This is a genomic window from Meiothermus cerbereus DSM 11376 (genome assembly GCF_000620065.1).
In the GTDB taxonomy this organism is placed as follows: Bacteria; Deinococcota; Deinococci; order Deinococcales; family Thermaceae; genus Meiothermus; species Meiothermus cerbereus.
In genome coordinates this window covers 1-53,355 of sequence record NZ_JHVI01000024.1, presented here as the reverse complement: position 1 = coordinate 53,355, position 53,355 = coordinate 1, and the positions used below count along the sequence as shown (strand labels likewise).

At 63.2% G+C, this 53,355-nt stretch carries 73 protein-coding genes (1 of these 73 only partly in view); 40 read left to right on the top strand and 33 right to left on the bottom strand.

The window, feature by feature from the left end:
* The 4 genes from Q355_RS0110020 to Q355_RS0110005 form a co-directional block, all read left to right on the top strand.
* A protein-coding gene (locus tag Q355_RS0110020; RefSeq protein ID WP_245597549.1) for a glycosyltransferase family 4 protein crosses the window boundary here: on the top strand, positions 1-233 show its end. It extends 952 nt beyond the left edge of the window; the window shows 233 of its 1,185 coding nt (coding positions 953-1,185); the start codon falls outside the window, past its left edge; its stop codon occupies positions 231-233.
* 2 nt (positions 234-235) lie between these two features.
* Entirely contained in the window at positions 236-1,672 is a 1,437-nt protein-coding gene (wbaP, locus tag Q355_RS0110015; RefSeq protein WP_425411858.1) for an undecaprenyl-phosphate galactose phosphotransferase WbaP, read from the top strand.
* Between the two features lie 134 nt (positions 1,673-1,806).
* A complete protein-coding gene (locus Q355_RS16900) occupies positions 1,807-3,255 on the top strand; it encodes an O-antigen ligase family protein (protein WP_425411859.1) in 1,449 nt (482 codons plus the stop codon).
* A gap of 12 nt (positions 3,256-3,267) precedes the next feature.
* A complete protein-coding gene (locus tag Q355_RS0110005) occupies positions 3,268-4,191 on the top strand; it encodes a Wzz/FepE/Etk N-terminal domain-containing protein (RefSeq protein ID WP_027877677.1) in 924 nt (307 codons plus the stop codon).
* 66 nt (positions 4,192-4,257) lie between these two features.
* Here Q355_RS0110005 and Q355_RS0110000 read toward each other — a convergent pair whose 3' ends face one another.
* Positions 4,258-4,692: a hypothetical protein gene (locus Q355_RS0110000; RefSeq protein ID WP_027877676.1), complete on the bottom strand. Its 435-nt coding sequence runs from the start codon at positions 4,690-4,692 to the stop codon at positions 4,258-4,260.
* Between the two features lie 193 nt (positions 4,693-4,885).
* Here Q355_RS0110000 and Q355_RS0109995 point away from each other — a divergent pair, with 193 nt between their 5' ends.
* Together Q355_RS0109995 and Q355_RS0109990 are read left to right on the top strand one after the other, a co-directional pair.
* Positions 4,886-5,851, top strand: coding sequence for an iron ABC transporter substrate-binding protein (locus tag Q355_RS0109995; RefSeq protein WP_036259200.1), 966 nt, complete (start codon positions 4,886-4,888; stop codon positions 5,849-5,851).
* 132 nt (positions 5,852-5,983) lie between these two features.
* Positions 5,984-6,400 carry a YbaN family protein gene (locus Q355_RS0109990; protein WP_027877674.1) on the top strand — a complete coding sequence of 139 codons (417 nt, stop codon included), beginning with the start codon at positions 5,984-5,986 and terminating at the stop codon, positions 6,398-6,400.
* Between the two features lie 113 nt (positions 6,401-6,513).
* Here the strand turns inward: Q355_RS0109990 and Q355_RS0109985 are convergent, their stop codons facing one another.
* From Q355_RS0109985 to Q355_RS0109835, 30 genes are all read right to left on the bottom strand, one after another.
* Positions 6,514-7,065, bottom strand: a complete 552-nt coding sequence (locus Q355_RS0109985; protein WP_027877673.1) for a hypothetical protein — start codon at positions 7,063-7,065, stop codon at positions 6,514-6,516.
* A gap of 8 nt (positions 7,066-7,073) precedes the next feature.
* Complete coding sequence (locus Q355_RS0109980) at positions 7,074-8,450, bottom strand: TetR family transcriptional regulator (RefSeq protein ID WP_245597548.1); 1,377 nt, start codon at positions 8,448-8,450, stop codon at positions 7,074-7,076.
* 170 nt (positions 8,451-8,620) lie between these two features.
* Entirely contained in the window at positions 8,621-9,109 is a 489-nt protein-coding gene (ruvC, locus tag Q355_RS0109975) for a crossover junction endodeoxyribonuclease RuvC (RefSeq protein ID WP_027877671.1), read from the bottom strand.
* A gap of 89 nt (positions 9,110-9,198) precedes the next feature.
* Positions 9,199-10,263 (bottom strand): cell division protein FtsZ, encoded by a 1,065-nt coding sequence (ftsZ, locus tag Q355_RS0109970; RefSeq protein WP_027877670.1) that lies wholly within the window; start codon positions 10,261-10,263, stop codon positions 9,199-9,201.
* Between the two features lie 54 nt (positions 10,264-10,317).
* Complete coding sequence (gene ftsA / locus Q355_RS0109965; RefSeq protein ID WP_027877669.1) at positions 10,318-11,595, bottom strand: cell division protein FtsA; 1,278 nt, start codon at positions 11,593-11,595, stop codon at positions 10,318-10,320.
* Positions 11,592-12,221, bottom strand: coding sequence for an FtsQ-type POTRA domain-containing protein (locus Q355_RS0109960; protein WP_027877668.1), 630 nt, complete (start codon positions 12,219-12,221; stop codon positions 11,592-11,594). Before Q355_RS0109960 ends, ftsA begins: the two co-directional genes overlap by 4 nt.
* An 82-nt stretch (positions 12,222-12,303) precedes the next feature.
* Positions 12,304-13,137, bottom strand: a complete 834-nt coding sequence (locus Q355_RS0109955) for a UDP-N-acetylmuramate dehydrogenase (protein ID WP_027877667.1) — start codon at positions 13,135-13,137, stop codon at positions 12,304-12,306.
* 25 nt (positions 13,138-13,162) lie between these two features.
* Positions 13,163-14,536 (bottom strand): UDP-N-acetylmuramate--L-alanine ligase, encoded by a 1,374-nt coding sequence (gene murC, locus Q355_RS0109950; protein WP_027877666.1) that lies wholly within the window; start codon positions 14,534-14,536, stop codon positions 13,163-13,165.
* Positions 14,533-15,567 (bottom strand): UDP-N-acetylglucosamine--N-acetylmuramyl-(pentapeptide) pyrophosphoryl-undecaprenol N-acetylglucosamine transferase, encoded by a 1,035-nt coding sequence (locus tag Q355_RS0109945; protein WP_027877665.1) that lies wholly within the window; start codon positions 15,565-15,567, stop codon positions 14,533-14,535. The genes murC and Q355_RS0109945 overlap by 4 nt, the downstream gene beginning before the upstream one ends.
* 46 nt (positions 15,568-15,613) lie before the next feature.
* Positions 15,614-16,726 (bottom strand): FtsW/RodA/SpoVE family cell cycle protein, encoded by a 1,113-nt coding sequence (locus Q355_RS0109940; RefSeq protein WP_027877664.1) that lies wholly within the window; start codon positions 16,724-16,726, stop codon positions 15,614-15,616.
* Positions 16,719-17,993 (bottom strand): UDP-N-acetylmuramoyl-L-alanine--D-glutamate ligase, encoded by a 1,275-nt coding sequence (gene murD / locus Q355_RS0109935; protein WP_027877663.1) that lies wholly within the window; start codon positions 17,991-17,993, stop codon positions 16,719-16,721. The genes Q355_RS0109940 and murD overlap by 8 nt, the downstream gene beginning before the upstream one ends.
* Entirely contained in the window at positions 17,990-18,859 is an 870-nt protein-coding gene (locus tag Q355_RS0109930) for a phospho-N-acetylmuramoyl-pentapeptide-transferase (protein ID WP_027877662.1), read from the bottom strand. Before Q355_RS0109930 ends, murD begins: the two co-directional genes overlap by 4 nt.
* On the bottom strand, positions 18,856-19,641 hold the full coding sequence (locus Q355_RS0109925; protein WP_027877661.1) for a hypothetical protein: 786 nt from the start codon (positions 19,639-19,641) through the stop codon (positions 18,856-18,858). Before Q355_RS0109925 ends, Q355_RS0109930 begins: the two co-directional genes overlap by 4 nt.
* Entirely contained in the window at positions 19,638-20,924 is a 1,287-nt protein-coding gene (locus Q355_RS0109920) for a UDP-N-acetylmuramoyl-tripeptide--D-alanyl-D-alanine ligase (RefSeq protein WP_027877660.1), read from the bottom strand. Before Q355_RS0109920 ends, Q355_RS0109925 begins: the two co-directional genes overlap by 4 nt.
* A 38-nt stretch (positions 20,925-20,962) precedes the next feature.
* Positions 20,963-22,381 carry a peptidoglycan D,D-transpeptidase FtsI family protein gene (locus tag Q355_RS0109915; protein ID WP_027877659.1) on the bottom strand — a complete coding sequence of 473 codons (1,419 nt, stop codon included), beginning with the start codon at positions 22,379-22,381 and terminating at the stop codon, positions 20,963-20,965.
* On the bottom strand, positions 22,378-22,653 hold the full coding sequence (locus tag Q355_RS0109910; protein WP_027877658.1) for a hypothetical protein: 276 nt from the start codon (positions 22,651-22,653) through the stop codon (positions 22,378-22,380). Before Q355_RS0109910 ends, Q355_RS0109915 begins: the two co-directional genes overlap by 4 nt.
* Positions 22,650-23,501: a 16S rRNA (cytosine(1402)-N(4))-methyltransferase RsmH gene (gene rsmH, locus Q355_RS0109905; protein ID WP_027877657.1), complete on the bottom strand. Its 852-nt coding sequence runs from the start codon at positions 23,499-23,501 to the stop codon at positions 22,650-22,652. Before rsmH ends, Q355_RS0109910 begins: the two co-directional genes overlap by 4 nt.
* Positions 23,502-23,567: 66 nt before the next feature.
* Positions 23,568-24,002 (bottom strand): division/cell wall cluster transcriptional repressor MraZ, encoded by a 435-nt coding sequence (mraZ, locus tag Q355_RS0109900; RefSeq protein WP_027877656.1) that lies wholly within the window; start codon positions 24,000-24,002, stop codon positions 23,568-23,570.
* A gap of 1,309 nt (positions 24,003-25,311) precedes the next feature.
* The gene (locus Q355_RS0109890) at positions 25,312-25,578 is read right to left on the bottom strand and encodes a DUF6848 family protein (protein WP_027877655.1); all 267 of its coding nucleotides are present in this window, start codon (positions 25,576-25,578) and stop codon (positions 25,312-25,314) included.
* 5 nt (positions 25,579-25,583) lie between these two features.
* Positions 25,584-26,024, bottom strand: a complete 441-nt coding sequence (locus Q355_RS0109885) for a hypothetical protein (protein ID WP_027877654.1) — start codon at positions 26,022-26,024, stop codon at positions 25,584-25,586.
* Between the two features lie 10 nt (positions 26,025-26,034).
* On the bottom strand, positions 26,035-27,444 hold the full coding sequence (locus tag Q355_RS0109880) for a DUF2586 family protein (RefSeq protein WP_027877653.1): 1,410 nt from the start codon (positions 27,442-27,444) through the stop codon (positions 26,035-26,037).
* Positions 27,441-27,641 (bottom strand): hypothetical protein, encoded by a 201-nt coding sequence (locus Q355_RS15725; RefSeq protein WP_036259196.1) that lies wholly within the window; start codon positions 27,639-27,641, stop codon positions 27,441-27,443. Before Q355_RS15725 ends, Q355_RS0109880 begins: the two co-directional genes overlap by 4 nt.
* Positions 27,631-28,143 (bottom strand): hypothetical protein, encoded by a 513-nt coding sequence (locus Q355_RS0109870; protein WP_027877652.1) that lies wholly within the window; start codon positions 28,141-28,143, stop codon positions 27,631-27,633. The genes Q355_RS15725 and Q355_RS0109870 overlap by 11 nt, the downstream gene beginning before the upstream one ends.
* Complete coding sequence (locus Q355_RS0109865; protein WP_036259193.1) at positions 28,136-28,618, bottom strand: phage virion morphogenesis protein; 483 nt, start codon at positions 28,616-28,618, stop codon at positions 28,136-28,138. The genes Q355_RS0109870 and Q355_RS0109865 overlap by 8 nt, the downstream gene beginning before the upstream one ends.
* Positions 28,618-29,070, bottom strand: a complete 453-nt coding sequence (locus Q355_RS15720) for a gp436 family protein (RefSeq protein ID WP_051529382.1) — start codon at positions 29,068-29,070, stop codon at positions 28,618-28,620. Before Q355_RS15720 ends, Q355_RS0109865 begins: the two co-directional genes overlap by 1 nt.
* 15 nt (positions 29,071-29,085) lie before the next feature.
* A complete protein-coding gene (locus Q355_RS0109855; RefSeq protein WP_027877650.1) occupies positions 29,086-29,991 on the bottom strand; it encodes a Mu-like prophage major head subunit gpT family protein in 906 nt (301 codons plus the stop codon).
* A 12-nt stretch (positions 29,992-30,003) separates the two neighbouring features.
* Complete coding sequence (locus tag Q355_RS0109850; protein WP_027877649.1) at positions 30,004-30,408, bottom strand: hypothetical protein; 405 nt, start codon at positions 30,406-30,408, stop codon at positions 30,004-30,006.
* Positions 30,408-31,391: a phage protease gene (locus tag Q355_RS0109845; protein WP_084496100.1), complete on the bottom strand. Its 984-nt coding sequence runs from the start codon at positions 31,389-31,391 to the stop codon at positions 30,408-30,410. The genes Q355_RS0109850 and Q355_RS0109845 overlap by 1 nt, the downstream gene beginning before the upstream one ends.
* A 110-nt stretch (positions 31,392-31,501) precedes the next feature.
* Entirely contained in the window at positions 31,502-31,792 is a 291-nt protein-coding gene (locus Q355_RS0109840; protein WP_027877647.1) for a hypothetical protein, read from the bottom strand.
* 99 nt (positions 31,793-31,891) lie between these two features.
* Positions 31,892-32,533 (bottom strand): helix-turn-helix domain-containing protein, encoded by a 642-nt coding sequence (locus Q355_RS0109835; RefSeq protein WP_245597550.1) that lies wholly within the window; start codon positions 32,531-32,533, stop codon positions 31,892-31,894.
* Positions 32,534-32,677: 144 nt separating this feature from the next.
* On the opposite strand from Q355_RS0109835, the gene Q355_RS0109830 reads away from it, so the two are divergent.
* The 29 genes from Q355_RS0109830 (at position 32,678) to Q355_RS0109680 (ending at position 49,391) form a co-directional block, all read left to right on the top strand.
* Complete coding sequence (locus Q355_RS0109830) at positions 32,678-32,899, top strand: helix-turn-helix domain-containing protein (RefSeq protein WP_027877645.1); 222 nt, start codon at positions 32,678-32,680, stop codon at positions 32,897-32,899.
* The gene (locus Q355_RS0109825) at positions 32,896-34,878 is read left to right on the top strand and encodes a DDE-type integrase/transposase/recombinase (protein WP_027877644.1); all 1,983 of its coding nucleotides are present in this window, start codon (positions 32,896-32,898) and stop codon (positions 34,876-34,878) included. The genes Q355_RS0109830 and Q355_RS0109825 overlap by 4 nt, the downstream gene beginning before the upstream one ends.
* Before the next feature lie 27 nt (positions 34,879-34,905).
* A complete protein-coding gene (locus tag Q355_RS0109820; protein WP_027877643.1) occupies positions 34,906-35,721 on the top strand; it encodes an AAA family ATPase in 816 nt (271 codons plus the stop codon).
* Between the two features lie 91 nt (positions 35,722-35,812).
* The gene (locus tag Q355_RS0109810; RefSeq protein WP_027877642.1) at positions 35,813-36,157 is read left to right on the top strand and encodes a hypothetical protein; all 345 of its coding nucleotides are present in this window, start codon (positions 35,813-35,815) and stop codon (positions 36,155-36,157) included.
* On the top strand, positions 36,154-36,588 hold the full coding sequence (locus Q355_RS0109805; RefSeq protein ID WP_027877641.1) for a hypothetical protein: 435 nt from the start codon (positions 36,154-36,156) through the stop codon (positions 36,586-36,588). Before Q355_RS0109810 ends, Q355_RS0109805 begins: the two co-directional genes overlap by 4 nt.
* Positions 36,585-37,019: a division/cell wall cluster transcriptional repressor MraZ gene (gene mraZ / locus Q355_RS0109800; RefSeq protein ID WP_027877640.1), complete on the top strand. Its 435-nt coding sequence runs from the start codon at positions 36,585-36,587 to the stop codon at positions 37,017-37,019. The genes Q355_RS0109805 and mraZ (Q355_RS0109800) overlap by 4 nt, the downstream gene beginning before the upstream one ends.
* Positions 37,020-37,021: 2 nt before the next feature.
* Entirely contained in the window at positions 37,022-37,270 is a 249-nt protein-coding gene (locus Q355_RS0109795; RefSeq protein WP_027877639.1) for a hypothetical protein, read from the top strand.
* Positions 37,271-37,273: 3 nt separating this feature from the next.
* Entirely contained in the window at positions 37,274-37,591 is a 318-nt protein-coding gene (locus Q355_RS0109790) for a hypothetical protein (RefSeq protein ID WP_027877638.1), read from the top strand.
* A gap of 97 nt (positions 37,592-37,688) precedes the next feature.
* Complete coding sequence (locus tag Q355_RS0109780) at positions 37,689-37,931, top strand: hypothetical protein (RefSeq protein WP_027877637.1); 243 nt, start codon at positions 37,689-37,691, stop codon at positions 37,929-37,931.
* Positions 37,907-38,200, top strand: coding sequence for a hypothetical protein (locus Q355_RS15715; RefSeq protein WP_156941904.1), 294 nt, complete (start codon positions 37,907-37,909; stop codon positions 38,198-38,200). The genes Q355_RS0109780 and Q355_RS15715 overlap by 25 nt, the downstream gene beginning before the upstream one ends.
* Positions 38,187-38,474 (top strand): hypothetical protein, encoded by a 288-nt coding sequence (locus Q355_RS0109770; protein ID WP_027877636.1) that lies wholly within the window; start codon positions 38,187-38,189, stop codon positions 38,472-38,474. Before Q355_RS15715 ends, Q355_RS0109770 begins: the two co-directional genes overlap by 14 nt.
* The gene (locus Q355_RS0109765) at positions 38,467-38,757 is read left to right on the top strand and encodes a hypothetical protein (RefSeq protein ID WP_027877635.1); all 291 of its coding nucleotides are present in this window, start codon (positions 38,467-38,469) and stop codon (positions 38,755-38,757) included. The genes Q355_RS0109770 and Q355_RS0109765 overlap by 8 nt, the downstream gene beginning before the upstream one ends.
* Positions 38,754-39,167 (top strand): hypothetical protein, encoded by a 414-nt coding sequence (locus tag Q355_RS0109760; RefSeq protein WP_027877634.1) that lies wholly within the window; start codon positions 38,754-38,756, stop codon positions 39,165-39,167. The genes Q355_RS0109765 and Q355_RS0109760 overlap by 4 nt, the downstream gene beginning before the upstream one ends.
* Positions 39,160-39,630 carry a hypothetical protein gene (locus Q355_RS0109755; protein ID WP_027877633.1) on the top strand — a complete coding sequence of 157 codons (471 nt, stop codon included), beginning with the start codon at positions 39,160-39,162 and terminating at the stop codon, positions 39,628-39,630. Before Q355_RS0109760 ends, Q355_RS0109755 begins: the two co-directional genes overlap by 8 nt.
* On the top strand, positions 39,627-40,496 hold the full coding sequence (locus tag Q355_RS0109750) for a helix-turn-helix domain-containing protein (RefSeq protein WP_027877632.1): 870 nt from the start codon (positions 39,627-39,629) through the stop codon (positions 40,494-40,496). The genes Q355_RS0109755 and Q355_RS0109750 overlap by 4 nt, the downstream gene beginning before the upstream one ends.
* A complete protein-coding gene (locus tag Q355_RS0109745; RefSeq protein ID WP_027877631.1) occupies positions 40,493-40,918 on the top strand; it encodes a hypothetical protein in 426 nt (141 codons plus the stop codon). Before Q355_RS0109750 ends, Q355_RS0109745 begins: the two co-directional genes overlap by 4 nt.
* Complete coding sequence (locus Q355_RS0109740; protein WP_027877630.1) at positions 40,915-41,115, top strand: hypothetical protein; 201 nt, start codon at positions 40,915-40,917, stop codon at positions 41,113-41,115. Before Q355_RS0109745 ends, Q355_RS0109740 begins: the two co-directional genes overlap by 4 nt.
* A gap of 72 nt (positions 41,116-41,187) precedes the next feature.
* Positions 41,188-41,436, top strand: coding sequence for a hypothetical protein (locus Q355_RS0109735; protein WP_027877629.1), 249 nt, complete (start codon positions 41,188-41,190; stop codon positions 41,434-41,436).
* A 9-nt stretch (positions 41,437-41,445) separates the two neighbouring features.
* On the top strand, positions 41,446-41,799 hold the full coding sequence (locus Q355_RS0109730; RefSeq protein WP_027877628.1) for a hypothetical protein: 354 nt from the start codon (positions 41,446-41,448) through the stop codon (positions 41,797-41,799).
* On the top strand, positions 41,796-41,993 hold the full coding sequence (locus Q355_RS0109725) for a hypothetical protein (protein ID WP_027877627.1): 198 nt from the start codon (positions 41,796-41,798) through the stop codon (positions 41,991-41,993). Before Q355_RS0109730 ends, Q355_RS0109725 begins: the two co-directional genes overlap by 4 nt.
* Before the next feature lie 10 nt (positions 41,994-42,003).
* The gene (locus Q355_RS0109720) at positions 42,004-42,561 is read left to right on the top strand and encodes a phage protein Gp27 family protein (protein WP_051529378.1); all 558 of its coding nucleotides are present in this window, start codon (positions 42,004-42,006) and stop codon (positions 42,559-42,561) included.
* Between the two features lies 1 nt (position 42,562).
* The gene (locus Q355_RS0109715; protein ID WP_027877625.1) at positions 42,563-43,825 is read left to right on the top strand and encodes a terminase large subunit domain-containing protein; all 1,263 of its coding nucleotides are present in this window, start codon (positions 42,563-42,565) and stop codon (positions 43,823-43,825) included.
* Positions 43,826-44,041: 216 nt separating this feature from the next.
* Positions 44,042-45,604 (top strand): phage portal protein family protein, encoded by a 1,563-nt coding sequence (locus tag Q355_RS15710; RefSeq protein ID WP_169735542.1) that lies wholly within the window; start codon positions 44,042-44,044, stop codon positions 45,602-45,604.
* A complete protein-coding gene (locus tag Q355_RS0109705; protein WP_027877624.1) occupies positions 45,601-45,975 on the top strand; it encodes a hypothetical protein in 375 nt (124 codons plus the stop codon). The genes Q355_RS15710 and Q355_RS0109705 overlap by 4 nt, the downstream gene beginning before the upstream one ends.
* Positions 45,968-46,318, top strand: a complete 351-nt coding sequence (locus tag Q355_RS0109700; protein WP_027877623.1) for a hypothetical protein — start codon at positions 45,968-45,970, stop codon at positions 46,316-46,318. The genes Q355_RS0109705 and Q355_RS0109700 overlap by 8 nt, the downstream gene beginning before the upstream one ends.
* A gap of 4 nt (positions 46,319-46,322) precedes the next feature.
* Positions 46,323-47,231, top strand: coding sequence for a hypothetical protein (locus Q355_RS16225; protein WP_051529376.1), 909 nt, complete (start codon positions 46,323-46,325; stop codon positions 47,229-47,231).
* Between the two features lie 6 nt (positions 47,232-47,237).
* Positions 47,238-47,957: a hypothetical protein gene (locus Q355_RS0109690; protein ID WP_027877622.1), complete on the top strand. Its 720-nt coding sequence runs from the start codon at positions 47,238-47,240 to the stop codon at positions 47,955-47,957.
* 1 nt (position 47,958) lies between these two features.
* Complete coding sequence (locus Q355_RS16220) at positions 47,959-49,149, top strand: phage head morphogenesis protein (RefSeq protein WP_051529375.1); 1,191 nt, start codon at positions 47,959-47,961, stop codon at positions 49,147-49,149.
* Entirely contained in the window at positions 49,107-49,391 is a 285-nt protein-coding gene (locus Q355_RS0109680) for a hypothetical protein (RefSeq protein ID WP_156941903.1), read from the top strand. The genes Q355_RS16220 and Q355_RS0109680 overlap by 43 nt, the downstream gene beginning before the upstream one ends.
* A gap of 58 nt (positions 49,392-49,449) precedes the next feature.
* Here the strand turns inward: Q355_RS0109680 and Q355_RS0109675 are convergent, their stop codons facing one another.
* Entirely contained in the window at positions 49,450-50,019 is a 570-nt protein-coding gene (locus tag Q355_RS0109675; RefSeq protein ID WP_027877620.1) for a hypothetical protein, read from the bottom strand.
* A gap of 15 nt (positions 50,020-50,034) precedes the next feature.
* Positions 50,035-50,274 carry a hypothetical protein gene (locus Q355_RS0109670; RefSeq protein ID WP_027877619.1) on the bottom strand — a complete coding sequence of 80 codons (240 nt, stop codon included), beginning with the start codon at positions 50,272-50,274 and terminating at the stop codon, positions 50,035-50,037.
* A gap of 163 nt (positions 50,275-50,437) precedes the next feature.
* Here Q355_RS0109670 and Q355_RS0109665 point away from each other — a divergent pair, with 163 nt between their 5' ends.
* From Q355_RS0109665 to Q355_RS15695, 5 genes are all read left to right on the top strand, one after another.
* The gene (locus tag Q355_RS0109665) at positions 50,438-50,668 is read left to right on the top strand and encodes a hypothetical protein (protein WP_027877618.1); all 231 of its coding nucleotides are present in this window, start codon (positions 50,438-50,440) and stop codon (positions 50,666-50,668) included.
* Between the two features lie 211 nt (positions 50,669-50,879).
* A complete protein-coding gene (locus Q355_RS0109660) occupies positions 50,880-51,368 on the top strand; it encodes a hypothetical protein (protein WP_156941902.1) in 489 nt (162 codons plus the stop codon).
* 78 nt (positions 51,369-51,446) lie between these two features.
* Positions 51,447-51,989: a hypothetical protein gene (locus Q355_RS0109655; RefSeq protein WP_027877616.1), complete on the top strand. Its 543-nt coding sequence runs from the start codon at positions 51,447-51,449 to the stop codon at positions 51,987-51,989.
* A complete protein-coding gene (locus Q355_RS16710; RefSeq protein WP_156941901.1) occupies positions 51,989-52,147 on the top strand; it encodes a hypothetical protein in 159 nt (52 codons plus the stop codon). The genes Q355_RS0109655 and Q355_RS16710 overlap by 1 nt, the downstream gene beginning before the upstream one ends.
* Positions 52,148-53,355: phage tail tape measure protein (locus Q355_RS15695; protein ID WP_084496098.1), on the top strand; the 1,208-nt coding region annotated here is incomplete at its 3' end. It lies immediately after the preceding gene.

Genomic DNA, 53,355 nt, shown 5'->3' with positions numbered 1-53,355 from the left:
TAGTTGCAACTTGTGTTGGGGGAGCTGATCAGGCTATTGTCGATGGCGAAAATGGCTTTGTGGTTCCTGTTGGAGATGTTATGGCTTTTGCTGGAGCGCTGGATCGTTTGCTCTCTGATGAAGCTTTGCGTCTTAGCATGGGGGCACAAAGTCGGTTGCGTGTAAAAGAATTTAGTGTAGAAAAAATGGTAGACGCTACGCTGGCCCTGTACCGCGAGCTGGCTGGGAGGTAGCTTTGCAATCGATTGGGCACACTTCGATAAGCACACCAAGCAAACACCCAACACCATCCCTTCGGCGATTTCTCCTTTTGTTCACAGCAGATTTTCTTACTGTAGTCCTTACTCTGGTATTTTCCATATGGCTGCGTTTTTTGTGGGATCGTTCCTTGCTCTGGGAAATATATCTCGAGCTTTGGCCCATGCTTTTTCTCTTCCCTCTGGCCTACGCCTTGGCCGGGCTTTATGGTGTGGGCATTGCACCGCCCGAGGAGCTACGGCGCCTCTCCTATGCCACCAGCCTGGTTTTTGTAGTGCTGGGGGCCGCCACCTTCATGTACAAAGCGGGGGCCGACTACTCGCGGGGGGCTTTTGTGTTTGCCTGGGGGTTGGCGCTGGCGCTTGTTCCGCTGGGCCGGGCTTTGGTGCGCGAGCTTTTTGCCCGCAAACCCTGGTGGGGGGTGCCGGTGCTGATATTTGGCGCAGGCCAGACCGGCGAAGCGGTGGTGCGGGCCTTGTGTAAGCAGCCTGGCCTGGGCTTCAAACCCATTGCTCTGCTGGACGACGACCCCGCTAAGCAGGGCCAGCGGGTGGAAGGTTTGCCAGTGGCCGGTGGGCTCGAGCGTGCAGCAGAGTTTGCCCGCATGGGTGTGCAGTACGCCATCGTAGCAATGCCGGGTGTAGAGCGAGGCCGTCTGCTAAAGCTTTTGGAGCAGCACGGGGCGAACTTCCCGCACCTGATCCTGATCCCCGACCTGTTTGGGCTGGCGAGCCTGTGGGTATCCTCGCGCGACCTGGGGGGTGTGCTGGGCCTCGAGGTGCGGCAAAGGCTGCTTCTCCCTGGGCCGCGCATCATCAAGCGCATCATCGACGTGGGCCTTATCATTTTGTTTGCCCTGCCAATTGCCTTGCTGGGGGTGCTGCTGAGCCTGCTCATCCGCCTGGATTCTCCTGGTTCCGCTTTTTATGGACACCCCAGGATAGGTTTGGCGGCACAACGCTTCAGGGCCTGGAAGTTCCGCTCCATGGTCCAGGATGCCGACCGTCTTTTACATGAATACTTGCAACAACATCCCGAGCTTCGTGAAGAATGGGAGCGAGACCAAAAGCTGCGAAATGACCCTCGGATAACACGAGTCGGGCGTTTTTTGCGCAAAACAAGCTTGGACGAATTCCCGCAGCTGTGGAATGTTTTGCTGGGTGAGATGAGCCTTGTGGGTCCGCGGCCCATCGTAGAAGATGAGGTAAAGCGCTATGGCTCACTTTTTGCCCTGTATACAAAGGTGCGCCCTGGTCTAACCGGTCTTTGGCAGGTGTCTGGACGCAACGACACCACTTACGCCGAACGCGTCGCTATGGATGCCTACTACGTACGCAACTGGTCACCCTGGCTCGACCTGTACATCCTGGCCCGCACGGTCTGGGTGGTGCTTTTTGGCAAGGGGGCCTATTGAGCCGCTGGGCGCAGCTTGGGTTGTTTTTTGCATTGCCCCTGCAAGCGGCCTGGTTTGCGGGCTTGGCTGCTTTGTGGGGCATTTGGTACCTGTTGCGGGAACGCAAGCCCTACCTGGGGGTGGTATTTGTAATAATGGCTGTTTTTGGAACTTTGGGGCAGTTGCTATCTTCCCAAGCATTTGTTCCAACGCTGGTGCCTCCTCCGTATGTCCAGGTGGCTACCGATGGCGCGCCTAACCCCATTAGTCCTTTGCTTCACGAGCTCTCGGGTTGGAATCCTGAAGACAATAACCACAGAGAGGCCAGGCTCGTGGATCAGGGCTTTTGGCGCGTTCCGCGCTACAGTACCCGATCTGGCATCGAATACAGGGAGTTTCTTACTGGAAGGTGGTATCCGGTTGAAGCAGGCAGAACGTATACCCAGAGCTTTTACTTGCGGCACGATGGTACGGAGGCCAGGCTTGCCATCACTTTTTTTACCCACAGGGGTCACCATGCCGTGCCTGTGCATATGCAGGAGGTGGCTCCAAAAGTCTGGCGGGCTTGGGCGACGTATACAGTGCAGGAAGGGGACATGGAGCTGCGCGCGGTTGATTTTATAAACAATGGTGGTGATTACAGCTACCTGGACATTGGTTGGCCTCAGCTCGAGCAGGGTTCTACCCCCACCGCCTATCGAATGGGCCCAACTGGCCTTATGCCGCTAAGCTGGCGGGTTTGGTGGTGGGTAGGTGCTGTGTTGATGGGTTTTCTGGTTTTGCAAGCGGGGGTCTGGTTTTTTCGGCAGCTATCTCCCCAAACGGTCGCGCAGGCTGTACTGCTGGGTATGCTGGCCCTTCTTGGTTATGCGGGTTGGCAATGGTTCGAGGTGGGGCCAGGTGGCCGTGTTGTGGGCCTCACCCCCCAACCCAATATTCTCGGGCATGGTGCGGTGATGCTTGCGGGTCTGGTTTGGGTTCTGGGTGGGCGGCGCCTGGGTGGGCTGGCCCTGGTGGTGGCGGGGCTTTTGCTCTGGGTGTCTGGCAGCCGAACGGCGTTTTGGGCCTTCTTGCTGCTGGGTACGGCCTGGGGTTGGAGTCTGGGGCGCTACCGCTTTGTTGCCTTGGGGCTGGCTGGACTATTGGGCGCTATAGCGCTCTGGCAACCCGAGCTGCTGGGTCGCTTTGCCCAGGCCCTGACCCTGGATCACAATGCCCAGGCTCGACTGCAGTTTTGGTGGATTGCATGGCAGGCCATGTGGGAAAACCCTTTGGGGGGGATTGGGTTTGGAAACTTTGCGCTGTATTTCGATCTAAACCCTCCACCACAGACCATTGAATACACGCCCGGCCATGCGCACAACCTGGTGCTGCAGCTGCTGGCGGAAGGTGGCGGGCTGGCCTTGTTTGGGTTTTTGCTTTGGCTGGCAATCGTTTTGCGGGTGTTGTGGAGGGCTAAAGCGGCATCGGTGATGACCCTTGCGCTGCTGGCTTTAGTGCTCAACTCCCTGGACTTCACCTTTTTTTCTGCCTGGGTATACTATCCCCTGCTGCTTGCTTTTGCCTGGGTAGTCGCTCAAGAAAAACCCCCAACGACAATCTGATAGAATGCGCCGATGATGCCGCACGAAAGCCATACAAGCGACGAGATTTCCCTGCGCGACCTGTACCTGGTCCTCAAGCGCCGGAGCCGATTGATCGTCGGTTTGGCCCTGGGGCTGGCCTTGCTTACCTTGGCCTTTAGCCTGCTCTGGCCCAAAACCTACACCAGCCAGGTGGTGGTGAGCCTATCCATCTCCAACCAGTCCAGCCAGGGCCTGCTAAACAACCTTCCCTCGCTGTCGGGCCTGGCCCAGGGGTTTGTAGACTTGCTTGGAACCCGGCTGCTGGCCAATCAGCTGGGCGAAGACAACCCCACCCGCTTTTACAAAGCCCGCTTCGATGAGAAGCGGGGATTGCTGTTTCTAACAGCCCAGGGCAGCACCGCGGCTGAGGCTGAGGCCCGGGCCGGGCGGATTCTGGAGGTAGCGCGGAAGTACCTCGAGCGCAACCTGCTCGAGGGGGCCCAGTCCAACCTGCGGGCGGCCCTGACCCAGGCCCGCTTCGACTTGCAAGCCGCCCAGGATGGCCTGAAGGGCATCCAGGCCCAGCTTCGCACGGCCCCAGACCCGGTTGCCTCCAACCCAACCGTGGCGGCAGCCCTCGAGGCCCGGGGCACCGACCCCCAGATCGCACGCGCTACCAACCCCGCCTACACCAGCCTGAGCCTCGACGAGTCGCGCCTGCGTTCGCAAATTGCCCAGCTCGAGGCCCGCATCGGCACCCTGACCGATTTTTTGAAACAGCCTGAGGCAATAGGTCAGCTGGTAAACCAGTCTTTGCTGGTGCAGGTGCTGGTTCCCCCGGCTGAACCGCTTCGTCCCAGCTTCCCCAGGCCACTCTTGTTTACCGTGGTGGCTGGGGTTCTGGGCCTTGTGTTGGGTGTGCTGTGGGCGTTTGTGCACGAGGCCATTGGGCCCCGTGAACCCCAGGCGAAATAGGCTGCTACCGCCACAGCTTATTGCACAGGAGGCAGTGGCAATGTTGGCGAGCGGTTCGAGGGCGCTTTAGGGCAGGGTGGCTGTAGCGAAAAATAGCCTGCGGTTTGCGGGCCAGAACAACCAGACCAGCCCCAGCAGGGGCTGGATCAGGGGTAGAAAGCCATAGTCAATGCCTAAGTCGTGCCAGACGGTGCGCCCGATGACCTCGGGCATGACCAGGCTCAGGCTGCCTACCAGCAGAACCCCCACCATCTCGAAGCTAAGGGCCCCTACCGAAACCCACCAGGCCCAGGGCTTGCGAATTACAAATGCTACCGTTGCCACCAGGTATATGACGGCAGCCACAGCCGAGAGGGTAGGGGGGAAGTAGTCGGTTACGCCAGGCTTGAAGAAGAGCTGGTAGATCGAGCGCGCCCCAGCCGAAAGGGCCAGCAAAGGGTAGGAAACCGCAAGTATTTGCCCGATGGCTCGAACGGCAGTGGGTGTGAGCAAGCTACGCATCACCTCAAGTCTAATACCACACAATGCCGTGCCTGTGTAGCAGGTTGCTGCGAATGGCTCCTATTACCAATACTAAATAAATCCGACTGGAATACTTGACATTATGTATGACCTCCAATAGACTTTCCAGCGAGCCTAACGCGGCTTGAACAGTGACTACAGGAGGAACAACGTGAAGCGATACCCCATTCTGATGATTGCTCTGCTGGCCCTGCTGGGGCTGGCCCAGGCCCAGCAGCAAAGCCTTACCATCTACTCGGGCCGTGGGCAGGGGCTCGTTGAGCCATTGGTTAAACAGTTCGAAGCCGAGACCGGTATCAAGGTAAACGTGCGCTATGGGCGCGATGCCGAGATTCTGGCCGCGCTGCAGGAGGAGGGGCGGCGTAGCCCAGCCGATATCTTCTGGGCCAACACCGCGGGTGCCCTTGGAGTGGCCTCCGAACGAGGGCTCTTCCTTCGTCTGGGGGATTCTATTACCCGCATTCCCAGCTACTTTGTGCCGGCCAGCCGCCAATGGGTGCCCCTCACCATTCGCTTGCGGGTTCTGGCTTACAACCCTGGCCGGGTCAAGCCAGAAGACCTGCCTAAAAGCATTATGGATCTGCCCCGGCTGACCCAGTACAGGGGGCGCATTGGCTGGACGCCCACCTACAGCAGCTTTCAGGACATGATCGCAGCCATGGTGGCGCAGTATGGTGAGGCTCGTACCCGGCAGTGGCTGTCCGAGATGAAGGCCCTCGAGCCCAAGTCGTATGCCTCCAACCCCGCCATGATGGAGGCCATACGCGCCGGTGAGATCGACCTGGGCTCAACCAACCACTACTATATTCAGCGCTTTGTACGGACTGGTCAGCAAATTGGCACCTACTATTTTGCCGATGGCGATGTGGGTGGGTTGGCCCTGGTAACAGGCGCAGGCATCTTGAAGACCAACAAAAACCCAGCGGCGGCCAACCGCTTTTTGCTGTGGCTGCTCTCCCCTAAGGGGCAGCAGTTCTTTGCTAGCGAGGTTATCGAATACCCCGTAGTCAAAGGCGTTGTGCTCGGATCGAACCTGCTGCCCGTCAACCAAGCAGTAGCCAAAAGCCCCAAGGTCGACTTCGAGAAGCTTCCCCTCGATACCGCGCTCAAGTTGCTGCGCGAGGCGGGGTTGCTGTAAAGCTGCACCAAAGGTAGCAACAGCCAGTCGGTGGCAAAAGCATCGGCTGGCTGATTTTTCGGGTGCAAGAGCGGTACGGGGGATGCCGGGTACATTTATCCTTACGGTTTTTTGGCATAATATCTGGCAGCTATGAAGTCGCCCATCAATCCCTTACGGCCGCTGTGGCTTTCCCTTGGGTTTTTCTTTGCCGGACTGGGCTTCGTCGGCGCGGTGGTGCCCGGCATGCCCTCTACGGTATTTTTTATTCTGGCCGCCTACTTCTTCTCCAGAAGCAGCCAGCGTTTTCTTAATTGGATCCTCAACCTGCCCAAGGTGGGGCCCATCGTGCGAGACTACCGCAACGGCCTTGGCATGTCGCGCCGGGCCAAGATTTTTGCCCTGTGCACGCTGAGTTTTTTTGCCCTAACCAGTGCTATCTTCTTTATCCCAGTGTTCTGGGTTAAGGTGCTGGTGCTGCTGGTGGGGCTGGTGGGGTTTTGGTTTATTCACAGCCGAATTCCTACCAAGGAGCTTGTGCTCGCAAGCCGCCAGGCCGAGGCGCGGTAGGCTTTTTTCGGTTTCCGGACAACGCGTATCCGGCTTTTTGATAAGGAATATCGTTGGGATCGGGTTAAAACGGTGCTGGGGGTGCTAACCCCCAGCGCTTTTCTACTGCCTTGCTACTTGATGATGGCAAAAGGCCGCCCCGTAACCTTTACACGTGCAGTGGTGAGAACGAAACGCCCGCCGTTGCTGTTGGCTTCGACCCGAATGGCAATGCGGAAAGAGCCGGACTTGATGATGTTGAAGGCGGCGCTGTTCTCTGTGGCGCTTAAATTTACGGTGGTGGTAATGGGTTCGCTCTGTCCGGCAGCCACATTGAAGCTGATCCTGCCCAGGCCCACATCCCCACCGGAGTTGTCGCCAAGGTTGGTATCGCTTTCTGGGGCCAGCCTGATCTCGTAGTTTCCGCTCATGAGAATACTGCCGGTGTTGGTTACGGTGCCTTGAATGGTGATCTGGCCGCCCTCGAGGATATCCAGGCTCAGGGGCAGTGGAACCAGCTGGCCCTCGAGGCCAGGATATACCACCAGGTAGTAGCCGGTGGGAATGTTCAGGCTGCGCTGGCTTTGTGGGATAAAGCTAAGCACGTTAACGTTGATGGTGTAGCGGGTGCTGGCGCTACAGCCAGCCAGGAGTATAAGGAGCGTGATAAAGGCAAGTCTAGGCATACTTCACCTCAAAAGTTCAGTCCAAGGCTCACCGCAATGCCAAACACGGTGTTGCCCACGATCGGTGCGCGGTGGGTGGTGAGGGCGGCATCGAGGCTGAAGCCGGGCCCTACGAAGCCAGCGCCCAGCCCAAAACGAAGGCCGTTGTCGAAGCCCAGGCCAGCACGCAGACGGGCTGGCCCAAAGCTGTACTCGCCGCCAACCCGGCCATACAGGCTGGTCTCGTAGCCAAGGTCACCCCCGAGCAGCAAAGTGCCGACCTCGAGGGGTACCTGGGTGGCTGCGTTTAGGAAAAACGCCGGCACAAAGCCAAAGCTGCTCCGCTCGCCCTGCGAGGAGGTGGGGCTGCTGGAACCGTTCCAGCGCAACTCGGTACCGCTCCAGCGGGCAAAGCCCAGCGCGTTGCGGATGCCCAGCCCAACCGTGATGCCCTGGGCTTCCATCACCACCCCCAGATCGGCCCGCACCCCAAAGCCGTTGCCGCTGCCGGGAATGGTGTAAAACGCCGTGCCGCGGTAAACCGGTGGTTGGTCGGGGTCGAACTGCCCCTGGCTGTCGGTCTGGAGGCCTACGCTCAGGTTGCCCTCGAGGTAGGCCAGCCCATAAAAGGCTTCGCCCCGGCTGCCCACAAACAGCCTGGCTGAACCAAGGTCGGGGATGGGCAGATCAGGCAGCCGGGTGGCATAACCAAAGCCCACGCTGATGCCGGCCTGGGCGCTGGTGTTAAGCACCACGGCATACTCGGTGTTGGGTTGTAGCTGACCGCTTTGCAGGGCCTGGCGCAGGCTTTCGTTGGGTGAGAGACCCAGCCCAAAGCCCCCGGCAAATACACCAAGATCAAAGAAAAGGTTGTTGTCCAGCGTCAAAGGTATCCGCAGCAGTGGGGTGGGCGTGAGGGCTTTGCTGGTGGCTACGCCGGCCGTAGTCCCCAGCCCCAGATCAAGCGGTATGGGGTTGCCCTGGTAATCGGTGATCTGGATGCCGTTTGCGTCAACGTTAATTTGAATTTCGGGGTAGCCCGTACTGGGGTTGATGAAGGCCCTCGAGGAAGCAGGGTTGATCAGAAGCTCGTTCAGGTGGGTGAACTGGTCGTAGAAGGTAAGCAGGTCAAAGGGGCTGTTCTCATTGGTGAGGTTGGAAAGGCCATTCAAGGCCGGTAAGGGGTTGCTTTCGGGACGCAGCACCAGGCCCAGCAAACCCACCGGCAGCCTCAGGCCCCGCTCGCTGCCATACAGGCCTGCTGGGTAGGCGGCGTAGGCGGGGTTCAGGTTCGCGGCCTCGGGGCCGGGTAAAACCAGACCGGCCATCCCCAGGCTGCGCACACCTTGGGCCAAGGAAAATCCACACATCAAAACAAAAACCATGACGCCAGCTAAACGACTCATAGCAACACCTATTGTAGGGCCAGGCATCTGCAAACCTTGTTTATTCGCCACACCAGACAGGCCCGGTGGTCGGGCTGTTGTGTGGTGGTTTTATCGGTTTTGACCGGCGTTAAACGGAAAGCTTCGGGTGGGGATGATATGCGCTACCGCATCGCCGGCAAAAACTGCGATCAGGCAGGCCTGCCTGGGACAAGCTGATAAAAGCAGTGCGTAAGGGCAATGGCCAGGGCATCGGCTAGGTGCGTGGGTCTTGGAAGGGTTTTCAGGCCCAGGATGGCCCGAACCATGTAGGCCACCTGATCTTTGTCGGCCTGGCCGGTGCCTACCAGGGCCTGCTTGACCTTGGGGGGCCCATAGCCATAGACCGGAATGGCGAGCTGGTCGGCGACCAGAAAGACCGCCCCCATGGCCCAACCCACCTTGTAGGCCAGCTCGTTCTGCCGGTAGAAAAATTGCTCCTCTACTGCCATGGCCTGCGGTCGGTACGTGGCAGCGGCCTGGTAAACCGCGCGGTACAGCTTACCTACCCGCGCCGGGGCTGGTTCGCCGTGGGCGGTCTTGACCACTTCGGCATGGAGCAGCCGGGCCTGCTTGCCCACCTGTTCCACCACGCCCAGGCCCAGGTTGGTGATGCCGGGGTCGATGCCTAGGACAACCATCTTGCTCGCAGATTAGCGCTCACGGGTGCTGGGGGGCTGGGTTTGCAGGCTGGGTGGGGCGCGGTTCAGGGCCAAGGGGCTCTCCAGTACTAGTTGCCCCTTTTGGGGGGGTAGTCTCCGTCACCGTAGCGGATGAAGGCAGGAATATCGAAGTTACCCATGTCCACGTTGCTGGTGGGGAAGTCCATCAGGGGGCGGCCACCCGGTTTGGCAACTACGGCGCTTTCATTAAACCCCGCTGCAATCAGGATAACCCGCATCTCGTCCTGGGCCCGGTTGTCGTAGGTGAGGCCATACAGCACGTCCACGTCTTCCATACCGGTGGCCTCGCGAATCTGCTCCACCACACTGCTGGCTTCCAGTAGCGAGATGTCCTCGTCGCCCACCACGTTGATAAGCAGCTTGCGGGCGCCGTCTACCGAGCGGTCGAGCAGGGGGCTCTGGATGGCCGACAGGGCGGCTTCTTGCACCTTGTTCTCGCCCCGACCTGCGCCGATGCCCATCAAGACCTGGCCGGCCCCGGTAAGCAGGGTGCGCACGTCGGCGAAGTCGAGGTTGATCTGGCCGGGTAGGTTAATGACGTCGGTGATGCCTTTTACCCCGTGGTAGAGCACCCGGTCGGCAATCATGAAAGCGTCCTTGGCCGAGACCTTTTTGTCAAGGGCATTGAGCAAGCGGTCGTTGGAGATGACCACCATGGCGTCGACCTGTTCGCGCAGGCGCTTGATGCCCTCCTCGGCGGCCCGCAGGCGGCGGGGGCCCTCCCAGGAGAAGGGGCGGGTGACCACCCCGACCGTGAGGGCGCCCAGATTCTTGGCAATCTGCGCCACCACCGGCGCGCTACCGGTACCGGTTCCACCGCCCATACCGGCGGTGATGAAGACCATATCGGCGCCCTCGAGGTACTCACTTACCAGCTCTTCGGCTTCCTGGGCTGCTTTCTCGCCGATTTCGGGATTGGCCCCTGCGCCCAGGCCCCGTGTGAGCTTGTCGCCCAACTGGATGCGTACCTCGGCCAGGCTGGTGGCCAAAACCTGTGCGTCGGTGTTGGCCGCAATAAACTCAACGCCGGTAAGACCCGACTCGATCATGCGATTGACCGCATTGTTGCCTGCACCGCCAAGGCCGATAACTTTAATCTGTACGTCACCCATACGCTCTCCTGGTGTTGCTCTAGATTACTGCAGCAACAGCAATACTCCAAACGCCTAAAAGAAGTTCTTGAACATGCCTTTGAGCCGCTCCCAGAGGCCGCTAGCGGCGTTGGCCGCGCCTTCGGTGTTAATTAGGGGTTTGCTGGCCTGGCTGGCTTTGCTGCGGCTGGGTCGGTGGCTGCGGGCTACAGGCGACTGGGTAGCCAGGTTGGCCGCATGGCGAACCAGGCCCACCGCGGTGGCGTGGGTGGGGGAGGCCACCACATCGGTAAGGCCCTGCACGCCAATGGGCTTGCCCAGCCGCACCGGCAGGTTGAACTGCTTGCGGGCCAGCTCCTCCAGGCCGCGCACCATACTGGTGCCGCCGGTTACGATGACCTTGCCCACGGTTATTTCCAAAGGCCCCAGGGCCTCGTCTACGCTCTGGCGGGCCAGGTGCAGAATTTCGCGCAGGCGCGGACGGATGATGCGGGCCAGGTCGGGGGCCTGGTAGGAGATCTGGGCGGAACCTTCCTGGCTGACCTCGAGCACCAGCTCGGGGTCGGCCAGCTCGGGCAGGGCTGCGCCGTACTTTTTGGCCACCCGCTCGGCCTCCTCCACCGGAATTTGCAGTAGCTTGGCGATGTCCTGCGAGACGTGGTCGCCCCCCAGCGGGATAACCGCCGAGTGGGCCAGCCGACCCTGCCGGAAGACGGCCACATCGGTGGTGCCCCCACCGATATCCACCAGCATCACGGTCATGGACAGCTCATCGGGCGAGAGCACCGCCAGCCCCGAGGCATAGGCCTGAAGTACCATGCCCTGCAGCTCCAGACCGGCATCCTCGACGGCTTTGCGCAGGTTGGTCAGGGGGCCTTTGCTTCCGGCCACCAGGTGAACGTCTACCTCCAGGCGTACCCCGGCCATGCCGATGGGGTCGCGGATACCCTCCTGGCCGTCCACCCGGAACTCCAGCGGGAGGGCATGAATTAGCTCATAGTCGCCCTCGAAGGGGTAGGCTTTGGCCTGTTCGATGGCCCGTTCGACATCGGTAGCGGTAATCTGCTGGCCCCGCCGGATGGCGGCCAGGCCGTGGCTGGTTACGCTGCGGACGTGGGCCCCGGCCACACCCACCCAGACCTGCTCGGCCTTTACCCCGGCGACCCGTTCGGCCTGGAAAATGGCCTGGCGGATGGACTCAGTGGTACGCTCGAGGTTGGTAACCACCCCACGCCTTAGCCCCTGGGAAGGCACAGTGCCCTCCCCAATAATGTCCAGGACGCCATCCGAGGACAGTTCACCGATGACTGCGGTCACTTTTGTGGTTCCAACGTCTAAACCTACGAGAATCATCGGCGAGCACTCACCCCCCAAGAATACACATATATACGGTCGGCTGACCCAACGGCGGGGTGCGCAAGAACTCGGCTTGCGTCACTTTTGCCTATTCTGCGGGCTTTGGCCCAATCTTGCAACTCTTTGGCGCTTTTGCCCCAAACATTAAGGTTTTCGCTCAAGACCTGATAACCTCCCACATCGTAGCGGATGCGTTTTGCCTCAGGAAAAGCTTGCACCAGGAGCAGCAGATCGGCAATAGGAATTTCGCCCTTTCCCTCAAGCAGCGGGGTCTGGGGGGGTGCATCGGGCAACAGGACGCCATCCCCACTCAGCCCAAAGCGTTTTTGCCTGATGAGGATGTTGGCCAGGGAACTGCGCTCTTGCAGCACGATCCGAAGACGGCCCGGCGCGGGGCGCTCGAGCGTGGCCGAAACCACCCAGGGGTTTTTAAGCAAGGGCTCCAGCCGGGAAGGCCAGGCCCAAAGCCACGGCTGTCCCGGTTTGAGGCCGGTTATCTGCTGCACCTGGTCTTTAGAAAGCTGCTTGTGGCCCACCACCTCGACCTCCTCGATGGGCAGCACCACATACGAACCCACCCCCAGCGTGGCCAGCAGCAAGGACACCAGCATGATCCGAATCATGCCCACCCCCTTTCAGGACAGGGGGGCGCTTCCCCGCGGGCCCGCGTCGGGGGCATCTGGATTTGTGCCTGTGTGCGCCTGCTCATCTGCTGACCTCCGCCAAGGGCGCGATCTCGCCCCAGATCTCCCACTCTACCTCAAGCGGCAGCAGCGCCTGCACCTTGCGGATGAGGGTATACATCTCGGCGGCGGTGGCCCCGCCCAGGTTAACCAGGAAGTTGCCGTGTTCGTGGCTAATCATGGCCCGGCCCACAGTGAGGCCTTTGAGGCCTTGGGCGTCAATCAGGCGCCCGGCAGCCTCGCCGGGGGGGTTCTTGAAGGCGCAACCCGCGCTTTTCTTTTTGGGCTGGCCCTTGCGGGCAGCGTCTACCAGCGCGATTTTGGCCCGCACGGCCTCCACCCCAGCGGGGGTAAGCCGCAGCTTAACCCTGGTGACGACGCTGCCCTGGGGCAGCTCGGAATGCCGGTAGCTGAAGCCCAGCTCTTCGGGCCGGTACTGCTCCAGGCGGCCATCGTGGTAAAGCTCGACCAGCTCGAGCGAATCGGCCATCTCGCCAAAGCGGGTGCCGGCGTTCATCTTCACCGCACCCCCCACCTGGGCGGGAATCCCGTACAGGCCCTCGAGGCCACTCAGGCCCAGCCGCGCCGAGGCCTGCAGCAGGCTCGGCAGCAAGGCCCCCGCGCCAATCCAGCCCGAAAGGTTCGGGTTCCACCGGGCAAACTCGCCGGCCAGCCGGATGACCCGCTCCGGTACGCCCGCATCCGAGACCAAGAGGTTGGAGCCGTTGCCCAGCACCCGGTAGGGGGCCTGGGTGGCCGCTTTGAGGTCGGCCAGGGTTTCCACCGTCCAGACCTCGGCCTCGCCCCCTACCCCGATGGTGGTGAGCCGGGCCAGTGGCAGACGGGCTATCTTCACGCTTTCACCTCCTCTTGGGCCCCGCTCATACCGCCTCCTTATGCGCCGCCAGCAGGCGGCCCAGCCGGTAGACGCTCCCCGCCCCGATGGTCAGGATTAAGTCGCCGGGGGCGGCGGTTTGCCGCAGGTAGCTGAGGATGTTGTCCCAGCTATCGTAGTGGGCCGCGCGCCCGCTGGAGCGCAGGTGCTCTACAATCCGGCCTGCAATCTGGGCGCTGGTGAGGCGCAGGGGGGTTTCTCCGGCGGCGTAGACATCCAGGATCAGGGCTTCGTCGGCCTGCTCCAGGGCCTGGGCATACTGCGGCCACTCCTGCTCACTGCGGCCGTAGCGGTGGGGCTGGAAGACCGCCCGCACCCGCAGGCCGGTGTTTTTTGCTGCCCTGAGCAGCGCCCACAGCTTGGTGGCGTTGTGGGCGTAGTCATCCACAATCAGGGCCCCGTTGAGCTCGCCCACCTTCTCGAAGCGGCGGCTGGCCCCGGTGTACTGGTAGAGGCCTTGCTGAATGGCTTCGAATGGAACCCCCGCCACCAGCGCCGCGGCTGCGGCGGCCAGGGCGTTGACAATGTTGTGTTCGCCAGGAACTTGCAGGCGCACCGGGCCCAAAGTCTGGCCCTGCCAGACCAGCTCGAAGTGGCTGCCGAAGGGCTCGAGGGCCATCCTGGCCGCATGGCAGTCGCCTTGCAGGAGCCCAAAGCTGCTGCGGGGACGGCCCTGGGTGAGCCCATCCAACAAGCGCCAGCCGGGTTCACCGTTGTAGACGACGTGCCTGGCCCGGCCCGCAAAGGAACGCACGGCATCTTGCAGGGCCTCGAAGGATGCGTGGTAGTTGGGGCGGGCCTGCCCGTCGGGCGAGACGTGGTCGGACTCGAGGTTGGTGACCACCGCCACATCCAGCTCTAAAAAGCGGAACAGGGGGTCGGACTCGTCTACCTCGGCGATGCGGTAAGGTCCCTGGCCCACCTTGGCGCTGCCGCCAATCAGGCCCAGCTCGGCCCCCAGCAGCACGGTGGGGTCGGTTTGGGCTGCGATGAAGATGCTGGCCAGCATGGAGGTGGTGCTGGTTTTGCCGTGGGAGCCGGTGACGCCCAGGCTGTAGCCCCCGCGCAAAATCTCGGCCACCACCTGAATTCGCCGCCAGACCGGAAGGCCCAGGGTATGGGCGGTAGCCAGCTCCGGTTCACTGTCTTTGATGGCGGTGGAGGCCACCAGCACGTCCACGCCCTCGAGGTGGGCGGGGCTGTGGCCCTGGAAAACCCGGATGCCCTCGCGCTCGAGCGCACGGGTAAGGTCGGATAGCTGGCTGTCGCAGCCGCTAACGATGTGCCCGTCCTTGCGCAGGATGCGGGCCAGCCCGCTCATGCTAATCCCCCCAATGCCCATTAGGTGATAATGCTTCACGCTGCCTCCAGCACCATTTGCGCCAGTCGCTGGGCTGCACCAGCCGGCGACAACCTACCAAGTCTATCGCGGATTTGCGCCCGCGTGGAGGGGTCGAGCAGGGCCCTTAGCTCGGCCTCGAAGTCGTTCCAGGACTCCAGCCGCCGGGCCGCGCCCTGTTTGGCGTAAAAGCCCACATTGGCCCACTGGGCGCCGCTGTCCAGGCTCTTTGGCAGAGGAACGCCCAGCACCGGAACCCGGTGGTAGGCGGCCTCGGACATAGTGCCGGCGCCGCCCCGGGTGATGGCCAGGTCGGCAGCACTCCAGGCCAGCACGCTGTCCAGGTAGCCGCGCAGATGGTAGTGGGGCCTTTGGAGCGGCCTGAGTGCGGCCTCCCAGCGCACCCCACACTGGTGCAGCACCTGCCATTCGTCCAGCAGGGGGTAAAGCCTGTGGGGCAGCTGCTCGTTGAGTTCCTTGCTGCCCTGGCTTCCGCCCAGAACCAGCAGGGTGGGACGCTGCGGATCCAGCCCCAAAGCGAGGCGGGCTTCGGCCTGGGGAAGCTTTTCTTCCCGTACTGGGTAGCCCACCACCTGGGCCTTGGCGGCCAGGTGGGGCGGCAGCGTGATGGGGGTGGCCAGGGCCACCCGCCTGGCCCAGCGGGCCAGGATGCGATTGGCCAGGCCTAGTTTGGCGTTTTGCTCATGAATAACCACGGGGATGCCGAGCAAAGCGGCCACAAAAGCCACCGGAAAACCAGCGTAGCCGCCCATGCTGAGAACAGCCCTGGGTTCTAGCTCGCGCACCACCTGCCGCGCCGCGAGCAGGCCCCGCACGACCTTGACCCCTTCTGCGGGCCGCAAGGCCTCGCGCGAGAGCTTGCCTGCCGGAATGATTCGGTAGGGCAGGCCACTTTCGGGCAGCACCCGCTCCTCCAGGCCGCCCAGGGCCCCCACGTAGGTCACTGGCTGGCCGGCTGCTATAAGGGCCCGGGCTGCCGCCAGCCCTGGATACAGGTGGCCGCCGGTGCCGCCTCCGGTTACGACCAGCATAGGCCTCCTTGGGTGAGTGGGCATGCCTCGAATTTCCAGGCCGTGCTCATGAGCGGGCCTCCTGGCTGGGGACTTCGCTTGGTCGGGCAAAGGCTTCCCTCGAGAGGGCCTGTAAAAGCCCCATGGCCACACCGGCCATCAACATCGAGTTGCCGCCCATGCTTACCATGGGCAGGGGTGAGCCGCCAATGGGAATGGTGCCAATAACGGCAGCGATGTTGAGGGCAGCTTGCAGCACCAAATACAGGGTCAGACCCAGGGCCAGCACACTGTAGGCGCCTGCTAGATTGGCGGCAATTTGCAGCCCCCGGGCCAGAATGAGCCACCAGGCCAGCAAGACCATAAAGCCTGCCAGCCAGCCTCCTGACCAGATGATGGAGGCCAGGATGAAGTCGTTGTGGGACTCGGGCAGGTTGGGCATGCGCGCGCCCACCCCCTGCCCAAACGGCCCCGCATTGACGATGATTTTGTGGGCCTGGGTAATTTGGTACAGGGGCCCCCGGATAACCTCTGGGCTCAGCTCATTTACCCGCCCACTGATGTAGGTACTCCAGCCCTCGTAGCGCTCACGTACTTTTTCGAAGCGGTTGAGGTACAACCCCGAGACCGAGAGGGCCAGAATCCAGGCGGTCAGCCCAATGGCCAGCAAGCGGCGCCAGGGAACCCCAATTACCACCAGCAAAAAGCCTGACAAAAGCAGCACAAACAGGCCTGTGTCCAGGTCGGGTGAGGCGATAATCAGGCCGGCGGCCAGGCTAATGGCCACAATGGGGCCGAGGATGGGGTAGTCGGTGGGTTTGTTGTGAAAAAAGGCTGCCAGGTAAAGCACCACGGCCAGCTTAGCCAGCTCTGAGGCCTGGATGTTGAACGAGGTAAAGGGCAGATCGATAAAGCGTTTTTCGCTACCCGGCCCAAAGCCTATGGCCAGGTTGGCCAGCAAGAGCCCTATCGAGAGCAGAAAAATGGGCCGAGCCGCCCAGAGGGCCCAGTGGGGGCGCAGACGCGAAACCAGCAACATCAGAACCAGTGAAAAAGCCATGTTGCGCAAGTTTTCCAGACTGTGTTGCTCTGGGGCCGCCCGCATCCAGTCGGAGGTGGCTACCCCCAGGGCCGAAAGGGCAAAAAGCAAGAGCTGGGCCAGCAACAAAATGCTATCCACGGGTTCCTCCCAATTCCAGCACCACTTCCCTGAATACCTTGGAGCGTTCTTTGTAATCCCTGAACTGATCGAAGGAGGTGGCGAGTGGGGCCAGCAGCACGCTGCCGGAGGAAAGCCGCTGGCGGGCCTCGAGCACGGCTTGGCGCAGGGCCTGGCGCCCGTCGGGTTCGCTGATTTCCACCACCTGCACCCGCTCGCTGAAAGGCGCGGCCATACGGGGGCCATCCTGGCCCACGGCCAGAATGAGCTGAACCTTGCGCTCCACCACTTCCAGCAGCTCCTCCACCGGCGCACCTTTGTCCACCCCGCCCAGTATCCAGGCTACCGGAGCGGGGGCTGCTTCCAGGGCTGCCCGCACGGCATCGAGGCGGGTGGCGATGGAGTCGTCAATGAAGTGCAGGCTGCCCATGCGGGCGAAAACCTCATAGCGGGCCTCGGGCCGGGGGGCCGAGGTGCGGAAGGGTTCCAGCGCTTTTTGGCTGGGTTCAACTGCCCAGGCCCGGCCAGGCTGCTCCCGCTCGACGATGTGGGCGTAGGCCAGGGCCGCCTGCAGGGCAGCGTTGAGGTTGGTTTCGCGGGGGTCGGTGGCGGGCTGGAAGGGGTAGCGCCGGGCCGGACTATGCGCGATGCCCGCCAGGATTTTTGGATCTTGGGCGTTGTAGACCAGAGCATCCTGGGAGGTCAGGTTCTTGATGAGGTTGAGCTTGGCAGCATGGTAGCTTTCCAGGCTTCCGTGTCGGTCGAGGTGGTCCACGCCCAGCAGCAGCAACACCGCGACCCGGGGGCGAAAGTGAACGGTGCGCTCGAGCTGGAAGCTGCTCATCTCCACCGCCACCACCTCGGCCTCATCCACCACACTGGCCAGCGGGGGATCGATGTTGCCGCCCTCGAGCGCCCGAAAACCTAAAGCCCGCAGGAAGTGTCCGGTGAACAGGGTGCAGCTGGTTTTGCCAGCGGTGCCGGTGATGCCGATGAGGGGGGTTTGGGAGTACCGGTAGACCAGCTCGGCCTCGCCAATGACCTCGGCCCCGCCCTGGCGCAGGGCCTGTAGCCTGGGGTGCTGCAGGGGGACGCCGGGGGCGGCAACAACCTGCTGGTAGTGGCCGGGGGTGGGGTTGGGTTCGAGCTCGAACCCCAGCGCCAGGGCCTGTTTGGCTTCCTCGGGCTTGAGCTTGTCGTCGTAGAAAGCAGCTCTCAGGCCGTGTCGTTGCAGGTAGGCCAGCACCCCCAGGCCGCTGCGCCCCAGCCCGTAGACCAGCCGTTTCACGCCGGGCCTCCCCACAGGTGCACCGCCAGGGCCGTGCACAGCGCAGTAACCACCACAAAGCGAAACACCACCTTGCCCTCGGACCAGCCCGAAAGCTCGAAGTGGTGGTGCAGCGGGCTCATGCGGAAGAAGCGCTTGCCGGTGCGGCGGAAGTAGCTCACCTGGATAATCACCGAGAGCACCTCCAGCACCGGAATCAGGGCCACCAGCGGGAGCCACCAGAGCTTACCCTCCAGGATAAAAAGCCCGGCGATAAGCGCGCCCAGGGCCATGCTGCCGGTATCGCCCATAAACACCGTGGCCTTGGGGGCGTTGTGCCACAGGAAGCCCAGCAAGGCCCCCACCATAGTCTGGGCGGTGGGCAGGCCCACAAAGGGCAGCAGCATCACCGCAGTTATGCTGGCCAGCAGGCCATCCACCCCGTCGGTGAAGTTGAAGGCGTTGCAGGCCGCTATCACCACCAGCGTGTACAGCAGCACGTCCAGCACCGGATAGGGGGTGTACTGCACCTGACGGGCGGCCCAGAGGGCAAAAATCAGGCTCATCAGCACCTGCACCACCAGCTTCTCGCGGGCCCTTAGGGGGCGGCGCAGGGAGCCGGCCAGGTCGTCGGCCAGGCCCAGCAGGGCCATGCCCAGCACCAGGAGCCAAAGCCCCGCCCAGCGGTCGCCACCCGAGAGCCCGTACACCACCGCGGCGGCCAGCAAAAAGGCCACCCCGCCCATGCTGGGGGTGCCCATCTTGCTCAGGTGGCTTTGTGGCCCGTCGGCCCGAACCTGTTTGCCAAGCCGCAAGGACTGCATCAGGGTAATCCAAAGCCCCACCAGGAACCAGCTCAGGAGCAAAGCGGCAGCGAGCGAGTTCATGGCACCTCCCGGCCCTGGGTAGAAGGCCTGACCCAGACCTCGAGCCCCCCTGGCTGGGCCAGCTCCAGATTGAGCCGCAAGGTAAGCAAGCGGCTTCCCTCGAGGGTATAGAGGTAGGCTCCGTCGGTCTCGAGGCCACTGTACGAGCCAGCCCTGAAGCCCAGGCGCAAGCCCTCCAGGCTCAGGCGGTACAGGCCCTCGGGGGTGAGCACATAAAGCTCGTCCAGCACCACCGCGGCCCGCACCCCAGCGGGCAGGGGAACCCGCAGGTTGTCGGGCAGGCGCAAGGCTTCGCGCGCAAAGGCATACACGTAGCGCTCATTCGCAGCCAAAAAGCCAAAGCGCCCTTCGGCCAGCAGGCGGCGCTCGAGGTAAAGCCCTTCCTCGGCCAGCCAGTAGACCCCTGCTTTGGTGTTGAGCGCATCTTTGGCTTTGAAAGCGAGCGTTCCCCGCTCCGGCACAAAAAGCCGGTCTTCCAGGCCCACCAGCGGCAGGGGCTTGGCCCGCACAAAGGTGGGAACCCCCGGAAGGGGCAGGCTGTCCTGGATAAAGCCGTTCTGGTAGACCAGAAGCTGGAAGGGGTAGGCGGCCAGGAGGGTGGGGCCGTTGCGGGACACCCAGGGGGTGGGGCTGGGCAGGGCCAGTTGCAGCCCCACCCCCTGCACCACACGCCCTTCGACCACCCCGCCTTCAATCAGGATGGGCCCGCTGGTAGCCGGAGTCTGGGACTGGGGGGCGCAGGCCGCCAGCCATATCCCGCAGGCCACCAACCCCACCCTCATGCCCCCTCCTTAGGCCAGAGCTCTAGCAGGCGCTCGAGGCCCACGCTACGCGAAGCCTTCAGGTAGACCAGGTCGCCGGGGGCTACCACCTGTGCCAGATAGGCCGCGGCCTCCTCGATGGTCTCTACTGCTATACCACCCACCTCGGCGGCCTGTTGCTTAGCAAAAGGGCCCACGAAGACCAGGTTTGAACCCGTGTCCGCGGCCAGTCGGGCGGCCTCGAGGTGGTACTTCAGGGCCTCCTGGCCCAGCTCGGCCATGCGCCCCAACACCAGCCATTTTCGGCCTGGCAAGGTTTGCAGGAACGCCATCCCGGCCAAGAGCGAAAGGGGGTTGGCGTTGTAGGCATCGTGGATGAAGTCCACTGCCCCCAGCCGCAGGCGCTGCATCCGGCCTGGGGGCAGTTTGAGTTCAGCCAGGCGCTCGATGACTTCTGGGAGGGGCTTCCCCAAGAGGCAAGCAGCGGCCAGCGTGGCCAGCGCCCCCAGCACCGGCCCCACCCCAGGGTAGGGGAGGGCTACGGTGTGCCCCTCGAAGCGGAAGCGGGTAGCCTCGAGACGCATCTCCACCCCCTCGGCGCGGAAGTCCCCCGTGCCAATACCGTAGGTTTTCAGGCCGGGCAGGTTCAGCAATTGGGCGGCCTGCACGCTGGCCAGCCGGATGGGGCTGACCTGCAGCAGCCAGCTTTCCTCCCGGATGACGTTCTCCAGGTTCCCCAGCCCCTCCAGGTGCTCCACCCCCAGGCTGGTGAGCACGGCCATATCGGGCCGGGCCAGATAGGTGAGCTCGGCCATTTCCAGCAAGCGGTCTATGCCCAGCTCCACCACACAGCCTTCGGCTTGGTGCAGGTGGAAAAAGAACCGGGTCAGGCCGGGTGCGTTGTTGAGGTTGCCCTCGGGGGCTGGCCAGGCCAGGCCCTGGGCCAGGCACTCCTTGGTGGTGGTTTTGCCGGAGCTGCCACCCACAGCCAGCACCGTGCCGGCAAACTGCTCGCGCAGGGCCCGCCCCACCGCCAGCAAGGCCCGCTCGGGCCTTGTTACCTGCACCGCGCCGGGGTGGGCCAGGTCGCTGACCACAAAAGCAGCCCCGGCTTGCAAAGCCTGCAGGCCAAACTCACGCCCGTGGGTCTGGGCCCCCGGTAGGGCAAAAAAAGCCACCCCAGGCCCAACCTGGCGGGAGTCCCAGTGCAAATCGTGGGCTACGGAGGTGCCCTGGTGCACCTGCCCGCCCGTAAGGCTGGCTACCCATTCGGGTCGAAGTTCCTTGAGGCCGTTATGCTCCATAGGTTATTTGAGTGTTTTCCCCAACTTACACAAGACACTCATCGCTGAACCAGTTTACCCTTCTTCGCTGAGGGCTCCAACTGTGGTCGTGGGGGAACGCCCCACAGGGCAAAAAGCCGGGCCGCAATAGCGCGGTAGATGGGGGCGGCCACCTGGGAGCCGTGGATGCGGCTGCCTTTGGGGTGAAATAGTGTGACCACCACCGTCACGCGTGGGGTGTTGGATGGGATGAAACCAGCGAACAAGGCCGCGTACACGCTGCTGCTGTAGCGCCCATCCACCACCACCTGGGCGGTGCCGGTCTTGCCCCCCAGCACATAGCCCGGCAGCTTGGCGTTTTCGGCAGCGCCATCGGTAAGGGCCTTGCGAATCTCACGTGCCACCTGGGGCCTGAACACTTCCGCGCTTTGTGAGGTGTTGCCCTCGAACAAAATGGGCTGGCGGTAGACTCCGTCGTTGGCCAGGGTGTTGTAGGCCGCTGCCAGATGCAGCGGGGTAATCAGGAAGCCCTGCCCAAAGCTCGCATTGGCGTACTCGGCAGGCCCCCAGCGGTGAAGGGGGCGTACCTGGGGGGCGGCTACCCGTACGCCAATCTGCGGCTGATAGGACAGCGGCGGCATGGGGGCTTCGTCCATGAAGTGCAGCTTCTTGAAGTAGTTGAACAAGGTTTCGCGTGGTATGCGCTCGGCCAGGGTGGTGATGCCCACATTGGAGGAGTACTTGAGTACCTCGCTCAGGGTGAGGGTCTCGGGGTGTTTGACCACGTCGTTGATGGTCCAGCCGGCAATGCGCCGACTCATGGGGGCATAAACCTTGGTCTCCAGCCGGGCTACGTTTTCTTCCAGCAGCACTGCCGCCGTAAGGGGCTTGATGGTCGAGCCAGGTTCCAGGGCATAAGCGAAGGCATGATTGCGCCAGGAAACATCCTGCTGGAGGTTGCGCCGCGGGGCGGTGGGGTCGAAGGCAGGGCCGTTGGCTACCGCCAGGAGTCGACCGGTTTTGCTTTCCATGACCACCACCGTGCCCCAGTCGGCTTTGGCAACCTCGAGGCCATGCCACAAAGCCTGCTCGGCGATGGCCTGTACCTGGGGGTCTATCGTCAGACGCAGGCTCTGGCCCAAGGAGAGCAGTTTTTCCAGGTCGAGCTCGAGGCCCGAGAGCCCCTTGCCGCTGCTGCGCTCGCCAAAGCCAATGAGCTGGGCCGCCGAAGGCCCCAACGGGTACAGGCGGGTGTCGTGGGGGGTGCTCAGGGCCAGGGGGGTGCCATCGGCTGCTTCCAGGCTGCCTCGCACGGGGGGTGCTTCGGTTCGGGTGGGGGGGCGTAAAGGCAGGCTGGGGGCGTTGTGCCAAAGGACATAAAAGCCATACCCCAGGGCCAGCGCAAAGGCCAGCAGGGCCAGCAGCACCACCCAGCCCCGGCTCAGGGTGGCCTGTTCGTGGGTTCCCAGACGGTTCAAGGGGTGCTCCTTTCGGTTTCCTGGGCTGGATTAACCCAGCGGCCCAGGCTCATGGGAATGTAGCCGTTGGCCTCGGCCCAGGTTCGCAAGGCCAGGGGGGCCGTAAGCTGATAGCGCTGTAGCAGCAGCCGGGTTTCTTTTTGCCTTAGGTCGCTTTCGTTGGCCTGGAGGGCCGCCAGCCGGGTGTTTAGCTGCTGGTTGTAGTGCCCCAGGGCGGTGAGTCCTGTTAGTAGCAGTAAATACACCAGGCCCCATCGCAATACCGTTTTCATGCTTTGCCTCCATCTACGCGCTCGGCTACGCGCATCTTGGCACTTCGGGCTCGAGGGTTTTCGCGCTGTTCGGTCTCGGAAGGCACAATGGGTTTCTTGGTAAGGGGTTGCAGGACTGCGGATTCCCGCAAGAAATGCTTGACCAGACGGTCCTCCAGCGAGTGAAAGCTGATGATTACCAGCCTTCCACCCTTCCTCAGCACCGCTTCGGCGCTCCGCAAAAGCTGCTCCAGGGCGCCTAGTTCATCGTTGACATAAATCCGCAGGGCCTGGAAGCTTTTGCGGGCCGGGTGGCCGGCTTCCCGAAAACCTGTGGCCCGGCGGATGACCTCGGCCAGTTGGGTGGTGGAGGTGAAGGGGCGGTTCTCTACAATGAAGCGGGCGATGCGGCGCGCACGCGGCTCTTCACCGTATTTGAAAAGAATGTCGGCAATTTCCTCCTCGCTATAGCTATTGACTACCTCGGCGGCGGTCAGGTCGCCCGAGCCCATACGCATGTCCAGCGGGCCCTCGAGCTGGTAGCTAAAGCCGCGCTGGGGGTCGTCGAAATGGAAGCTGGACACCCCCAGATCGGCCAGGATGCCGTCCACCTGGCCGATACCTAGCTTTTGCAGTTGGGGCAGGAGTTCGCTAAAGTTGGCCTCGACCAGGGTTAGGTTGGGCAGGCCCAGCGCTTTGGCCCGCGCGATGGCCTCTGGATCCTGGTCGAAAGCGACCACCCTGCCCCCCCGCTCGAGGATGCCCCGGGTGTGGCCTGCTCCGCCCAGGGTAGCATCCACATAGACCCCACCGGGCCGGATCGCCAGCCAGTCCAGGGCTTCCTGGTAGAGCACCGGGGTGTGGTTCATGCTTTGCCCTCCCGGCCGCGAGGCGGGCTGGGTTGAGAAATACAGGTGATGGCGCGCATACATGCTTCATCCAATCAGGCCGCGCAGAGCCTCGGGGGTGGTGGGGTTTTCGACAAACTTGGTGATGGTGGCCCACCAGCGGCTCTCGCTCCAGAGCTCGAGGCGGGTAGGGGCGCCGACCACAACGGCCTCGTTGGTATCCTCGAGGCCGGCAAACTTGCGCAGGGGCGGGGGAATGGTTACCCGTGAAGCGCTGTCCATCTGGGTTTTGTGGGCTCCTGAATACAAAAAGCGCACCAGCTCCTGCGCGTCCCGATCAATCAGCGGTACGTTTTGCAGCTGTCGCTCGATGTTGCTCCAGGCCAGCAGGGGGTACATGTAGAGGCAGCCCTCGAGGCCCCGGGTAATCACCACCCCATCCTCGATAAACGAGCGGAAGGGCTGCGGAATCACAACCCTACCTTTGTCATCGAGGCTATACTGGTGTTCACCGAAGGGCATCTCGTGTTCTCCTGTGCAGATTCGGTTTTTAGGGCTCGTCTCGCCACGAGCGTTTCCCACCGGAGGTGCTGTTCTGAACCGTAATGTACCACGCAATCCCCACTTTTTACCACTATCTCCCACCTGACTCCCACTTTTTCCCACCTTCGGGGTTCAAATTGGGCGGGTTTCCCACCAAATCCACCCCACCCCCGAAGGCCCCGGGTGTGGGCGTGAAAACATCGTGTAAGACGATAAAAACGCCATCACACCCGGCGCCGGGTATCCGCTTCTGCCGCCCAAAAAGAACCCTCGAGGCCCCGTCTTAATACTTGGGCCGGCCTTTGTTATGCGCCACGCTAAATGTCACCAGTGGAAGAGCCGGAATGAAGCGGAATGAGGCGGAAAAATGCCGTATGGAACTGCAAAAACGTGAGATCGAGGTGGAAGCGCCTGAAAACTGGGGCGCGCCACGCTAAATGTCACTAACGCCCATTTTGCGCCACGCTAAATGTCAAAACGAAACGCGCTATTTTTCACTATGTGGGTATTATGAAAACAATGAGTACAATAAATTTAGCAAAAAACATAAATGAGAGTCACTAATACAAAAATAAAAAATCCAATGAAGCAGCTCAACACACTAGAATAATGCGATAAATGTGGCAAAAATAAATAAAATAGCATTGCGTGTACTAAGTATATAATGTAGTGCTAGCCACTCCGCCATTTTGTACTAAGTCAAACAAATCTCTCATAAAGCCACTCCGCCAAAATAGACTAAGTCAAATAAAACCAAATGGCGGAGTGGAAAAAACAACGTCCAGCAGCCTAAAAAGTTATAACCTTCTTACTTAAAACGCCACTCCGCCATGACGGAGTGGGTGAAACATACAAAAATAAGCTAAAAAACCTGTGTGCAACAAATAAAAATCGTGAAACATAATTTTCCACTCCGCCAAAAGTGAGCAATGCTACATTGGCGGAGTGGGTGAAACATCAAAAAGTTGCTGTTTTTGCGATAACAAAAGCATCCAGGCGTGAAACATGTTGCGTAAAAGTAACCAAAGCCACAGTGAAATAACTGCACTCATAAATAGGCCAAAACTATCATGAGATTCTAATACGATAAAGGGCAATTATGAGAGAAAAAGATTAAGATTTGACCCCCACCCGGGTCAGGGTGGGGGTTTGAGGTAGCGCTTCTCGAGCCACAGCGCCCGGCGCACCTGGCTGCGCAGCTCGTCTATGTCCTGGCTGGCCGGCTGGTGCAACCAGTATTCGACCAGGGCGGCGTACTGCTCGAGGGGACTCGGGGCCTCATCTACGATCAGCCCCTGATCGGAAAACCCAGCTTCTCCATGACGGCCTCGACCACCTCGGTGGCATAGCCCGGCTTGTCGGAAAGCAGGGCCTCCCACTCGGCCCGCTGCGCGGGCTCGATGATGGCCAGGGTGAAAAACGCGGTGGCCTGGGTGGGGCTTTTGCGGGTGCGGGCCACCAGGGCGTCGATCTGGGCGGTGGTGGGTTTCTGGAAGGCAAACTTCCTGCCCTCCGGGGTCTCAAAAACGTGATAGGCGTTGGATTTGTCGGCCATTTATCTCACTCCACCAGGGCGTCCTGGTCGTTGGACTTCAGGCTCAGGTACTGGAAGCTCAGGGTAACGGTCAGTTCGTCGCCATCTTCTTCGATGTTGTCGAAGCTGCGCTCGGTAAAGATGCAGTCCTGCAAGACATCGGTCTTGGGGTTCCCATCCCCCTTGTCGTAGCTGACCACGATCTCGAAGGGGTCGATGTTGTACAGGCCCTTCTGCTGGATTTCGGAATCCTCCAGCATGCGGTCGTACTCCTCCCGCAGCAGCACGACCTGCCCATCCTTGCCGCTGTAGCGCTTCAGGCGGTATCCGCGCGGGCGCAATCCCTTGCCGTACACCTTTTCGGCCCCTCGCTCGTCGCCGTAACTGATGGACTTCACATCCACCAGGGTGCGGCCCTTCAGGTTGAGGGTGATGTGTTCCCAGTCGTAGTATCTGCCGTTAATCATGGATCACCTCCTAGGCCGCCAGAAAGGGGTTCTCGAAGCCGATGTCCAGGGTGATCTCCCGCAGATAGCCCAGCGGGACGATGCGCACCTGCACCCGCAGGGATGAGCTGGCCAGGATGTCCTGGCCGGGGGGAATGATGACCCGGCCCCGCACGATCTCGCCCTTGCTCTGCATGATGCGCAAGGGGGTATTGGCGCGGGCCACCAGGGTAGCCAGGGAGGCATTGAGATCGAGCGGGTCCACCCCCTGCTGCACGAAATCGAGCAGGGCCTGGCGCACCTGGGTGGTGGCCTTGTTCATCACCCGCCGGTTGGGCACGATCTTGTAGTCGCTGGTGGGGGCGGCGGCCATGCGGTCCTCCACCACGAACCAGCCGTCCCGGCCAATCAACTTATAGATGGTGGTGAAGCCAGCGTTGTCCAGGGCCAGGGCGTGCGCATTGTTGAAGCTGGTGGCCTTGCCGTACTGGCCCGTGGTGAAGGGCGCGGGCACCACCAAGCCCGCCAGGGGGCCCTGCTGCACCCAGGAGGTTTTGATGTGCACGGGGTTGCGGCTGCTGCGGGCAGCGATCCGCGAGGCCAGACTCTGCACCTCGAGGCGACCGCTCAGGGTATCCACCACCTCGCCCCAGGCGGCCACGATCTGCAAATGCTTGGAGGCGAAGCTGGCCTTTTCCGTCAGCCGGGCGTTGACCCAGGCATCTGCATCGCTGCCCGGAGGAACGGTTTCGGCCACGAAGTAGATGTAACGGAATTGGTTTTCCGCCTCCAGGGCCAGCGCATCCAGGGCCGCCCACATGGCGGCGTCGCTGGGCTGGGCCAGCTGGATGTACTCGTAGAGCAGGGCCGAGCCGAGCGCGGCCCGGATGGCGGTCTGGGCCGCCGATACGCTACACCTGGGCGCTGTCACCGCAAACTTGTAAACATCGCCCAGCACGTAGCTGCCCGCCGCGAAGTTGAGGGTCAGGCCGGTGCCGGGGATGACGTAGGTGGCCGCGGTGGCGATCTCCAGGCTGAGGCTGTCGCCCCCGTCCAGGCTGTACACGAAGGCCGATGTGCCCAGCGCCCCGGCGCGGGTGATCCGCACCTGTAAATCGTAGGCATCCAGCGGGCTGCCCGTGACGGTGACCGCAGGGCTGGCGGGGTTGCCCGCGTCGGGGGTCACGGTGCCGGCCACATCCGCGCTGGCCCGCACCGCGTAGACCTGGCCCCCGCCATAGGCGAGCTGGTCGGCCACCGCCCGCGCCAGCGGGCCCGTGCCCAGGGTGGAGGGCACCGCGCCCAGGTCGGAAAGGCCAATCACCTGGTTGAGGGGCCCTGCGCTGGAAACCCCCACCACCACCCGAGCCCCATCCCCGGACGGGGCCACTACGCCCAGGCCGCCATCCTGAATAATCGGATAAACACCCGGCAGGCTCATCTACTTCCTCCATCGGTGGGGCCTTTCAAAAAGCGCTCCACCGCCTTCAAAAACACCTCTTCTTTGACCCGAAACCCGATGGGCCAGCGCTCGCGCACCCGCACACCGGCCAGGGCCCAGGCCTCCACGCCGTGCCGAGCTGCCAGCTCCTCCACCGTGGGCAGCTCCAGCGGTTCTTTATCCTTCTCACTCGCCACTTGCGCCTCCTTCAATTTCGCGCTCGATCTCGACCGTGATCGGGGTCCAGGCGTTGTCGCGGTAGATGCCGATTTCGACCGGGATCTCGAGCCGGATGCCGTTCTGGGCAATGAGCACCCCCTCCTCATCCTGATAGCTAAAGCGAATGCGCTCCGCTGGAACCTTGAAGCGCACCCCCGCGCTGTCCACCAGGGTGTGATCGAACAGCCAGGTCAGAAAGCCCTGGAGAATCTGGTTCAGCTCCGGCTCGTTGCGGGCATATAGCTCACAGCGCATGTTGGCCTCGCCGAGCCACAGCCAGCGGCGGGAGCGCACAGGGGCCTGCTCTACCGACAGCCGTTTGCCGGCCCGGTTTAGCTCGCCCTGCAGCGGGTAGAGCCAGGCCGATAGATCGGTGGGATAGGCCTCCCCCCGGTTTCGCTGTTCCTGACGGATATACCGCTCCGGCAGCCCGGTGGAGACCAGGCCGCGGGTCAGGTGCTGGCGAACCAGGCTAACCACCCAGGGCCTCCTTCAGGATGCGCTCGATCTCGGCCTCATCCGCCCTCGATATGCCCAGGTAGGGCCGGGCCGGGATGCGCACCCCGCGCCCGCGTCCCGCCAGCCCGCCAAACTGGTGGATGGCGGCGTAGACCAGGTTGGTGCCCACCGCCACCCTGGTTCCGTCCCGCCTGGCGGTGATGGAGTTGCGCAGGCGGCCCGATTGAATCAGGATTTTTCGCTTCTCCATTCGCTCCAGCGCCTGCTTTCGCAACCCACCGGACTTCTTGAAGTCCTTTTTGCGCGGGGCCACGGTGGCCGCGGCCAGGGGCTCCCAGGGCCGCCCATCGGGGCCCTTTTGCTCGTTGAAGCGCTGGATGGTGGAGGAGACCAGAACCTCCCCCACACTGGCCGCCACGCGATCCAGCCGGGTAGCGGCCAGTTTGCGCAGCGCCCGGTTGAGCCTGGTCACATCCCCCACGATCCGCACGCCCATCAGAAGTCCTCCAGCTTCTCGCGGGAAAACACTCGCCTGGCCGCGCGTATGCGAGGCAGTACCCCCTGGGGCACCGCAGGCCCATCGGAGCCGCTGTTGCCGCTGAAGGTCAGGCTGGTTTTGCCCAGGGCCAGGTCGCGCAGCCAGCGCAGGGCATCCTCGTAGTTCTGGCGGATGGTCTCGTCGGCTGTACCGGGTCGGATGCCCCGGCGGGAAAAGAGCTTGTACTTGACCACATCCATCGCCTTGTCGCGCAGAACATCTGGAATCTCGGGCAGGGGCAGGGTGTAGCGCTGAGCTACATAGGAGTTGACCTCGGCCACTGCCTTGCGGATGTCCTCCTGGATGCGGGCCTCTGCGGCGGGGGTGATAGCCTTCTCATTCTCGTCGTCTACGAGATAGATCAGCACATCCTCCGCCAGGTTGGCCCTTACATCCGCGATGGTGAACATGGTCTAACCTCTCAATTAAGCGCCGGTGCTGCCGTAGGCCAGCTGCCAGAAGGCGTACCCCGCGTTCTTGCGGTCGTCAAAGCCGTAGACGTACTCCTTGCGCTTGAAGACGTTCTCGTCGGTGGGGCGATCCAGTGCGGTGAATTGCGGCTCCTTGCGCACCTGCAGGATCAGGGGCTTGACCGCACGGCTGGTCTCGAGCAGGAACCAGTAGGCCGAAGCAGCGCCCGACAGCTCGGGCACCACCAGCAGACGGGCCTTCTGGTAGTTGGGGTTTTCCCCGCCACCGGAGAGGGTACGCAGGGCTACGATGCTCTCGGCGGTGGCCCGCAGGTCGGGCCCCACCACCAGCAGCGGGGCCCGCTCGCCGGTGCCCATGAACAGGCGCATGGGCCGCCCGGCAGCGTTGGGGATCTTCTGCATCTGGGCCAGGGCGGCCTCGAAGTTGGCTGCGGTCAGGGGCACGTTGCCCCGGTTGCTGACGGTCTGCTTGCCCACCTTGTGGTCGGTGGCGAAGAAGGTCTTGCCGTCGTAGCAGGTCTGGGTGAAGCCGGCCTTGAGCACATCGAATACCAGCTGGTCGCGGTGGTAGGCCACCTCCTCCCCCAGCATGCGGAACATAGGGGTGTACACGCCCAGGTTGTCGTCCTCGATGTCGTTTTGTTTGACCGCCACGGTCAGCTCGAAGTCGCGGTTGCGGATGGTGTAGCTGGACTCGCTCAGGTTTTTGATGTCCCGCTCGTCCACCCACTCCTTCATCCCCGGAACGTCCGCCAGCCAGCCATAGGTGTTGGCGCTGGTGTTGCTGGGCGCCTGCATGGCGATCTGGCTCCATTGCAGATCGACCTGGGATAGGGCTTCGTAGGCCAGCGCGCGGAAGCTGCGGCGCAGGCTGGCAAGGTTGGCATCATTGATGATCACGCATGACCTCCATTAGCGGGTATCTACCCAGACCCCATCGGATTCAACATCCACAATGCGGCCTGCTCTGGATTTGGTGTTGCCACCGTTGGTGCGGCAGACAGTCTGGTCGTCGGTGATAAAGCAGTCGGCCCAGAGATCGGCCTGGGTGATGGCGTCGCCGGGGTCGTTGTCGAACTTGAATACCCCGCGGCGCACCAGTACGCTGACCGCGCCGTTGGCCCCACCAGTATTGTCCACGGTCTCCTCGGCCCGACCGATCACCCGCAGGTTGAGCGCTGTGCGCCCTGGGGCGGCGAACCCGGCATCGCTTACCACCAGGGTGCCTTGCCAGATGCGGGTATTGGCCTTTACAGGGATGCTAAACAAATCGCCTTCACGCATGAAGGTATCGCGCGGGGCAGTTGCTGCGGGCATTAATCATCACCTCCGTATTTCAATAAGGCTTCCTGGGAAACGCCCACCAGCTGCGCTACGGCCAGGTCGTTGTCGCTGAGCGCGGCGCGACCTTGCTTCTGGGCAGGCTGTAGCTGCGGTAGCTGGGTGGGCACGCGGGGAGGCAGGGCCTCCAGGGCCATGCGGGTGGCCTCGAAGTCGCTGGCCGCCAGGCGCAGGAATAACTCACGCTGGTTGGGCAGGATGCGTCCGTCTTCCAACGCGGCCTCCACCAGGGCCTGGATACGCTGCTGCTCGCGTTGACGGGCCTCCTGCTCCAACTGTTCGCGCAGGCGGCTGACCTCGTCGAGCACCTGCTCGTTGGCGGCCAGCCGGATGACCCGGGCCCGCAGCTCGGGGGTCACGGTGGCGTCGCTGAGGCCCAGCGATTGCACCAGTAGATCGCCCAGCTGGGCTCGGGCTTGCAGAGCCTCCAGCGCGGCGCGCACCTGCTCCTCCCCGGCATCCGGGGGGAGTCCTACCATCTGTCTTAACCAGTCCATTTTTTCCTCCATACCGATCCGGCGTTGCCACTGCGTGCCGGGGCGGTTTGTGAGCGCGTGCGAGTGGTAGCCGACGACGTGACCGTCCTCGGTGTGGAGCAGCACCGGGGAGATGAAGGCGAAGGCCCCCTTCATCACATCCGCCGCCCCTTCCGGGGTCCACTCAACCAGGCCATACACATAACCCTCTTCGACCACCACATCCTGAATAAAGCCAGCGGCTGGGGCTTTGTCCCGCTTGCCAGCCTCCACATCCAGCGTGGCGTGGTGCCAGTCGAGCACCCAGGGCCGGCCATTCTGGCGCAGTTGCTCCCGCACTGCCGCCAGACTGGCCTCATCGAACACAAACCGGCGGCCATTGCCGAAAAACTCACCGAACGGATGCAGCGGAATCCGATTAGGGACGCCACCGTCCTGCAAGGATATCTGCGAAGTGACGCCGGAAGAGGTCAGGGTGTGCAAACTGAACCTCCCAGGGGAGCCGCTCGAACAACTCCAAAGGCAAACCCGTTTTCAACCGCCAGTAGCTGCGGTTTTCTAATCGTGCGGTCTCCGGCGAAAGTGGCCATGTATCAGGATGCGGCTGGGGTGCTGGTCTGAGGGCCAGAGCTTTTACGAAAGGTGCCATCGGCGTTGAACCGACTCACCACCCAGTCGATAAGGAATCCCAGGAGGGCATCGGGAATAAAAGCGGGCCAGTACCCCAGAATGCCCGTCACTACTTCCTTTACCCGAGCCATTGCAGCTTCCTTTTTCTGTGCCCCTGGCTGGCCGTCCATGATGTCTTCCACGACCAGCACCACCAGGCCCAGCGCGGCGTAGACGAGCTTGGCGACAGCCAGGATTGATGCGAATTTCAGCACACACTTCCTCCTTTGGGCCAAACAAAACCCCCGGAGCTTCCTCCGGGGAATGTCTGGCTAGGTTACCTCTAATATAGCATGTAGCGATGGGCCGCGCAGCTATTCCTCCACACCATTCAGCGCCCCCTGCACCCAGACCACGCGCCCGATGACCTCGTCCACGTCCTCAGCAGGAATAACCGGCGGGGCGGAGTTGGTGTAAAGGGGATTGAGCGACATTAGCCGCCTGCCAAACTTATCCTCCTTCAAAGCCTTGCACACAAAACTCCCATCCACAAGGCGGGCTACCACCACCTGGCCGCTGCAACCCTTATCGGCCATATTTGCCACGATGATGTCGCCATCGCAGATGGGGCGCTTGCCTCCGCACATCGAGTCACCCCTGACCTCATATGCCGCAAGTGGTCGCCCTTTGGCCACAACGGCAGGAACATAGACGCTCTTTAACGTGGGCTCGAACTGGCCGGGGCCAGCGCCTACGACACCGAAAACCTTTACCGTCCCACAGGCGATAGTCCGATCCTGTTCAGACACTCCAGGCGCGTCTGGCTCAAGCCGAAAAATTAGGTCTTGAATGGGACGCTCGAGGAATCTAGCAAGAACTAACAGGGTGTCTACTGATGGCTTTACCCAAGTCCCCTTCGGAGAAACTCGTCCCCTAACAAGATGATACAACGTCCCTCTCGAAATACCCGACTGCTTAGCGAACTCCTCAAGGGTGTTAATACCTCGCCTCTTCATTGTCTCAAGAATCCAATCATTGAAAGGGCCTCGTAACGGCCCTGGTTTGCGTTTTGCTAGCGCAGCTTCCAGGTCATTGACAGATGTGGGTTCCATATGTAGCATCTTACTAATGCTCCATATGTTGCCAAGAGGTGTTTGCACATGAAAAAGCAGCTTTACGATCTGATGAGCCAACACGGGGATACTCCACGATCGCTAGCGGCGAAGGCAAACCTGGCAGTAGGAACCATCGAGCATATCCTGGCGGGTCGCCGGGGCAAGCGCGTCAGCTTCTATGTGGTAGAGCGTATCGCTAAGGTTTACGGCGTAAGCACCGATTTTTTTTCATCTGAAACGCCACATATGGAGACAACACGTCTATGACAGCGCGTTTTGTTTCTATCCCCGAAGCCGCGAGAGTCCTTAGTAAGGGCATTCGCACCATCGAACGATATCTGGAGCATCCAGATGTCGAATCCACCCTGGTTGAGGTTCCCCTCGAGCGCGGCGGCTACACCCGCAAGCGCCTGGTCAACCTGGATTCCCTGCGGCGCGTATTCGAGCAGAACAGTCCCCCTATCCTGCAGTCGTCCCTGGAAGAGCCGCCTGCCCCATCAGATACCGCCCCCGCTTCCCAGCCGGAGTTCACCCCCGAGCTGCGGGAGGCTCACAACTGGCTGCTGCCCTTCTACGCCGAGTACCGCGCAGCCAACCCCGGCGAGAGAAACCGCCTCTTGGAGCAGGCGGCCCGGCAGCACGGCTACTCCAAGCGACAGGTGATCCGCCTGGTGCAGCGCCTCCGGCATTCCCAGCTTTCCGAACAGGCGCTGTCCCGGCGTATGCGGCGGGACGCCGGGGTGGTTCGGCTGCCACGGGAACTCTACGAGCTGGTGGTGGGCTTGTGGATGACCTACCCCCGCTACAGCGCCCCCCGCATCCGGCGCATCATCGAACTCAACGACCCAAACCTGCTGCGCTACCGCCCCTTCCCCAACAGCCGGGACTGGAGCACCCTGTCGGCAACCACCATTCGGCGCATCCGCAAACAGATGGAGTCCGACCCCGTACTGCGGGTCACGCTGATGGACGATCGCGCCCGCAAGGAACACCTGCGGGTCTGGAGCGGGGAAATCCTCACCGAGCGGGCCAACCAGCTCTGGATGGTGGATATGACCCGCTGCGATGCGTTTGTGTACGACCCCTACACCAACCACGTGCTGCGGCTGCGCATCCACGCGGCCATCGACGTGTTCAGCGGCGCAGTGCCGGCCTTCGTATTCTCGCGCGACGAGGACCAGGCCGCCACCGACCGGATGCTCATGCTGGCCCTGCTGGAAAAGCCTGAGCCCTGGCGGGCCCACTGGCCCATCTGGGGCCGCCCGGAGCGCATCTACTGGGACAACGGCAAGGTTTACCGCTCGGAGAAATCCGAGCGCATCCTGGCCGACCTGGGCATCGAGTCCACCCACTCGCGGCCCTACGTCTCGCACAGCCGCGGCAACATCGAGCGCTTCTTCGGCCTCTTCCACCAGCAGTTCGAGGCGGGTCTGCCGGGCTACGCCGGCTCGGACGTGCACGAGCGCGACCACCAGCGCCTGGCCCGGCTGCTGCACAACACCCGCCGCTGGATGGCCGAGGGCGGCCCCGACCCCTACCCCGAGCGCCTCCTGACCGAGGAGGAGTTCAAACATAAAGCCCTGCTATGGCTCACCCAGGACTACCACAAATCCCTGCTGGGCAGGAAAACCCGCGAGGAACTGTTCGTGGAGACCGCGCCCAGGAGCAGCCGGGTGCACTACGACTTCGGCGACCTGATGCTGCTGTTTTCCCGCCAGGAGACCCGGCGGGTGCGCGGCAACGGCACCATCACCCTGCGCGGGCGGGCCTGGGGATTGCCCGACGGCAGCCTGATCCGCTACCAGGGCATGGACGTGGTGGTGCTGATCAACGAAATCCTCCCGGCGGCCCAGTACACCGCGGCCATGCCTCGGCGGGACGGCAGCCTGCAGATTCTGGGCGCACTCGAATCCCAGAACTGGAGCGCCCTGGGCGAGGAAGCCCGCGAGATGCGGCGCAAGCTGCGGCAGCAGATTCGGGATATCCACGCGGCTGCCGACGAGATTCGGGCCCAGTTCATGAACCCTATGGTGCGGCTGGACCAGGCCCTCTCCCGCCGGGCCCCCGACCTACCCCAACCCCAACCCGAAACCTTGCAAATCTCTGGCCCCCAGGCCCGTTTGGACCCGGCGCCAGGCGACCGCGAGGTGGAGCAGGCCCTGGCAGAGTTCCTGGCTGCAGGCTTCACCCTGGACGACGAATTAGACCTGTCGTCCCAGCACAACATGGGCTCCAACGGGGAGTAGACCCCCGCTGAAGCAGAAAGGAGCTATATGGCTCAACAACCACCATACATCAACCCCGAGGACGTAGACAAGATCGTAGAGGACTGGCTGGCCAGCGAGTACGGGGACGTGCTCGATGACGAGACCGATTTCGTGCAGACCCGCGCCACCCGCATCATCGCGGCCCGGCTGCGCGACGCGGTGGAGGACGAGTTCCCCTTCGCCCTGGTCACCGGCCCGGCAGGCTGCTCCAAGACCGTCACCACCCGGCACTTCCTGCGCTATGTGCGGGAGCAGTGGCCCCAGCTCAACACGGCCTGGATTCACGCCCAGCCCAACTACGAGCCCAACGCCCTGCTGGAGGCCCTGGCCCTCAACCTCTACATCCCCCGCCCCCGCCGCTTCCGCGACCTGCTGCACACCGTGCACACCCAGCTCAGCGCCAAGCGCATGGTGGCGGTGGTGGACGAGGCCCAGCGCATGCCGCGGGAGTCGTTCGAGGTGCTCAAATATCTGGCCGACGAAACATCCAGCACCTTCATCTTGATCTGCACCGAGGACTTCGCCCCCCAGATCCGCCGCTGGCGGGACATCGAGAGCCGGATCGGGGTGGTGGCCGAGGCGGAGCCGGTAAGCCCCGAGGAACTGGTGGAGATGCCCATGCTGGCCGGGCTGCCCAAGGCCAGCCGCCAGAAAATCTACGAACTCACGGGCGGGGTGATGCGGGACGTGCTGCGGCTCGTGAAGCAGATCGACCGCACCATCGCCCGCAACGCCGATAAAGGACTGAGCCGCGCCACCTTCACGGTCAAAGCAGTGGTGGCAGTCTCGCAAAAGCTCAACCTGGCGGGAGGTAGCCAATGAAACAAAAGCTGGCATTGCTACTGGTGGACATCGCTACGGGTGCGCTGATGGTGCTGATCATCCACGCCATCGCATGGTACGGAGGTCGCTAGTGCGCAAACGCCGGGAGATTGAGGTGGCGGGGGAGCGCATACCCCGCCTGGACGACATCGCCACCCTGCTGTACCTGGCCACCGAGACCGGCGACTGGCCTGCCAAGCCCATCAACTACATCCGCGGGGACATCCCTTGGCTGCAGGACGGCGCGGTGATCACCCTGCGCAACCTGAACCCCCGCGGCGAGATGGGCGCCACCTACACCGTGCAGGTGCTGGCGACCCAGATCGAAATCCACCTGCTTCCCGGCAAGTGGGGGCAGGTGCTGAGAAAGGTTCTTTTGGAGCGGGTTTACCCCGACGAAGAAATCACATCTGTCCTATTGCAGGAGGAAAAATGACCGCCGACTTTGCCGAACAACGCCGCCGCCGGCTGCTGGAGATTCCGGTGGAGATCGCCCGCATCAACCGCCAGCTGGTGGCCATGCGGGCCGAGCGCGACAACACCGAGCGGGCCCTGAAGCGCCGCGAGACCTACGTGCGCCAGGGGGCCCGCCTGCGCGAGAGCTACAAGCAGCTCAAAAGCGAGGCCGAGCGCAGCGACTACCTGCGGGTGCAGGTCTACGAGGACATCGAATATGAGCACCTGGCCGACCGCCTGGAGCAGATCGCGGTGCAGATCGACAAGCTGGTGTTTGAGAAGGACGCCCTGGAGCACGAGCGCAAGGCCCTCTACGCCGCGCTGATCAGCTACGCCGCCGAGATTTTCGAGAAGAAGATCGACGAAAAGACCCTGGCCGATATGGCCGGGCGGGGGCGGGTTCTGTCATGACCGGGGAGCACCACTACGCCCTGGACGAGAAGGGCCGCCTGCTGCTGCCTAAAGCCTTCCGCGACGAGCTGCGCGACGGGCTGGTGATCACCCGGGGGCTGGAAGGCTGCCTCTATGGCTTCCCCCTGGTGGTCTGGCAGCGGGTGGAGGCCGAGCTGGCCCAGCTCCCCATCACCAACCCCAAGGCGGCGGCCCTGGCCCGCTTCCTGATCGGCGGTGCGTTGAAGGGTCGCCTCGACGCCGCCGGTCGCACCACCTTGACCCCACAGCTCCTATCCCACGCCGATATCCGCGAGGAGGTGGTCATCATCGGAATGAAAAACCGTTTCGAACTGTGGAGCCCTGGGCGCTGGAGCGAGGAACTGGCCCGCCTGACCTCACCCCAGGCCCAGCGCGACGGCCTGGAGCTGATCCAGACCTTTTTGAGGTAGCCATGCTGGAAACAGTCATCCAATCCCTCTTCGCCCAGGCCCAGGCCCAGAACGGTCGGGCCAGCACCTGCCTGAGCAAAGGTCTCTGGCTGGTGGCCGATACCCGCAGCGCTCGCCGCACCCTGGTGCTCTTCCGCCGGGTGGGCCAGCCCTCCATGCAGGAGGCCCGCATCTGCGCCAAATACGCAGGCTTCAAAGCCTACGCCATCGCCCCCCACGGCAACAAACTGGTCGTTTTCGAAAAGGAGTAAGCCATGAAAAAACCCGAAAACAAGCAGCCCACCAACCCCCAGCCCGTATACGCCGATCTGGACAGCCTCCCGGCCCCCGAGTACAAGCCGGAGGACTACCTGCTCTTCCACCTGCAGAACATGGCCACCGACCTGCTCGCCCATATCCGCGAGCTGAAGGAGACCGGCAGCATCGAGCCTGGCCCCCTGAAGGGCCTGGCCCGGCGCATGCTGGCCGCCTATATGGCCTCGGCGGAGATTTTCTACGAGCAGGCCACCAAGGAATCCACCATCGAGACCCTGCGCAACCCCCACCGCTTGCGGGGGATGGAGATGCCGTGAGCGCCGGAACCGCTTTTTTACTGGGCTACATCCTGGGAGGCCTGCTGGGGATGCTGATGATGGCCGTGCTGGCCGCCAGCCGGAGGGAGGAGGACGCATGAGCGCCCTCGACCGCGCCTACCAGCGCTGCCAGACCCCGGCCCAGGCCCGGCATTATGCCCGCATCTGCGAGAAGAACCGCAACTGGCCCGCGGCCCAGCTCTACCACGAGGTGGCGGAAGCCCTGGAAGCCGCCGAGCGCCTGCGCGCGGCCATCCACCCTGCCTGTCCGATTTGCGGCGGGCGGGGGATGCTCGACGACATCGAGTGCTGGCTATGCTCACCCCCGGCGAGATTCTAGTGCAACTGCGGGAGAACCCCCGCCCCCACCTGCTCCTGCTGCGGGGCAACGTGGCCATGCGCCTGTGCTACCTCTACCAGGCCTGCCTGCCGGAGCAGTTCGACCCCGAGCTGCCCCTGGGCTACGAGCCCGGGGAGGTGGTTCACATCTACGGCCTCTACAGCCCCAGCGCCAATGAGTGGCTGGAACTCCCGGCACGCACCCTGGGCCGCGTGCTGCACAACGTGCGGCCCTTGCGCCTATCGGAGGACTGCGATGACGAAGGATGAAATCCGCAAACGCCTGCGCGCCAAGCGCATCCAGGTCTACGACCACCCCAGGCTGGTACTGAAGGGCACCTTCTACTCGGTCTGGAAAAAACCCGATGGGGGCTACATCAAGACCTACGAGGTGGAGCCCGAGATGGAAGCCACCTACCCCAGCGAACAGCAGGTCTGGCGCTGGCTCAAGCTGCACCTCACCGGCCTGCCCTGCCGGGGCATTGGCCTGGCCGGGCTGGAGCTGATCGAAAAACACATGGCCAGGGAGGAAGCCCATGCCTAGCGCCCGCGGCCTGCAGGCCCTCAAACAGGCCCGGCCCGACAAGGCGGCCAACCTCGAGCAGCTCCTGGCCTTCCTCCACGACCGCCCTGGGGTGACGGTGCAGATCCGCTGCGCTGAGCTCGAGACCGCCGTGCGCTTCAACGGGTTGGAGGAAGAAAGTGGCCAGGTGCAGCCGCGCTACGGCATTTACCTTTACACCCTGCGGGAGTGGCTGGACATCGGCGAGCAGACCTTCCGCACCTACCTGGGCCAGTACGGCCCCTACACCTGGGAGGAAGCATGAGCGACCCTAAGGTTGAACTGGCCCGCGCGGTTTTCCGCGCCCTTTGGGAGGCCGGGCCCCAGGGCCTAGACCGCGATGCCCTGGCCCATGCCCTGGGCGTGGGGGACCGGGAGATGCGGGAGGCGGTGGAGCTGTGTGCCAAACTCTCGGCCCGCCCCAGCGTGACCGGGGCTAAGCCCGAGGTGGTTGGGTTCGACCCCATGACCCGGCGCTACCACATCGCCAACTCGCCCGAGCAGGCCGACCGGATCATGGCCTACGCCCTGAGCTATATCAAAAGCAGCCTGGAGCGGGTGCTGGCCTACCGCGAGGCCCGCACCCTGCGCTGGGGGGACAGTGAGATGCCCCAGACCATCCAGCAGGCCCTTTTTGAGGCGGAGAACTCGATGCGGAGGTGGGGCCGTGGTTGAAGTAACCGAGCTGGGCCTGCTCAGCCTGGCCGCCCTGGCCCTGGGCCTCCTGGCCGGGGGGCAGCTCGTGGGATGGGGCTTCAGCGTGGCTTTGGAACTCAACCCTTCCGGGGCGCAAGCCTACCTGACCCCCACCACCATCTGGCGGGTAGAGTATAGCCCCCAGGACAACATCCTGATGGGCTTCAACCTGGCCGGGACCACGGTGTACTTCGAGCCAGCCCGTTGGAGGCACTTGATGTCCGCCGACGCCCTTCAGACCCGGCGCGCAGAGGTGGAACGCTACGAGCTGGGCCACACCCAGGGCTGGAAGCATTTTGGCCTGGGATATCTCGTACAGGTACTCACCGAGCCCTGCACCTTCGATCCCAAAGCGGGCTGGGCGGGGCACTGCCCCAACCCCGAACGCCCACCCTATCGTCTGGTGCCCCGCATCGGGGCCATCAAGGTGGTGATGCCATGATCCACAAACTGATGATCACTCTGCTGCTTTTGGCTTATTTTGCCACCCTCATCATGAGCACCGGCCACCTGGCCGAGTGGTACGCCCTATCGCTGGGCAAGCTGCCGCGTGAGCTGGCCTGGGGCCTGGCCGGGGCCCTGGAGTTTACCGCCTTCCTGCTCTCGCTGCTCTCCAACTCGCTGCTGCGGCAATCTCGCTGGGCAGGGGGTGGCGCCCTGGCCGCCCTGGGGCTGGTCTGGGTGGGCAACGCCCTCTCGATGCACCGGGGTGCGCCGGAGCTGGCCCTATGGGAAGTTTTTCTCATGAGCCTCTTTGTACCGGTCGGTACCTACGCGGTGGGCAAGGTGGTCGGGGAGCTTATCGGAGGTACCGCTGTGCCGGTGCAGGTACCGCACCCAGTGGCCCCAGAGGTACCGCTGAATCAACCAGTGGCACACAGAGGTACCGCTGCGCCGGTGCAGGTACCGCACCAAACGGCTTCAGAGGTACCGCAGGTACCGGCTGTGTGGCACACCCATGTGCCAAGCCCGGTACCTCAGACAGCACATTCAGGTACCGCGGAACCACCCCAGGTACCGCCCCGCGAACGTGTGAGTGAAGCTGCCGGTACCGCTGGTGCTGTCAGCGAGCGCGCCACGCTGCGTATGCGGGAGCGTAGCGTGGATCTGGAGTGGAGCGTGGAAGGCAGGGCCGGTGAACTGCTCAGTGTGATGGCGCGGTACCAGGCCCCTGTTACTTTGACCGTCCTGGTTCGGGACCTGGGCTGGCCCAAGAGCACGGTACGCCGTTGGTTGGACCGCCTGGAAGAAGAGGGCCTGATCCGGCGGACTGAAGATGGGTGGTACCTCTCGGAGGCACAGCCTTGATTCACGTTCCTGGTACCACCGACGGAGAGGTACCGCTCGCCGAGCGCAGCCGGTACCTCTGGCAGGCCGAGCACGCCTTCCGGGCCATCTGGATGGTGGGGCGGGGCCGGGCCAGCTGGCAGAAGGTACTGGGGGGCCACAACCCCCACCGCGCCAGCTGCCTGCCCATCTACGTGCCCGAGCTGCCCGAGGCCGGCATCGAGGCCCATGAGCTTCGCCTGTGGAAGAGGGACTTCGACTCATTTGTGGACGAGCTTTCCCCCGCCGAGCGCGAACTGCTGATCTACCAGATTGCGGGCAGCCGCTGGGCCACCATCTTCCGCTGGCGCAAAAGCCGGGGCCGCTTTGAGCGGGGCAACGTGGATGAGCGCATCGCCGAGCTGGCCATTCGCCTGCGGCAGATCTGCAAGGAGGTGCGATGAACATCAGGGAACTGGACTCGGCGGTGCATTCCCATACCCGGGCGATCCCCATTTATCGCGGGTTGGCGGGCGTGGGCCGCCCCATGACGCTGGACGGCAAAATCCTGCGGGAATCGTTCCGCTACAAGGGCAACTGGATTTGGTACACCGTGCAGGATGGCCGCGCTTTGTACATGGTGCAGCCGCTGGACAATTAACCCAGGATTTGGCGCTATACTGGAGGTAACCTAGCCCCTGCCCTCGCGGCAGGGGCTCGTTCATGGACGGGGATGAATGACCTGGAGCGCTCACTACTGGAAGATATGCTGGACGAGCTGGCGGCACAGGCCCCGGATGGGCGGGAGGAGCAGATACGGAAGATGCGGGAAAAAATGCTGGCTATAAAGCTGTTGCAGCGCATGCCCCAGGGCCGCACACCCTTTTTTTGGACGGCAGAGTTCTGGAAGACTGCCCTGATCGTGGTGGGCATCCTGGCCGCGCTGCTGGGCGTGAAGATTCCCGCCATCCCCAATCCCTGATGAGGAGCTATGTCGAGACTGGGCAATCAACGCATCAAAATCCTGCGCGGCGAGGTTTTGTACGCCCTCTACCTATTTGCGACGGGCCTCGACGACAAACCCCTATACCCCGATGCGCCCTGGCGGCTGCCCGAGCGCTCCCTGAAGCTGACCCTGGAGGGCCTGCACATGCTGCCCGGCGATGAGGAGCTGGAATCGGTGCTGCGCTACCTGAGCGCACCCGGCAAGGAGTACATCAACGTGGCCTGGCGCAACGATGGCCGTGGCGGCTTCGAGTACGCCGAGATCACCGCCCGGGGAATGGACCTGTGCAACGGCGACATCTCCGACCCCGGTGTAGCGTTCCCGCGGAGGAGGGCATGAGCCCGGCGGAGCTGCGCGACATCCGGGAGGAGATGACCGCCCTGCGGCTGGCGGCCCAGGCCAGCCAGAAGCGCATCATGGAGCGCCTGGACGAGCTGGAGGCGCTCATCCTGCGCCGCACGGCCAAGCCGGGCTGGCGGCTCTACAGCCTGCTGGCCATAGCGGCTTTTGTCGGCTGGATCATGCCCAGGTAGGGGGGGAGTTGTGGCCATCTATGTGCAGTCCACCCGCTGTAGGGTCTGCCTCTCGCCCTTGCGCGAGCAGATCGACGCCATGCTGCTGGGGGATGTGCGCAAGCCGGAGGACGGCGCCCCCTACCGCATCGAGGACATCGTGGCCTGGGCCGCCGAGCGGGGCGAGGCGCTGAGCGCGGCCAGCCTCTCGCGCCACCGCACCAACCACCTGCTGCCGGCCCTGGGCGCGGCCCTCGAGGCTCAGCAGGTGATGGAGGCCATCGGCCAGGCCACCGGCAAGCAGATGAGCCTGCAGGCCGCATTTACCAATGTGCTCATCCACAAGCTGTTGCGCTACCTGGAAACCTTCGACCCTTCAGAGATTGACCCGAAAGCCGTTGGGCGGATGCTCGAGACCGGCGTGCGGGCGGTGACGGCCAGCCTGCAGCTGGAAAAGGCCGAGCGGATTTTCAGCAAAGACCAGGCCGCCATGATGGCCGAAAAGGTAGAGAAGCGGCTGGCGGCCCGCAACCTCGACCCCGAGACCCTGGCTACCATCCGCCAGGAGATTTACGGATTGGGCCAATAGTATGCTGCTGCCATACCAGAAGCGCTGGGTGCAGGATAAGAGCCGCTTCAAAATCTGGCTGGCGGCCCGCCAGATCGGCAAGAGCTTTGCCAGCACCCTCGAGACCGTAGACGACAGCCTGGAGCGCAAAACCCTCTGGATTCATCTCTCCAGCGGCCAGCGGCAGAGCCTCGAGCTGGCCGAGAAGGTCAAGCTCCACCTGGACGCCTACCGTATCGCGGCGGAGGCCCTGGAGGACTACTTCTTTGAGGGCGAGGAGAAGTACACCCAGCTCGAGTACCGCCTGCCCAACGGCTCACGCCACCTGTTCCTCCCCGCCAACCCCGCGACCGCGCGGGGCTACAGCGGCAACCTGAACCTGGACGAGTTCGCCTTCCACCGCGACTCCAAGGCCATCTGGACTGCGGTTTTCCCCATCATCACGCGCAACCCCGAGTTCAAGGTGCGCATCACCAGCACCCCCAACGGCAAGGCCAACCAGTTTTTCGAGCTGTGGGAGCGGGGGGAGGGCTGGAGCCGCCACCGCACCACCATTTACGACGCCGTGCGCGAGGGCCTGCAGATCGACCCCGAGGAGCTGGAGCGGGCCATCGCCGACCCCATCGCCTGGCAGCAGGAGTACCTGCTGGAGTTCGTGGACGAGGGCAGCGCCTTCATCCCCTACGACCTGATCCTGGCCGCCGAGGCCGACACCCTCTCCGACGAGTGGGACCCCGACCAGGCCTACCTGGGCATGGACATCGCCCGGCGCCGTGACCTCACGGTGATCTGGGTGGATGAGGTGGTGGGGGATGTGGCCTGGGCCCGGAAAGTGATCGAATTGCACAACACCCCCTTCCACGCCCAGCTCGAGGCCCTCTCGGCCCTGCTGCCGCGGGTTCGCCGGGCCTGCATAGATGCTACCGGGATGGGGGAGATGCTGGCCGAGGAGGCCCGGCGAAAATTTGGCTGGAAGGTGGAGCCGGTGCACTTCAACCTCGAGACCAAGGCCGATCTGGCCCAGGGCCTGCGCCTGGGCTTCGAGGACCGCAAGGAGCGCATCCCCGCAGGCAACCAGCGCATCCGCCAGTCGCTGCACAGCGTCAAGCGCATCGTGACCAGCGCAGGCAACGTGCGCTACGACGCCGAGCGCAACGAGGGCGACCACGCCGATCACTTCTGGGCCAAGGCCCTGGCCCGCCACGCCCGGGAGTCCCGCCGGGGGCCTATCGAATACCGCACCGTGGAAGCGGGGCGCTTTGCGGGGGGGAGAGGTACCCTCTGATACCCCTGTGGGCCGCTCAGCGCCAAATCTAGCCGGGGGTTGACCCGGCCTTCGGCTCTCCCCCTAGACCCCCACCTCCCCCCGCCTAAAACGGCCGGAAAAACCTGGTGACATTTAGCGTGGCGCAAAATGGGCTGCACCTTTCCCACCTGGCCCGGCTATACTGGAGGTAACCTAGCCCCTGCCCTCGCGGCAGGGGCTTCTGCTTGGAGGCCCATGCCCATCCTGGATCAGTTTGGTAATCCCATCAGCGGCAAACCCCCGGCCCAGCACCCCAGCGCGGTGGTGGGGCTATCCCGGCCCTATGCGAACTACCCCAGCCGTGGGCTAACACCGGAGAAGCTGGCCCGCATCATCTACGAGGCCGACGAGGGGTACCTGGAGCAGCAGGCCGAACTATTTAGCGAGATGGAGGAGCGCGATGGGGTGCTCTCCCAGATCATGCAGGACCGCAAGCTCTCGGCCATCGGCATCGAGTGGCGCATCGAGCCGGCGGACAACAGCCCCCAGGCCCGGCGGCTGGCCGAGGCCCTGCGGGAGTGGTGGGACAACTCCGATCGGGTGAGCTGGATGCTCGATCTGCAGGATGCCCTGGGGCAGGGCGTGAGCCTGGTGGGGATGGCCTGGCGGCGCGACGGGGGGATGTGGTTTCCCGGGCAGCTCGAGCACATTGACCCCCGGCTGCTAATCTGGGATACCCAGCAGAAGCGCTTTCTGATCCAGGCCGAGGGCTACCCCCAGGGCTATGCGCCCACTTTCGGCCAGGCCATCGAGCACCGCTACAAGGCCCGCAGCGGCAGCCCCACCCGCGCGGGTCTGATGCGCACCAACGCCTGGTGGTATTTGTTCAAGCACTACGCCATCAAGGACTGGGTGGTCTACGCCGAGGTCTACGGCCAGCCCTACCGGCTGGGCAAGTACGACCCGGCCACCAGCAAGGAGGAGATGGAGGCCCTGGAGCGGGCGGTGCGGGCGCTGGGCAGCGATGCCGCGGGCATCATCAGTAAGGACACCGAGATCGAGATCATCGAGGTGGCTAAGGCCACCGGCGGCCCCGAGGTCTACCGGGGCATCTACGAGATCGCCAACCGTGAGATGACCCTGGCCACGCTGGGCCAGACCCTCACCACGGGGGAGGGAGAGCACGGCACCCAGGCCCTGGGCCGGGAACACCGCCGCACCCGGCTGGATTTGCTCGAGGCCGACGTGGCAGCCCTGAGCAGCACCCTGCGGCGCGACCTGGCGACCCCCTTCGCCATCTTCAACGCGGGCACCGACAGCGCCCGCCTGGCCCCCAAGATCATCGGCATCGTGGAGGAGCCCGAGGACCTGGCCCAGCAGGCCAAGACCCTCGACATCCTGCAGCAGATGGGCTACCCCATCTCGCTGCGCTGGGTGGCGGAGAAGTTTGGCCTGCCGGAGCCTGCCCAGGATGAGCGGATTCTGCTGCGCCTGGGCACGCCCCAGATGGCCCCCCAGGAGGCCCGCAGCCCCCTGGCGGCGCTGGAACGGGAGCTGCGGCCCGGCATGATGAGCGGCCAGCAGTTCGTCTTCGAGATGATCGAGGCCGCCACCGAGGCCGCTGCCGAGGGCCTTTCGCCTGTGCTGGCCCGGCTCTTGCGGGAGATCGAGGCCGCCCAGAGCCCCCAGCAGCTGCGTGAGCGCCTGATTGAGCTGTTCCCCGACCTGGATACCCGCGCGCTGCGGCAGCTGGTGGAGGCGGGCTGGCTCATGGCAGAGCTGGCCGGGATGCTGGCCCAGCGGGAGGATAGCCGATGAGCGTACTGCCCTACAACCGCATCCCCGAGGTGCCGCAGATTGTCATTCGCGGGGAAGCGTGGGGGTTTTCTGGCCGGCTTACCACCCGCACGGGCTCGACCTCTTGGCCGGGGCATAGTTTGCAGCTCGAGGTGTGGCCGGCCTACGGGGGGCCGGGGCCCGATGCGCCCATCTACCTGGCCGAGCCAGGCGAGATCACCTTCAACACCAGCACCGGAGCCTTCCAGATCACCATCCCGGCCAGCAAAACTGCGCTGTGGAGCCTGCGGCGGGCCCGCTATGTCCTGCGGCTGGTGGGGCCGGATGGCCCCCGCACCATCCTGCGCGGCCAACTCGATATACAGGATCGGAAGGGGGAGCGCAATGTCTGAGGTGGTGCTCGAGCTGGAGCTGCAAGAGCTGAAGCTGGAACTGCAGCTTCAGGAGCTAGATTTGCAGATCGAGCCGCCACGCACCGAGGCCGTATACGTGGTGCGACCGGCCCTGGTAGCGCCTTCGTCTTCTGGCGGGAATGCCGCTTTTGAGCGCCTGGAAATCGTAATTCCCCCGGCCTTCTCCGGCTCCATCACCCTGCCCCACACCCCAATCCCCAACTCGGTAAACGTCCATCTGAACGGCCTGGCCGAGTTCAATTTCTATCTGGTCGGTCAGACCCTCAACATCGCCTTCAGCACCGTACCCGGAGACAGCCTGATCATCACCTACGCGAGGTAAGCATATGAGCAACCAAAAAATCGACTTAACCAACGCTAGACAAGTGCGCGGCACCCTGCCGCTCGGCAACGTGCAGGATGGCTCGCTACTCCTCAAAGCCGACGGCAGCGTGAGCATGACCGGCAATTTCAGCCTGGGAGGCCAGCGCTTGCTCAACGTAGGCAACGCGGTGGCCGACAGCGACGCGCCCAACTGGGGCCAGGTCAAGCAGGCCATTCGCGGTGTGCTCTACCGCCGGGTGGCCCGCGCCGCCGCCACCGGCAACGTCAACATCAGCAACCCCGGCACCAACACCTTCGACGGCGTCACGCTGAGCAACGGGGACATTTTATTTCTGGCCTACCAGACCAACCAGACCCAGAACGGCCTGTACGTATTCAACGGCCCAGGTGCGGCCCTGACCCGAGCCGAGGACGCTGACGGCAACGATGAGGTCAAACCCGGTCTGCAGGTGTTCGTTTCGGAGGGTTCTACCCTCGGCAACAGCCGTTGGAACCTCATCACCGACGGCCCCATCACGGTGGGCACTACCGACCTGGTTTTTGCCCAGGAGACCAACGGGGGCAGCTATAGCGCCGGGGACGGCTTAATCCTGACCGGCTCCACCTTCTCGGTGCAGGTGGTGAGCGGCTCTGGCCTCACCGTGAGCGGGTCTGGCGTTGGCGTAGACCCGGCGATCCTGCTGCGGAAGGCCGATTTCGTTACGGGAGAATCGCCAGCAGGCACCATCAATGGTTCCAACACAGTGTTTACTTTGGCGAATACTCCCGTGGCCGGGAGCGAGCGCGTCTATCTCAACGGTGTGCGCCAGCGCCGGGGGGCGGGGCTCGATTACACCATCAGCGGCAATACCATCACCTTCGTGAGCGCTCCCCAGGCGGGCGATAGCATCCTGGTGGACTATTTGAAGTAGGGGTATATGCGGGCACTCCTGGGACTACTCCTACTGGCCGGGGCCATCTATGCCCTGGCGCAGGGCATCACCTCTAACCAAATTCGGGATGGCGCTATCACGACTCCAAAAATCGCCAACGGGGCCGTGACCATTGCCAAGATCGGGGCCAGCGGCACCCCCAACAGCACGACCTTTTTGCGTGGCGATGGCAGCTGGGCCGCGCCTCCGGGGGGTGGGGGCGGGCCGACTATCTACAGCAACGCCCCCAACAGCGACATCGCAATTAACTCGACCTCCAACGTAAACCTGGTTAGTCGGAGTGTTGATATCTCGGCGGGGACAACGGTTTTACTCGAGGTGTGGTACACGATCATCAACAACTCGGGGGCCACAGCGACCTACACCTACCGCTGCTCGATTGGCGGCATCACGGTGGACGCAGCCGACTCCACCACTCACGCCGCCAGCTCCACCAACCGCGCGGTGCACTATACGGTGTGCCGATTCTCCATTAGCTCCACCACCCTAACCCGGATTGCGCTGCAAAATGAGCGCAGCGCCCCAGGAGCTAGCAACACCGGCCTGACCGGCGCCCAGGCCGGGCGCTACGCCTGGCAGGCCTCCGCCAGCGACCTGACCGGCACGCAAACGGTGGCGATGAGCATCCGTAGCTCGTCCACTACCGTGACTCAAACTGCCACCGTGGAGAGTTGGCGGCTAACTGTTTTGCCATCCAACCCCTGACATGCCCTGGAACGTCGAGGCCACCCCCACCGACCCCGAGCAGGCCATCGCCTGGTTTCGCGCCCGGCTGCCCCTGCCCGACCCGGCCTACCGCGCCCTTTCTGAGGAGGCCCGCCGCCGGGCCTTCTTTGTGGCGGGGCTGGCCCAGCTCGATATGGTGCAGGAGGCGCTGGACGCGCTGGATGCCGCGCTCGCCAAGGGGGAGACCTTTGAGCAGTTTAAAGACCGCCTTTCCGAGCGCATCCAACGGGCCTGGGGGGGTGCCAGCGCGCACCGGCTGCGCACCATCTTCGACACCAACCTACAATCGGCCTACGGGGCAGGCCGTTGGAAGGCCGCCGACGAGCTGCGGCAAGAGCGGCCCTACTGGGGGCTCTCGGTGGTGCTGGATGGCCGTACCTCGCGCATCTGCCTCAACCTGGCCGGGGTGGTGCTGCCTGCCGACCACCCCTTCTGGAACACGCATATCCCGCCCCTGCATTTTCGCTGCCGCACCGCCCTGGTAACGTACAGCGCGGCCCAGGCCGAGGGCCGCATCACCCAACGCCCGCCGGATCAACCCCCCCTGGAGGGCTTTGGCCGCCCGCCAGGCCGAGAGGCCTGGAGCCCGGAGCCCAGGGACTACCACCCCGAGCTGTGGCGGGCCTACCTCAGAACCCTGGCTACCCACCCCGAGGCCAGGGATCGCCTGCGGCAGCTGGCAGAGAGCCGCGGGCAGGCCAGGCCGGAGCCCCGGGACTGGCTCGTCGCTGCCGGGCAGGTCTACGCTGCCCCTTTCAACCGCAGAGAGCGCTTGCTGGGCCCGGAGCAGGCCGCCCTTTTGGGGAAGAGCAGAGCCTCATCCCTGGAAGCCCACCTGGCTACACGTATTCTGGAGGAGCAAGTGCTCCCCACCACGACCCCCGAGGAGTACGAGCGCGTGTGCCGCGAGGTAGCGGCCCACCCGGAGGTGGCGGTGCTGGCTTTCGCTCGGGCTCAGGGGCCCGTGTTGGCGGTCATGGTGCCCACCTCCGCCCTACCCGATTCCGTTCGGGGGCCTCGAGTTGGCCGCTTCTGGTTCGTGGTATACTCCTTCCACAGCAGCACCTTGGCCACAGGCTATGGGGTGAGCGCTTTGGAGAAACTGAATGTTCCCTGGCAGGAGACAACGTGGCTGAGACGACCACCGTGGCTTACCGTCCCCTCCAACTAGCTCAGGGCTACTGGGGCTGGTTGAAGAGTCTGCTGGAGGCTGACGCGGACCCGGACGAACTTCTGGCCGCCGTGGAGGAGTGGACTCCCTTCCGGCGCTACCTGGAGGATGCGGCCCTCCAGGATCGGGAGGCAACCCTGACCCTGGCCCGGGAGATCTTCGCCGAGAGGGCCCGCCTCGGGGCACAGGGGATTCCTATCCCGGAGGCCTGGGAGCTGTTCCTGGCCGACCTTGGAATCTGAAGCTGTAACGACTCCCCGTTCTTCAGAACGGGGAGTCGTTACAAAGAGTTGAGCGTTGCTATCGCTCGCACCACTGGGGCCAGTTTTTTCCGGGCTCGCCCTTGCGCTGAAGCACCACAATCAGGTGCCCACTTTTGTCGAAGCGCACTCCACCCATCAAGCTCATTTCTACAGGCCCAAAATCCCGAGAGAAATCGCCGATTCCCCTTTCTTGGATTTGCTCAACCTTTTCAGAAAACCAGTTCACTAGCTTTTTGGTGCTCTCTTCCGTCAGCCCCAGACAAGCCCGCATCAAGAAACCTGTTAAATAGCCGAGGCCGTAAAGCGCATTGTCAAAGGAGTAGCTATCTTCAAAACGCACAGAGTAGAGGTTGAAGTAGCGCTTTCCTTTGGGAGCAGCCAGGAAGATGATGTAGTTGAACACTTCGTCGGCTTCATTGCGGACGCGAACCTCATACTTCTTTTCGGCAGAGCGCTGGGGAGGTGGAGGTGGCAGCTTAACTTCCTTTAGCAGGGTTACCTGTTTGTCCTGTTTGAGGGCCGACATAGCCTTATTGATGTCTACTTTTTGAGCCAAAGAAAGGCCGACTACTACAGCAATCATTGCTACCAACAGTTTTTGTTTCATGCAGCCAATGATAACTTAATCCTGCCGCTCTCGCCGTACCTCTACCAGCTCATCCAGCGAAACCGACCGCCCCAGGATTTCCTCCAGGGCGCACTTGATGCGGGCGAGGGTGTGGAGGTCGGGTATTGATTTTCCTTTTGTGGCTCGGTGCAGGCCCGCATAGTTTACGCCAGAGGCTGCCGAAAGCCGATAAAGCGAAACCCGCTCCCGCCTCAAAAGATTTAGCAGAGGGCTGAGATTGGGCCTGCACGACATGGCCACATCTTATGCGCTATATGTATTTGTAGTAAATGACTTGACTCTATATAGAGAGTTGTACATAATGCGGGCAACCAAGAAGCGTTCTCCAAAGGCGGCTTCTTGGCGAACTCCAATGTTACGGAGGTACAGGATGTATGATACCAACAAGCATATAGGCATGGCAAGGCAGGCGTTTTGGAGCAAGGCTCCCCTCGAGGACACCCCCAGGGGGGGCTTTTTGCTCAACCGGCTCGACCCCCTGGCGCTGGCGGTCTGGGACGCTGCCCGCGCAGAGGACTGGGCGCTGTTTGTGGAGTGCCTGCGCGAGGTGTACCACGCGGGCCTGGTGGACGGCGGCGTGCCCTTGGCGGCGCTGCTGGCGGTGGACAGGGAGGATGACAATGCTTGAGGCCCAATTGGTTCGCAAGAAGGATATCCAGTCGCCGACCGGAACGCTGCCAGTAGCCTGGCTGGAAGTGGCAGGAAGGCGGGATGTAGCAGTACCAATGGCGCGGCTGTGCGAGTTGCTGGAATACGATCGCAAAACCTTGTACCAGCTTGTGCAGGGTGATCCAGTCCTGAGCACCTATCGCGTGGTTGTAACAACCACCAGGAAAGGAATGCCGATTAGAACAGCGTTCCTGAGACGCCCCGGTGTAATCGGTGTCGTAACCAAAATCTCCACCAACCGCATCCAAGACCCCGCAAAGCGCGAGCGCATCATCCAGTTTCAGCGCTGGGCCTTCGAGACGCTCGACCGGCTTCTCTTTGAGGAGCCCTACCGTGCGCCCGAACCGCAGCCGCTTTTCCCTGGCCTTTTTCGTCAGCACACCAAAGGCGACCGCGCGCTGGCCCTGGCCATGCTGGCGGGCGAGGTGCGGGCTCCAGATGGCCGCCTGTACAGCTATCAGGCCATCGAGCGGCTTTCCGGCGTACCGCGCACAACCGTCATTCGCCTCGCCCACCGCCACGGCTGGGTTCGCTCCCAGATGAATCAGCACATCATTCGGCCAGCGCTGCGCCCGCAGCAGCCCAACAGCGAGCTGCTCAACCTGCTTGCGCAGCAGGTGCAGGTGTTGCAGCGTATGCTGAAGAGCATGGCTCGGTAGCCAAACCCGCCGTAAACTGCTAAACTACACTCAACCTAGCCAGCCCTTCGGGGCTGGCTTTTTCTTTTGGAGGGCACCTTGAGCAAGATTGCCAAAATCGCTATCCAGGCTGTTCGCCGTGAGTTGCCCGGATTTCCCACCATCAGCAAGTGGTGCGTGGCCTTTACCTTTGAGGCGGTGGCACGGGCTCTTGATACCAACCGTTGGAAAATCTACAGCCGGATATTAGATGATACCAAGGCTGACCCCGATAAATCGCGCTGGGCGCACGATGTGGAGTTGGGTGTGCAGCGGATGGGCTGGGCCATTTCCACTGCCGATTACGACCCGGCCAACCCCAGCCAGCGTACCAGCCTGCTGCGCCTGCTACAGCCGGGCGACTTGCTCTTCAGTAGCCGCCACTTCGACGAACCCCCCACCAGCCCTCGAACTGCGCCAGACAACGAGGGGCACATTGGCATCTACGTTGGCGAGATCGAAGGCCAGCCCTGCGTGGCCGAGAATACCAGCGCCGACCGCGGAAAGTGGTTTGTGCGCAGGAGCGCCCTGCGCCTGACCCCGCTGGCCCAGTGGGACACCATCACCACCCTGGCCCGCATCCCGCAGAACTGGAGGCCCTGATGCCCGAGCCCAATATGGAGCGCGCGCTGCAGATTTTGGCCCAGAAGCTGGCCCAGGCCGAACTCAACGTGGCCTATCTGCAAGCCAACCTCGAGGCCGCCCTCGAGCGCCTCCGCACCCTGGAAGAAAGCTCGAAATCCGATAAACCGGAGGGTTAGTTGAACCAGCTCATGCGCCTGCAGGTGTTGGTGGACCTGGCCGATCGCATCTCCGGCCCGGCCAACAACATCGTGCGCACGCTGGGGGGCCTCGAGCGGGCCGCCGTCCAGACCAGCTCGGCCATCGACCGCATCCAGATGGGGGCCTCGCTGGCCGCCGCTGCGCTGGCCGTCGCCGCCCCGATCGGCCTGGCGACCCGGGCCGCTATCGAGTTCGAGTCGGCCTTCGCCGATGTGAAAAAGGTGGTGGAGTTCACCCCTGCGCTGGGCCCCGAGGTGCTGCAGAAGCAGCTCATCGCCCTGTCGCGCCAGATTCCCCGCTCCGCCGCCGAGCTGACCCAGATCGCGGCTGCTGCCGGCCAGGCGGGAATTGCCCTGGAGGAGCTGGCCGGCTTTACCGAGGATGCCGCCAAGGTGGCGGTGGCCTTCGATATCTCCGCCCAGGAGGCCGGGGACACCCTGGCCAAGCTGAGAAACATTTTCGGCATGACCCAGCCGCAGGTGGTGCAGCTCTCCGACGCGGTCAACCACCTCTCCAACAACATGGCCGCCACCGCCCCGCAGATTCTGGAGGTGCTGCGGCGCATCGGCGGCACCGGGCAGCTGGTGGGCCTCACCGCCCAGCAGATGGCCGCGCTGGGGGCGGCGATGCTGGCCACCGGCACCCAGCCCGAGGTGGTGGCCACCGGCTTGCAGGCCCTCATCAACAAGCTGGCCAACGCCACCACCGGGAGCAAGCAGCTCAAGACGGGCCTCGAGGCCATCGGCTACAGCGCCGAGGGCATGGAGGCGGCCATCCGCAAGAACGCCCAGGGGGCCATCCTGGACTTCCTGCGCACCGTCAACAACTCCAAAGACCCGCTCAAGGTCTTGAGCCTGATCTTCGGCCAGGAATACGCCGACGATATCGCCCGGCTGGCCAAGGCGCTGCCGCTGGTGGAGCAGGGTTATAAGCTGGTGGGGGACAGCCAGGCCTACGCGGGCAGCGTAGGGCAGGAGTTCGCCAGCCGCTCGGCCACCACCGCCAACCAGCTCCAGCTTTTGCGCAACGACCTCCAGGCCATCGCCATCACCCTGGGTCAGGTTTTCCTGCCCCCCGTGCAGCGGGTGGTGGGGGCCGTGCGGGGCTTCCTGGATCAGGTGATGAGCGCCATCAACGCCATGCCGGGGCTAAGCAGCGCGCTGGGGGGCCTCACGGCGGGGCTGGG

Coding starts and splice junctions, on each gene's coding strand:
- Q355_RS16900 (WP_425411859.1), top strand. CDS start 1,807: ATGGCTGTTTTTGGAACTTTGGGGCAGTTGCTATCTTCCCAAGCATTT.
- Q355_RS0109960 (WP_027877668.1), bottom strand. CDS start 12,221: ATGATTCGGATCATGCTGGTGTCCTTGCTGCTGGCCACGCTGGGGGTG.
- Q355_RS0110000 (WP_027877676.1), bottom strand. CDS start 4,692: ATGCGTAGCTTGCTCACACCCACTGCCGTTCGAGCCATCGGGCAAATA.
- Q355_RS0109995 (WP_036259200.1), top strand. CDS start 4,886: ATGATTGCTCTGCTGGCCCTGCTGGGGCTGGCCCAGGCCCAGCAGCAA.
- Q355_RS0109890 (WP_027877655.1), bottom strand. CDS start 25,578: ATGGCCGACAAATCCAACGCCTATCACGTTTTTGAGACCCCGGAGGGC.
- Q355_RS0109820 (WP_027877643.1), top strand. CDS start 34,906: ATGGCTCAACAACCACCATACATCAACCCCGAGGACGTAGACAAGATC.
- Q355_RS0109945 (WP_027877665.1), bottom strand. CDS start 15,567: ATGCTGGTCGTAACCGGAGGCGGCACCGGCGGCCACCTGTATCCAGGG.
- Q355_RS0109980 (WP_245597548.1), bottom strand. CDS start 8,450: ATGAGTCGTTTAGCTGGCGTCATGGTTTTTGTTTTGATGTGTGGATTT.
- Q355_RS0109930 (WP_027877662.1), bottom strand. CDS start 18,859: ATGAACTCGCTCGCTGCCGCTTTGCTCCTGAGCTGGTTCCTGGTGGGG.
- Q355_RS0109985 (WP_027877673.1), bottom strand. CDS start 7,065: ATGCCTAGACTTGCCTTTATCACGCTCCTTATACTCCTGGCTGGCTGT.
- mraZ (WP_027877640.1), top strand. CDS start 36,585: ATGACCGGGGAGCACCACTACGCCCTGGACGAGAAGGGCCGCCTGCTG.
- Q355_RS0109920 (WP_027877660.1), bottom strand. CDS start 20,924: ATGGAGCATAACGGCCTCAAGGAACTTCGACCCGAATGGGTAGCCAGC.
- Q355_RS0109795 (WP_027877639.1), top strand. CDS start 37,022: ATGCTGGAAACAGTCATCCAATCCCTCTTCGCCCAGGCCCAGGCCCAG.
- Q355_RS0109865 (WP_036259193.1), bottom strand. CDS start 28,618: ATGGGCGTGCGGATCGTGGGGGATGTGACCAGGCTCAACCGGGCGCTG.
- Q355_RS0109670 (WP_027877619.1), bottom strand. CDS start 50,274: ATGTCGTGCAGGCCCAATCTCAGCCCTCTGCTAAATCTTTTGAGGCGG.
- Q355_RS0109780 (WP_027877637.1), top strand. CDS start 37,689: ATGAGCGCCCTCGACCGCGCCTACCAGCGCTGCCAGACCCCGGCCCAG.
- Q355_RS0109735 (WP_027877629.1), top strand. CDS start 41,188: ATGAATGACCTGGAGCGCTCACTACTGGAAGATATGCTGGACGAGCTG.
- Q355_RS0109925 (WP_027877661.1), bottom strand. CDS start 19,641: ATGAGGGTGGGGTTGGTGGCCTGCGGGATATGGCTGGCGGCCTGCGCC.
- Q355_RS0109750 (WP_027877632.1), top strand. CDS start 39,627: ATGATCCACAAACTGATGATCACTCTGCTGCTTTTGGCTTATTTTGCC.
- Q355_RS0109730 (WP_027877628.1), top strand. CDS start 41,446: ATGTCGAGACTGGGCAATCAACGCATCAAAATCCTGCGCGGCGAGGTT.
- Q355_RS0109660 (WP_156941902.1), top strand. CDS start 50,880: ATGCCGATTAGAACAGCGTTCCTGAGACGCCCCGGTGTAATCGGTGTC.
- rsmH (WP_027877657.1), bottom strand. CDS start 23,501: ATGAACCACACCCCGGTGCTCTACCAGGAAGCCCTGGACTGGCTGGCG.
- Q355_RS15720 (WP_051529382.1), bottom strand. CDS start 29,070: ATGTTCACCATCGCGGATGTAAGGGCCAACCTGGCGGAGGATGTGCTG.
- Q355_RS0110005 (WP_027877677.1), top strand. CDS start 3,268: ATGATGCCGCACGAAAGCCATACAAGCGACGAGATTTCCCTGCGCGAC.
- Q355_RS0109880 (WP_027877653.1), bottom strand. CDS start 27,444: ATGAGCCTGCCGGGTGTTTATCCGATTATTCAGGATGGCGGCCTGGGC.
- Q355_RS0109740 (WP_027877630.1), top strand. CDS start 40,915: ATGAACATCAGGGAACTGGACTCGGCGGTGCATTCCCATACCCGGGCG.
- Q355_RS0109770 (WP_027877636.1), top strand. CDS start 38,187: ATGACGAAGGATGAAATCCGCAAACGCCTGCGCGCCAAGCGCATCCAG.
- Q355_RS0109825 (WP_027877644.1), top strand. CDS start 32,896: ATGACAGCGCGTTTTGTTTCTATCCCCGAAGCCGCGAGAGTCCTTAGT.
- Q355_RS16710 (WP_156941901.1), top strand. CDS start 51,989: ATGCCCGAGCCCAATATGGAGCGCGCGCTGCAGATTTTGGCCCAGAAG.
- Q355_RS15710 (WP_169735542.1), top strand. CDS start 44,042: ATGCCCATCCTGGATCAGTTTGGTAATCCCATCAGCGGCAAACCCCCG.
- Q355_RS0109690 (WP_027877622.1), top strand. CDS start 47,238: ATGCGGGCACTCCTGGGACTACTCCTACTGGCCGGGGCCATCTATGCC.
- ruvC (WP_027877671.1), bottom strand. CDS start 9,109: ATGGTTGTCCTAGGCATCGACCCCGGCATCACCAACCTGGGCCTGGGC.
- Q355_RS0109700 (WP_027877623.1), top strand. CDS start 45,968: ATGTCTGAGGTGGTGCTCGAGCTGGAGCTGCAAGAGCTGAAGCTGGAA.
- Q355_RS0109765 (WP_027877635.1), top strand. CDS start 38,467: ATGCCTAGCGCCCGCGGCCTGCAGGCCCTCAAACAGGCCCGGCCCGAC.
- Q355_RS0109805 (WP_027877641.1), top strand. CDS start 36,154: ATGACCGCCGACTTTGCCGAACAACGCCGCCGCCGGCTGCTGGAGATT.
- mraZ (WP_027877656.1), bottom strand. CDS start 24,002: ATGCCCTTCGGTGAACACCAGTATAGCCTCGATGACAAAGGTAGGGTT.
- Q355_RS0109885 (WP_027877654.1), bottom strand. CDS start 26,024: ATGATTAACGGCAGATACTACGACTGGGAACACATCACCCTCAACCTG.
- Q355_RS0109705 (WP_027877624.1), top strand. CDS start 45,601: ATGAGCGTACTGCCCTACAACCGCATCCCCGAGGTGCCGCAGATTGTC.
- Q355_RS0109760 (WP_027877634.1), top strand. CDS start 38,754: ATGAGCGACCCTAAGGTTGAACTGGCCCGCGCGGTTTTCCGCGCCCTT.
- Q355_RS16220 (WP_051529375.1), top strand. CDS start 47,959: ATGCCCTGGAACGTCGAGGCCACCCCCACCGACCCCGAGCAGGCCATC.
- Q355_RS0109790 (WP_027877638.1), top strand. CDS start 37,274: ATGAAAAAACCCGAAAACAAGCAGCCCACCAACCCCCAGCCCGTATAC.
- Q355_RS15715 (WP_156941904.1), top strand. CDS start 37,907: ATGCTCACCCCCGGCGAGATTCTAGTGCAACTGCGGGAGAACCCCCGC.
- Q355_RS0109830 (WP_027877645.1), top strand. CDS start 32,678: ATGAAAAAGCAGCTTTACGATCTGATGAGCCAACACGGGGATACTCCA.
- Q355_RS0109910 (WP_027877658.1), bottom strand. CDS start 22,653: ATGAAAACGGTATTGCGATGGGGCCTGGTGTATTTACTGCTACTAACA.
- ftsA (WP_027877669.1), bottom strand. CDS start 11,595: ATGATTCTCGTAGGTTTAGACGTTGGAACCACAAAAGTGACCGCAGTC.
- Q355_RS0109990 (WP_027877674.1), top strand. CDS start 5,984: ATGAAGTCGCCCATCAATCCCTTACGGCCGCTGTGGCTTTCCCTTGGG.
- Q355_RS0109715 (WP_027877625.1), top strand. CDS start 42,563: ATGCTGCTGCCATACCAGAAGCGCTGGGTGCAGGATAAGAGCCGCTTC.
- Q355_RS0109850 (WP_027877649.1), bottom strand. CDS start 30,408: ATGCCCGCAGCAACTGCCCCGCGCGATACCTTCATGCGTGAAGGCGAT.
- Q355_RS0109835 (WP_245597550.1), bottom strand. CDS start 32,533: ATGAAGAGGCGAGGTATTAACACCCTTGAGGAGTTCGCTAAGCAGTCG.
- ftsZ (WP_027877670.1), bottom strand. CDS start 10,263: ATGGGTGACGTACAGATTAAAGTTATCGGCCTTGGCGGTGCAGGCAAC.
- Q355_RS0109665 (WP_027877618.1), top strand. CDS start 50,438: ATGGCAAGGCAGGCGTTTTGGAGCAAGGCTCCCCTCGAGGACACCCCC.
- Q355_RS0109725 (WP_027877627.1), top strand. CDS start 41,796: ATGAGCCCGGCGGAGCTGCGCGACATCCGGGAGGAGATGACCGCCCTG.
- Q355_RS16225 (WP_051529376.1), top strand. CDS start 46,323: ATGAGCAACCAAAAAATCGACTTAACCAACGCTAGACAAGTGCGCGGC.
- Q355_RS0109675 (WP_027877620.1), bottom strand. CDS start 50,019: ATGAAACAAAAACTGTTGGTAGCAATGATTGCTGTAGTAGTCGGCCTT.